Genomic DNA, 44,862 nt, shown 5'->3' on the forward strand with positions numbered 1-44,862 from the left:
ATTACCGATAAAGCCACAGGCAATACAGACGGTACACTGACCAAAGGTAAAAACGCTGAAATCAAAGGGACTTATATTAAGGTAGAGGGCAGCGACCCTAAAAACGGCATTGTCTTTAAAAACTTAGACAACAACCAAGAAACCAAACTCCCTATGGAAAACATCGTCCTTAATGAGCCTTCAAGATTATTGATATTAGTTCCTGCAGATTTAGCGAGTGGTAATTATGAAGTGAGTGTCCTCACACAATATGCCAAAGGTGGCACTCAAGTAAAAGAACCAAGGGTAGGAGTATTAGCAACTACGGTAGTCATTGGATAGAGGGAAGCTTCCCTCAGTACCTATGATGGTGTTCCCTACGAGTATAGGGAATAGTACCCTACGATAATATACCATATTTCCCTTATGATAAATAAAAACGACTCTCTAAAAATTAGGGAGTCGTTTTCACTCAAAATAAATCGTTGTGAGTTTATCGAAGTCTGTCTACAGATTTTACGAGCCTGTCGTCTCTGCGGATATAGATGTTGGCAATCAGCAAACATACTATAGCGATCAACGGAAATAGCGGCTCAATACCTTTCTCAGGAAAATCCATTCCTCCAGGTAAGTTGAGTAGCCAGTAAGACAATAAACCGATCAACAAAGCGTTTATAAAAATGCTGATGTTGTTCAGCATCAATTGTCTTGTTCTGTTTTTATAACTAAAAATACTATAACCTCCTAATACAATAAGCGCAACACAGCCGAGTAAAACACTTAGGTTTCCCATTCCAAACAACGCCACATCCCTCCCTGTAATAAAGAGAAATAAACCTCCTAAAGTCGCTAAAACTAACCAAACCGTCTGTATTCTTTGTAGCATTTTATGATCGTTATAAATAATTTGAATGGCAAAAGTACTAATATTTTTTTGTAATTCCGAAAAATAGTGTAGATTTGCAACATTAACTATTAGAAAGCCACCATTTCTGGGTGTGTTTTTAAATCATTACCAAAATTGATTATTACTAAACAAATTATAGAAAAAAGAACATTATATGTTTGATTTTGAAAGCCTTGAGTCAAAATCCGCATCGGAGATTACTCAAATTACTAAAGATTTAGGTGTTAAAACTAAAAGAGGTAGCACAGCAAAAGAAAAAATCTATGCTATCCTAGACTTCCAAGCCGTAAATCAGGACAAAATAAAGGAATACCTAGATGCCAAAGCACCCGCTGAAACGCCCGACGACCAAGCGACTAAAAAAACACCAGCGAGAACTACTACAAAACGAAAACGAATGCCTAAAAAACAGGAAGACGCTACTCCCAATGCTGAATCAACAGCTAAAGTAGAGGAAAAAGAAACCAAAGAACCAGCCGCTGAACCTGAGGCAAAAGACAATACAAAGGAAGAAAAGCCTACTAGAAATACCCAAAGAGGCAGAACGAAAAAGAAAACAGAGCCTGCAACTTCCAAAAATACTGCCGACACCCCTTCTGAAAGCACTCAAGAAAATAGTGGTAAAGACCAATCCAACACATCGGCAAAAACCAACGCAAACAATAAAGGACGAAAAAATAACCAATCTAAAAAAGAAGACGCTACACCAGAAAAATCATTCAACTTTGATAATTTGGTTACGATAGAAGGCGTTTTAGAAATTCTTCCAGACAACTATGGTTTCTTGCGTTCGGCAGACTTTAATTATATTTCTTCGCCAGATGATGTCTATGTCTCTACCAACCAAATTAGAAACTATGGACTAAAAACGGGCGATACCGTAAAAGGCTTTGTAAGACTCCCAAAAGAAGGCGAAAAGTATTTCTCACTTCAAAAACCTATCGAAGTCAATGGCAGAGACCTAAGTTTTATTAAAGACAGAGTAGGTTTTGAACATTTAACGCCATTATTCCCTCAAGAAAAATTCAATTTGGTAGGCAATAATGCTACGCTTTCCACGAGAGTAGTAGACCTGTTTGCACCGATTGGTAAAGGGCAAAGAGCCATGATAGTAGCCCAACCTAAAACGGGTAAAACTATGCTCCTTAAAGAAATTGCCAACTCCATTTCTGCCAATCATCCAGAAGCGTATATGATGATTCTTTTGATTGACGAGCGTCCAGAAGAGGTAACCGATATGCAGCGTAGCGTTAATGCAGAAGTGATTGCTTCTACCTTTGATGAATCTGCGGATAAACATGTAAAAGTGGCGAACTTAGTACTTTCTAAAGCCCAAAGAATGGTAGAGTGCGGACATGATGTGGTGATTCTTTTGGATTCTATCACCAGATTGGCAAGAGCCTACAATACCGTAACGCCAGCATCGGGAAAAATTCTTTCTGGTGGGGTAGATGCCAATGCACTCCATAAACCAAAACGCTTCTTCGGTGCCGCAAGAAAAATTGAAGGCGGCGGTTCATTAACGATTATTGCCACAGCATTAATAGACACAGGTTCCAAGATGGACGAAGTAATTTTTGAAGAATTTAAAGGAACGGGGAATATGGAATTGGTATTGGATAGAAAAATAGCCAACCGCCGTATATTCCCAGCTGTGGATTTAACGGCTTCCAGCACGCGTAGAGACGATATTCTTCACGACGACCTAACCCAGCAACGCATGTGGATTCTTAGAAAATATCTATCTGATATGAACCCTGTTGAAGCGATGGAATTTGTACAAAAACATATGAAAGGGACTTTAAATAACGAAGAGTTCTTAATGTCTATGAACAAATAAGCCTTAAATACTAAAAAAATGAACTTTACAAAACGGCTATTTTTCTTTTTAATCATCAGTATGGTAGGGCTTACCAAAGCCCAGTTCACCATGCACCCTATGCTAAAAGTTGGCTACGACTATCAAAATTCTAATTTTGGGGAAGTTGGTGCAACCTTCTTATTTTTAGAAAAAGATGATGTGCTCTATCGCATGGGTGGCAGTGCATTGGTGGGCAGTAGCCACGGAAAAATAGCCGTTTTGCCTAAGTTACAAGGCGATATTCTTTTAAATTTTCAAAAAGGAAAAAGCCTTAGACATTCTTATTATTTCCTACTCGGTGCCGAAGCAACCACTAAATATATCACACCCAAAGCAGGCATCAGTATTTTTGGGTTAATGGATTTTAAGGGGGGCTATGGCTTCCAAATTCCTAATCAAACCCTAAATGGCAAAGTGATGAAAGGGTTTAATTTCAACTTTACGCTTAATATTCCATTGGTGGTATTTAAGAAATAAATCTTAACTTTGAGGTTTTAAAACCTCAACCATGCAGAATATCCAGCAGATACGCCAGCAGTTTCCTATTTTAGACCAAACCATTAATGGCAAGCCCTTAGTGTATTTAGATAATGCCGCGACTTCTCAGAAGCCATTATCCGTTCTTAAAGCCTGCGAAAATTATTATACAAAATTAAACGCTAATGTTCACAGAGGCATCCATACCCTAAGCCAATGGGCAACGGAAGCGATGGAAGAGGCTCGAAAAAAAGTGCAACATTTCATTAATGCACAGCACGACTATGAAGTGATTTTTACCAAAGGAACAACCGAAGGGATTAATCTAATCGCTTATGCACTGACTTCGCAAATTAAGCAAGACGATGAAGTCATCATTTCGTATTTGGAACACCACTCGAATATTGTGCCTTGGCAAATGCTTTGCGAAAGAACGGGAGCTAAACTGAAAGTCATTCCTATGGATGAACAAGGTAGATTACAAACGCAAGTCTTAGACGAATGGTTATCAGAAAAAACCAAATTGGTAGCCGTTAACCAAGTATCTAACGCCTTAGGAATCATTAATCCTATTGATACCATTATCCAGAAAACAAGAGAATTATCCAATGCGTTCATCTTAATTGATGGGGCACAATCCATTCCACATTTTAAAGTAGATGTTCAAGCAATGGACTGCGATTTCTTTGTGTTTTCAGGTCATAAAATGTATGCGCCAATGGGAACGGGGATTCTCTATGGGAAAGAAAAAGTTTTAGAAACGCTATCGCCATTCCACGGTGGTGGCGAGATGATTGCCACTTGCTCCTTCGACGGGACAACTTATGCAGGCTTACCTTTTAAATTTGAAGCAGGGACGCCAAATGTAGGCGGAAATATCGCACTAGGTGCGGCGGTAGATTTTATGTTAGAAATAGGACACGAAACCCTTCAGTCCCACGAAACAGCATTGATAGATTACGCTCAAAAACAACTAAAAACCATAGAAGGGCTAAGGATTTATGGCGAAAAAGCCCCAAGGGTAGGCGCTGTATCGTTTAACTTAGAAGGCGTGGGTATTGCTTCGGATGTGGGAATGATTTTGGATAAAATAGGCATTGCCGTAAGGACGGGACACCACTGCACGCAGCCGATTATGGATTATTTTAATATTGCAGGAACGGTAAGGGCGAGTTTTGCTATTTATAATACTTTAGAAGAAGTGGATACTCTCATCGAAGGTTTGAAAAAAGCCCAAAGAATGTTGGCATAAAATACACATTAATTATGAAATTAAAATGGTGTTACTATCTATTCATCTTACTGCTTTATTTAGGGTGTACTTCAGTAGCTCCTCTACCCTATCAATTTCAAAAAAAGTGGATGCTGGTAGAATTTCAAGGTTATAAAAAGCAGGATTTAATGGCTCATCAAGCCTATCTCAATATGAGTCCTACGATGACCAATCCTCATCAATATTTTATTTCTATTGATGGTAAAAAACATTATTTTAGAATAGAATTTCTTAATGGTAAAAAGGTGAGTATTATTCCCTTAGGTATTCCTAAATCCGCTAATTCTAAACTAGAACAGCAATGGGTAGAGCTACTACCAACCTTAAACCGTTATAAAATAAAAGGTCATTTTTTAACCCTTTATCATCCTAATGGCAAAACCATAAAATTAGTGGCAGAAGATTGGGATTAAATTAGTCTAAAAAACTTATATTTGGTAAAATTTTAATGATATGGAACCTACATTTAAAAAAGAAGACCGCGATATTTTATTCCTTCTACATCTATCCCAGTTGCTTAATTTTGTCACGGGTTTTGGGGGCTTAGTCGCACCCATTATCATTTGGTTAATTAAAAAGAGGTCCAAAACCTTGACCAACAAGCCAAAGAAGTCATTAATTTTCAAATTACTATGTTTATAGCGGTATTGATATGTATTCCGCTATGCTTCATCTTTATCGGAATATTTTTATTGATTGGTATTGGTTTGGTTTCCATTATTGTCCCTATAATCCAAGCCATCAATGCTAAAGATGGACGACCTGTACACTATCCATTAACTATAAGATTGGTTAAATAAATTTATGACGGCTCAAGATTATAGCGAAGCCCTCGATTGGCTTTATAAGCAGATGCCCAACTATCAGGTAGATGGCAAAAAGGCATATAAACCTGGACTAGACAATATTAAAAAACTCTGTGAGTATTTTGGTAATCCGCAGCAGCATTTTAAATCTGTGCATATCGCAGGGACTAATGGTAAAGGCTCTACCAGTAACATGATTGCCGCAGTATTGCAAGAGGCAGGCTATAAAGTAGGGTTATATAATTCGCCACATTTAATCCATTTTACCGAACGCATCAAGGTCAATGGAACGCAAGCCCATCAGGATTTTGTATTTCAATTTATACAAGAACTCAAACAACTACCCAAAGATATTCGCCCTTCGTTTTTTGAGTTTACAACGGTAATGGCATTTGAATACTTTAAGCAACAGAAGGTAGATATAGCCATCATAGAAACGGGACTAGGCGGCAGGCTAGATGCGACTAATTTGCTAAATCCTATCTTAACGGCAATTACCAATGTAGCCCTAGACCATCAGGATATTTTGGGCGAGACTTTAGAAAAAATTGCCGTAGAAAAGGCGGGGATTATAAAGCCTCATACCCCCATAATTTCAGGTGAAGAAAAGCCCAATATTAAGACCATATTTCAAAATATTGCAAACAGCCGAAATGCTCCGTTTATAGATGCCACAACAATTAAAACAGCCTTAGCCTCTGATTTAAACGGTAATTATCAAAGAAAAAATATCAGAGTTGCTATAGCGGCAATCGAACAATTAAGAAATCTAGGCTTCAATATAAGCGATACCAATCTCGCAAAAGGCTTACAGCAGGTTCAGAGCCATACGGGGTTTATCGGTCGGTGGTATGAATTTTCTCATGAGCCATTAACCATTTGTGATACGGGACATAACCAAGCAGGTCTAGAAGCCGTGTTGCAACAACTTGAACAATACCCCCAGCATCAACATATCGTACTCGGTTTTGTAAAGGATAAAAAAGTAGACGCTATCATTCCGCTATTACCCAAAGAGGCGACCTATTATTTTGTAACACCTGCCATCAGTAGAGGACAGTCACCAAAATGCTATGAGCCACTACTCAAAAATGCCCAACTTAATTATAGAATTTTTAGTAGTGTAGATGAAGGTTATATCGCCGCAAAAGCCTTATGTAAGGCAGAAGAGATGATATTTATAGGCGGAAGTAATTTTGTAGTGGGAGAATTTTTAGAAAAAAATTTGTCAATTGACAAATAACTTGTATATTTGCACCACTCAAATGAAAAAATTTGAGGGCGGTTAGCTCAGTTGGTTCAGAGCATCTGGTTTACACCCAGAGGGTCGGGGGTTCGAATCCCTCACCGCCCACTAAGGGCTCTTAGCTCAGTTGGTTCAGAGCATCTGGTTTACACCCAGAGGGTCGGGGGTTCGAATCCCTCAGAGCCCACAACAAAACCTCAGCAACATTGCTGAGGTTTTTTATTTTAAATAAACCGATTTATTTTTAAAACTTAAAATTACCCAATTTATCAAATTCGGATTTATGATAAATCCTATCCACACTACCCTGCTCCAAGATAGCAATATTATCGCAAGTATGGAATAAAGTTTCAATAATATGAGAACTGACTAAAACTATTTTATCTTCTGATTTTAAGTGATTTATAATATCATATAGGATATGAACCCCTTCAAAATCAACGCCATTAAAGGGTTCATCTAAAATATTAATTGGCTTATCTAATAGTAGCATTCCCAGAAGTGCCAGTTTTTTCTTCATACCACTAGAATAGTCTTGAACATATTGATTTAGTGGAAGTCTGAACTCCTTAATCCATTCCTCAACTTTTGTATTATTTTTAGTTGAAAAATAAGCAAGATACTCTTTCCCTGTAATATAAGGATAAAAGTAATTCTCTGTTTCTAGATAGGATACCTGCTCGCGTTTCAAACGCTGATGATGAAGGGTAATAGTGCCTGAAAATTTTATATTTCGGTATAGGCTTTCAAAAAAAGTCGTTTTACCAGCTCCATTTTTACCCAATAACCCGAGAACGCTTCCTAGCTCAACTTTTAAATTAAGCCCATCTAGCACTAGATACTTATTAAAGCTAACCTGTAAATCTTTAACTTCCAACATAATTACTAATATTTTGCTTGGCTAATTTTCTATTTTTAATGATTACAAACCACGCTGAGACTATGGTTATACAGTATAAAAAATACACTAGAGAAGTCCCCATATCCAAATAATGAAAGTTTTTGTGATGGTACATTTTATATTTCCGCTTCAAAACAAGCAAAAAATAAGTGTTCATAAAAAGGAAATAATAAATTAAATAAAGGCTAGACTCATGATTTAACACCAAAAATAAGAGATAAGTAGGTAATAGCAAATAATTAAAAACCTCATATTCAATTTTATTTTATCATCAAAAGAATAGGTTTTAAAGTACATTTCTAGCATCTCTTTACTTTCATTATTTTCAAAAATATTTTGAAAATAGCCCGAAATCAATAGTCCAAATAATATCAATGAGGATGCATGATAATCCGATAAAATAACCAAAGCATAACACAAAATAAAAATCCATGTATGCTTCCTTAAAAAGCTTCGCCATTCAAATAAAGCATTGGGTACAAAATTCCATTTTATATCTACTTGAACTCTATTTTTAGGATAATAAAATGAAAAATAGTATTAAAACTAAAAATATAGACCACCCAAGGCGTTCCATTTTATAATGAATATTACTCACTAAAAAGAAACCATATATCAACGCCGATTCTAAATAAAAAATCATCCTCCAACTTCTAACAAATACTTTTTTTAGAAAAGGAATATCTTTCCTGTTGAAGTGAAATATAACGCTCATTGCAAAGAACACCAGCGGGTAATAATGAGCCGCTGGCAATTTTACAGAAATCAACAGTCCTAAAATAAGTAAAATAGGCGAACTGACCTTAGTATTCAGATTAAATATTCTAAACCCTTGATTGATTCTAAAAATAAAATGATGGGAAAATTTTGAAAACAATATTAGTCACATTAAGGTAGTAATTCAAATTATTCGCCTCAAATATAGTAATTTTTTGAGGCAATTAAGCGAAATAATTGCCTCAAAATTTAAAACCTAAGATTTTTTAAATAACAACGGTGTTATAAAATCCTTTTCGCCATTGCCTCTGGCTGGGGAATATTCCCTACCATAAAAGATAATTTGCAGGTGCAGCGTATTCCATTTGTCTTTTGGGAATAGTTTTTTCGCATCTTTTTCTGTTTCTGTTACATTTTTTCCAGAAGTTAATTTCCATTGTTTCATTAAACGGTGGATATGCGTATCCACAGGAAATGCTGGCACCCCAAAGGCTTGGCTCATCACCACAGATGCTGTTTTATGACCTACACCAGGCAATGCCTCTAACTCTTCAAAAGTCTGAGGAACCACACCCTCATGTCTTTCTACCAAAAGTTCTGCCATGGCTTTTAAATTTTTCGCCTTGGTATTAGACAGTCCTATTTCTTTAATTAATTCTTTAATTTCCGTCACCTCTAAATCTTTCATTTTAAAGGGCGTATCTGCAACTTCAAAGAGTTTTGGGGTCACTTCATTTACCTTTTTATCGGTGGTTTGTGCAGAAAGTGCTACGGCTACCAGCAAAGTATAAGGGTCTTTATGGTCTAAAGGGATGGGCGTCTCGGGATAAAGTTGCTCTAATTCTCTTAAGACAATTTCGGCTCTTTGTTTTTTGGTCATTTTAAACTAAATTTGGAACAAAAATAAACATTATGATAAACATAGGCGACAAACTCCCCGATTTTGAGGGACAAAATCAAGAGGGCAAAACCATCACCTCTGCCGATTTTAAAGGTAAAAAATTAATTGTATTTTTCTATCCTAAAGCCAATACGCCTGGGTGTACCGCAGAAGCTTGCAACCTTAGCGATAATTATTCAGAGTTAAAAAAACAAGGCTATGCCCTACTCGGCGTAAGTGCAGACCCTGTAAGCAAACAGAAAAAATTTCACGATAAATTTTCTTTCCCTTTTGATTTAATGGCTGATGAAGAGCGACACCTCATCGAAGCCTTTGGCGTATGGCAACTTAAAAAATTTATGGGTAAAGAATTTATGGGTATCGTAAGAAAAACCTTTATTTTTGATGAAAATGGCGTGTGTACCAGAATCATCGAGAATGTGAAAACCAAAGACCACGCCGCTCAAATTTTAAACGACTAATCTAAAACCTAACACTTTATGAAACTAAAAACTTTATGTCTGGGTGCTGCAACGATAGCCTTAGCATCTTGTAGCGTTCAACAAAATTCCAGTACTGCAATGACTTATCCCAAAACTAAAAAAGTAAATCATACCGATACTTATTTTGGCACTCAAATTCAAGACCCTTACCGTTGGCTAGAAGACGACAGAGCCGAAGATACCAAAGATTGGGTACAACGCGAGGTTGCTTTTACCCAAAACTATCTTTCCAAAATCCCTTTTAGAGAAGCTATTAAAAACCAACTAAGAGAGATTTGGAATTACGAAAAAATTTCTGCACCTTTTAAAGAGGGCGACTACACTTATTTCTATAAAAACGATGGATTACAAGCACAGTCCGTACTTTATAGAAAAGATAAATCTGGTAAAACCGAGGTATTCCTAGACCCTAACCAATTTTCAAAAGATGGAACCACTTCGCTAGCGGGTATTTCCTTTAATAAAAAAGGGAATCTAGTGGCTTACAAAATTTCCGAAGGTGGTAGCGATTGGAACAAAATCATCATTTTAGATGCATTGACTAAAAAGCAATTGGACAAAACTTTAGTTGATATAAAATTCAGTGGTATAGCTTGGCTGGGCGACGAAGGCTTCTTTTACTCAAGCTATGATAAACCCGACGGCAGTGTGCTTTCTGCTAAAACCGATATGCACAAAATCTATTTCCATAAGCTAGGAACACCACAGTCTCAAGACCAACTTATCATCGGAGGTGAAGATTTTAAAAGACGCTATATGGGGGCTTCGGTTTCTGATGACCAAAGATACCTCATCATTTCTGCTGCCAATGCTACGAATGGCAATGAACTTTACATCAAAGATTTAAAACGAAATACCGATTTTATTCCTATCCAAAAAGGCTACGAAGTCAATACTGATGTAATAGATACCAAAGGTGACTATATCTATGCGATAACCGATAAAAATGCCCCCAATATGCGCTTGGTAAAGTTTAATATCAACCAACCGCAACAATGGATAGATGTAATTCCAGAAACCGAAAATGTACTTAGCGTAACCACGGGAGGCGGCTATATTTTTGCCAACTATATGAAAGATGCCATGACTCAAATTCAGCAACTGGACTATAATGGTAAAAAAATCCGAGAAATCGCTTTACCTGGTAAGGGAACGGCTGGTGGATTCTCTGGAAAGCAAGAGGAAAAGGAATTATACTATTCTTTTACCAACTACATTACGCCAAATACCATTTATAAATTTGATGCAGATTCTGGTGTTTCTTCGGTTTATCAAAAATCTAATGTGAAGTTTAATCCAGAAGATTATGTTTCAGAACAAATATTCTATACCTCTAAAGATGGTACTAAAGTCCCTATGACCATTAATTATAAAAAAGGGATAAAATTAGATGGTAAAAACCCAACGATTTTATATTCTTATGGAGGATTTAACATTAGCCTAAGACCATCATTCTCGGTAGTGAATGCCGTTTGGATGGACAATGGTGGCATCTATGCCGTGCCAAATATCCGCGGAGGTGGAGAATATGGTAAAGAATGGCACGATGCAGGGACGAAAATGCAAAAGAAAAATGTGTTTAATGACTTTATCGCCGCAGGGGAATACCTTCAACAAAAAGGCTATACCTCGCCAGAGTTTATGGCACTTTCTGGGCGTTCTAACGGTGGATTATTAGTAGGTGCTACTATGACCATGCGCCCTGACTTAGCCAAAGTGGCATTCCCAGGGGTAGGTGTTTTGGATATGCTAAGATACCACACCTTTACCGCTGGTGCAGGTTGGGCGTACGATTATGGTACTTCTCAAGACAATAAAGAAATGTTTGAATATTTAAAGTCATACTCGCCAGTCCATAATGTAAGAAAAGGCGTATGTTACCCTTCTACCATGATTATCACCAGCGACCACGATGACCGTGTGGTACCAGCACATTCCTTTAAATTTGGTGCAGAATTGCAGGAAAAACAATCTTGTAACAATCCAATTTTAGTGCGTATAGAAGTAAATGCAGGACATGGTGCAGGACGCTCTACCGAACAAGTAATCGGTGAAAATGCAGACCTATTAAGTTTCGCATTGTATGAAATGGGATTTAAAACTTTAAGAAAGTAATAGCTCCTCTGTATTATAAAAAGTCCGTATTTTACTGTATAAATACGGACTTTGGTGTTTTTAAAATAGAAAGTTTTAATTGCTCTCTTGTCGGTTTAGATATTTTAGTAGGAAGTTTGCTTATCTGCACGGTAAAGCTCTATATCTGCTTGGTAGGGTTGGGTATTTTAGTGGGAGGTTTGCTTATCTGCATGGTAAAGTTCTATATCTACTTGGTAGGGTTGGGTGTTTTAGTGGATGTTTTACTTATCTGCACGGTAAGGTTCTATATCTGCTTGGTAAGGTTGGGTGTTTTTATCAGTTTGTAGTATTGATAAAAAATCAAGTCTATCCAAAAATAGATAGACTTGACAAAAGTTATGAAAAGTAAAACAATTATTTTACTAGTTGCAATTCTTCGATTAAATTGGTTGCTCCTGCGTATTTATCCACTACCCAAAGTAAGAATCTTACATCTAAGTTGATGGTTTTTTGTAGTTTTGGCTCAAATACAATATCTCCACTTAGGGCTTCACTGTTACCATCAAATGCTAAACCAATAAGATGTCCGTCTGCATTAATAACTGGTGAACCAGAGTTACCTCCCGTAATATCATTATTAGAAAGGAAATTAATTGGCATATACCCTGCTTTATCTGCATAGACACCGAAGTCTTTGTTTTTATATAATTTTAGCACTCGCTGAGGCAAATCAAATTCTGGATCATTTTTTTTATATTTCCCGATCATTCCTTCCATAGTGGTATAATAATTATTGGTTACACCATAATAATTTCTATCGGAACGGATAGGTAAAGTGTCTACCGTACCGTAAGTTAAACGCATAGTAGAGTTGGCGTCTGGATAGAATTTCTTCTCAGGCTGAGACTTCATTAATCCGTTTAAGAATAGTCTAGTATTTTTATCAAAACTTTCTTCTATTGCGCTGTATTTCTCTCCTTGATTTTTTTGCTCATCAACATAAGTATTGACCCAAGTGTAAAGTTTATCACTCTTTAGCCGATCCAAATTAGGTTGATTTAAGAAGTTTGAAGCTGCTGACTTGTTGGCAAATACAGATTGAAACGCCATCATGGCTAGAGCTTTAGGTTCAGCATTCAGCAACGCTGTATTTTGAACTTCCTTAGCTACTCTTGCTTTATAAAGATTGGTAAGAGTTACTAGCATATCTCCTTCTAGCTCAGTATTGAAATGCTCATAAAACTCATTGATGGCTTTTTCTACCTCTGGTTTCATTTTCGCTTGGGAAGTTGCATCTTGCTCTGCATAAGTTTTTAGAAGATTTCCTAAACGATACGCCACTCCAATATATTTAGCGTTTCTTTGAAGTATCGCATTGTAATTTCTCTCAACATTTCTATCCGAAACTTTACCATAATAATCTTTAATTTGGTCTAGTACATAAGCGTAAGTTTTAGCATGCTCTGGCTGAGATGCCCATTCAAGATATTTTTTCTCTAGGTTTTGTTTCTCGCTAATGGTTCCATTTTTATTCACAGCCTCTATGGTACCTGCTCTATTTTTCCAATAGTTAGCCACCGAAGCATATTGAGATGCATAGTTTAATCTTGTAGCATCATCTTTATCCATATACTTCTTCATTACATCCATAGCGGCTTTTGACGCCTCTACCCACGCTGGATAGTCTTTGTTAACCATCTGAGAAATACCATAAGAAGTCAAATAACGGTTGGTTCTACCTGGATAACCTAAAATCATCGCAAAATCTCCTGGTTTTACACCTTTTAAGGAAACTGGTAAAAAGTGCTTAGGCTTCATAGGAACATTGTTAATATTGTATTCCGCAGGGTTTCCATCTTTATCTGCATAAACACGGAAAATACTAAAATCTGCGGTATGTCTTGGCCACTCCCAGTTATCGGTATCGCCACCATATTTACCTAATGAAGCAGGTGGTGTCCCTACTAAACGAACATCCTTATAATCTCTATATACGAAATAATAAAACTCATTTCCATTAAAGAAATCCTTCACCACTACGGTATATTTTCCATTTTCAGAGTTTTCTGCTTTAATGGCATCGTATTCTGCTTTGATGATGGCTGCTCTTTCCTCCGCAGACATATCATTATTAAGTTTGGAATTAATTCTTTCCGTTGCATCCCCCATTCTCTCTAAAAATCTTACATAAAGTCCTTTAGAGTTCAGTTCATCTTTCTTCTTCATTGCCCAGAAGCCGTTCGTTAAATGATCTTTTTCTGGTGTAGAAAGTGCGGCAATGCTACCGTAGCCACAGTGGTGGTTGGTAAAAATAAGCCCTTCAGGCGATACAATTTCCCCAGTACAGAAGCCCCCAAAACTTACAATAGCATCTTTTAAACTAGAATGGTTAACTGAGTAAATTTCTTCTGGCGTTAGGTGCAGACCTTCCTTCTGCATATCAACTCCATTGAGTCGCTTAACCAGCATCAGAAGCCACATACCTTCATCTGCTTTCATTTGTACAAAACTCAACATAAATGTGAGTGCAAGCAATAATCTTTTCATAAAATTTGTATTTATATTTTAAACGCTAAGATAAACATTAATCTGTAATACGCCAAATTGAGGGTTTTTAACTTTCACTAAAATCTAAAATATCCGATTTCTTATTTTTTTACTAATTTTACCATTTAAATGATGTTTAAGGATATTATAAAATTATGTGGTTAGAACTTATTTTTTCGGCAATAGGACTAGGATTAATGCTTAGTTTAGTCTTTATAGGGCCCATCTTTTTCTTACTTATAGAAACCAGTTTTTCTAGAGGTCCGCGCCATGCCTTAGCCTTAGATTTGGGTGTGATATCAGCAGACTTGCTTTGTATATTAGCCGCTTATTTTGCCAGCGATGATTTGGTAGAACTCATAGACAAACACCCTAGTTTTTACAGAATTACCGCGTTGATTATCTTTTCTTACGGAATTTTTATGATTGCCTCTAAAGCGAAAATGCATATTGAAGGGGAACAAAAAATTATCTATCAAAAAAACTATTTTAAAACTTTCCTCAATGGATTTTTCTTAAACATTATTAATATTGGGGTGGTACTGTTTTGGCTAGTTACCGTGATTTCTGTTAGAAATTCTTACCCTAATCCTTATGAATTTTCCTTATACATTGGCATTATGCTTGCGACTTATGTCGGCATCGACTTGATAAAAATCTTACTGGCAAAACAATTCCACTATAAATTAACGCAAAGAATTGCTAATTATATCCGTAACGGTGTAGGCATAATCTTACTCATTATCAGCATCTTTATATTCATGCAAAGTTTTAAAAAATTCAACCAATTCGACCATGAATTAGAACGAAGCGGCTATGTAAAAGACACCATTAAACATTCTTAAAATCCAAATGATACACTTCTCTCCTACCCTAAAAAAAGGTGATAAAATTGCCATTGTTTCCCCTGCTGGAGCAGTTAAGTTTGAGCAGATTGAATCTACCTTAGAACTTATACAAAATAGAGGCTACGAACCTATTTTAAGTCCGCACTGCTTAGGGACTTATGATAAAAGCTACCTCTATTCTGGAACGGAAAAAGAACGCATTGCCGACCTCAACTGGGCATTTTCTCAACAAGAAGCAAAGGCTATATGGGCAACAAGAGGCGGCTACGGTTGTCAGCATTTGTTAAGACATCTCAAATTGTCAAAATTTAGAACTTCGCCAAAGTGGTATATTGGGTATTCGGATAATACCGTAATCCAAAGTTATTTATTAAAAAATGGTTTTGCGAGCATTCATGGACAAACCCTTAAAATCTCATCATTTGGGGTAACGGAAGATTCTTTTGAGGCTATTTTCTCTATTTTAAAAGGTAAAACACCCGAATATAATATTACACCGCATCCTTTAAATCAAAAGGGGAGTGCGGAAGGTATTTTAGTGGGGGGCAATTTATCTTTAATCCATGCCTTATTGGGTAGTCGCTATTCTTTTGATTTTAAAGATAAGATATTATTCATCGAAGAAATTGGTGAGAACTTCTATGCTTTAGATAGAATGATGGTGTCTTTGGATTTGGCAGGCGTATTTAGAAAAATTAAAGGTCTAGTAGTGGGCGGCATGATTTATATGGGCAATGAAAAAGACAATCCTCAGTATGAAGAAAGTTTTGATGCTATGGCGTATCAAATCATTTCAGAACGGGTAAAACACTACGACTTTCCTATTCTCTATGGCTTTCCAAATGGACATATCCATCATAATTTACCTTTAATTATTGGTAAAAATATGACGCTAGAGGTTTCCGAACAACAAGTTACCCTTAAGTAGTTTAATATGGCAGAACACAACGATTTTGGAAAGTTAGCGGAACTATATGCTGCCGATTATTTAAAGAAAAAAGGCTATCAAATCATTACCCAAAATTATCGCTTTCAGAAAGCCGAGATAGACCTTATCACACGCTATGAAAATCAATTGGTAATCGTTGAGGTAAAAGCTCGGCAGAATGATACTTTGATAGAGCCACAAGAAGCTGTTAATAAAAAGAAAATCAAACTTTTGATTTCTGCTACCGATGAATTTATGAAAACTTTCCCCGATGATTTAGAAGTCAGGTTTGATATCATTACTGTTTTAAAACAACCTGACGGAACACTGCAAATCAATCATATAGAAAATGCTTTTGAAAGTATTGATTTCTAAGGAATATTAACTTTTTCCCCACTAAATTTCGGCTCTACACCGAACAACAAATCGAAAAATACTTTTACTCTAGCAAAATATTCTCGGATATAGGTTTTTGGGCTTATCTTCATATAAACTTCTTTAGCATTATAACCATAAGCCTCTAATCCGTGTTGTCTAGCTAAATAAACCGCTCTTTCGTTATGAAATTTTTGAGAAATGATAATAAACGATTGTTGCCCAAAAATATCCTCTACTCTTACCACAGAATCTAAGGTTCTAAATCCAGCAAAATCTTCAAAAATATGGTCTTCAGGAATTCCCATGGCTATTAGATCCAATTTCATGTCTTGGGTTTCGTTGTAATCTTTTTGAGAATTATCGCCACTTACAATTAAATATTTTACTTTTCCTGAACGATATAATTCTGCTGCGGCCTCTATCCTATTTTTAAAGAATAGATTAATATTACCATTTGTCAAATTTCTGCTTGTGCCTAATACTAAGCCTACTTTTTTATTTGGAAGTTGAGATATATCATAGCTAATATAAGCCTTAGAATTCTGTTCAATGATTAAATTAGAAAGCCATAATGCCAACCCACTTAGCAGTATAAAAATAAGAAATAATATTCCAAAGGTCTTAATGATTTTCACAGTATACTAAAAATTTAGTCCATTCGGAAACGCACGCCTTCTAAAAAGATACAGTAGAGCCACCCCTACGGTTATCGCTGCATCAGCCACATTAAAAATATATTTAAAAAACTGAATATGCGTTCCCCCAATAATCGGCCACTGTTCTGGCACCCACCAATCGACCCAATCAAAATGAAACATATCTACCACACAGCCCTTTAAAAAATGAGAATACCCATGTCCAAAAGCCGTTAGATGAGAAATCCCTTCATAGCCAATCCAACGCCCAAGGCTATCATCATAGATGGTTCCAGAGTTGAAAATTAAACCATAGAACATCCCATCAATTAAATTACCAATAGCCCCAGCAAATACCATTGCCGCAGGAATCAGTCGGTAATTGTCTGCCTCTTCTTTAATCCATTTTCTAAAAACATAGACCATCAGCCCAATCAAGATTACTCTGGTGAAGACTAAAAAATACTTACCAATAAGCCCTCCAAACTGAAACCCATAAGCCATCCCAGGATTCTCTACAAAAGTGAGTTTAAGCCCTGGAAAAGCAGAAATAGATTCATTGAGCTCAAAATGAGTTTTGACATAAATTTTAGTGGCTTGGTCTAGCAATAATACCAAAAAGGTAACAATGGCTATTTTTTTCATGTATGGTTATTTTGGCTTTAAAACCTTATGTTTCAATTAAAATAATCGAAGTATTGCATCGGGTCATAGACCGTTCAACTAAGTCTAAGGACTTAATTTAAAATGTCATACCTCCGACGATTGTATTACTTCTGTTTGTTTTTAGCATCAATACTTAAAGTGGCATGAGGCACCGCTTTTAAACGCTCCTTGCCTATCAAATTCCCCGTTTCTCTACAAATCCCATAGGTTTTGTTTTGGATGCGGATTAATGCATTTTTAAGGTCTCTAATGAATTTCTCTTGTCGACCTGCTAAAATGGCATTTTGCTCTTTACTCAGCGTTTCTGCACCTTCCTCAAAAGCTTTAAAAGTTGGGGAGGTATCATCTGTACCATTATTTTGGTCGTTGATAAAATTCTGACGGATAAGGGCTAAATCCCGCTCTGCCTTTTCAATTTTTTGTTCTATAAGTGTCTTAAATTCTTGTAATTCTTCGTCACTATAGCGTTGTCTTTCTTTTTCCATAACTTTGGTTTTTCACTATAACGATTATTCTAGACTTTATTGCCTAGAGCAATTATTTTCTTTTAATTCCCACCTCAAATGCCACTTCATCTATTTCGATAGGATCTGCATTTGAAATTTCATCTACTACTTCTATATCATCGGATAAAACCTCAGAAGAAATGTAGTCTTTATTTTGCAAAAGATCTTCCAAGAACGGATTATCATGTTTCAATTGAATGCTGATTTTATCCGTTAAGTCAAAATCTTTATCTTTTCTAAGGTTCTGAACACGGTTGATAAATTCTCTTGCAATCCCTTCAGCCTTAAGTTCTTCGGTAATCATCAAATCTAATGCCACCGTGAGTTTCCCTTCGCTGGCTACCGTCCAACCTGGGATATCTTTGGTTGTAATTTCCACATCATCTAGCGTAATCTCGTAATCGCCAACCTTTACTGAATTTTCTTTTTCAAGAGCAGCAATTTTATCTTGGTCAAACGCACTGATTTCTGCTGCTACCGTTTTCATATCTTTACCTAATTTTGGTCCAAGCGCCTTAAAATTAGGTTTAATTTGTTTTACGATAAGGTCTGCCGCTTCATCAGCATCAATGAGTTGAAGCTCTTTTACATTCACTTCTTGTTTTATTAAATCCGAAACCGCTAAAATTTGACTGCCTGTTTTCTTATCCAAGACTGGAATCATCACTTTTTGAAGTGGCTGACGCACCTTGATATTTTCTTTTTTCCTCAATGAAAATACCATAGAAGTAATTTGCTGTGCCAAATGCGTTTTCTCTACCAGTTCCGTATCGATAAGGGTTTCATTTACCTTAGGGAAATCCGTTAGGTGAACACTCTCTGCGGTTTCTTTCTTCGTGGCATGATTTAAGTCTTGGTAGAGTCTATCCATAAAGAAAGGGGCAATCGGTGCGGCTAATTTGGCGACCGTTTCTAAACAAGTGTAAAGCGTTTGATATGCCGAAATTTTATCTTCTGTATAATCCCCTTTCCAGAATCTTCTTCTACAAAGTCTTACATACCAGTTACTTAAGTTATCATTCACAAAAGTATTGATGGCTCTTGCCACTTTGGTTGGTTCATAATCTTCATAGAATTTTTTAACCTCTTTAATTAAAATATGAAGTTCAGAAAGAATCCAACGGTCGATTTCTGGTCTGTTTTCAACCTCTGCTTCTTGATAAGAAAATTGGTCTACATTGGCATACAATGCAAAGAACGAATAAGTATTATAAAGTGTCCCAAAGAATTTTCTTCTTACCTCGTCTATACCATCTAAATCAAACTTAAGATTTTCCCAAGGATTAGCATTAGAAATCATATACCAACGCGTGGCATCAGGACCGTATTTCGCTAAGGTCTCAAATGGATCTATGGCGTTGCCCAATCGTTTAGACATTTTTTGTCCATTTTTATCTAACACCAATCCATTAGACACTACATTTTTGTATGCCACAGAATCAAATACACTGGTGGCAATGGCGTGTAAGGTATAGAACCATCCTCTGGTTTGGTCAACTCCTTCCGCGATGAAATCTGCTGGAAATGCCTTGTTTCGGTCTATCATGTCCTTATTTTCAAAAGGATAATGCAATTGTGCATAAGGCATAGACCCAGAATCAAACCATACATCAATCAAATCGCTTTCGCGTTTCATCGGTTTGCCACTGTCTGATACCAATGTGATGGCATCTACTATATTTTTATGAAGGTCTATTTTCGCGTAGTTGTCCTCGGACATATTTCCAATTTCAAAGTCTTGGAAAGGATTGTTGTCCATTACCCCAGCTTCAATAGCCTTGTTAATTTCTGTGATTAATTCTTCTACAGAACCTATGATTTTTTCTTCTTTAAGGTCTTCGGTACGCCATATAGGCAATGGAATACCCCAATATCTAGAACGCGAAAGATTCCAATCGTTCACATTTTCCAGCCAATTGGCAAATCTTCCTTCGCCTGTAGATTTTGGTTTCCAATTGATGCCTTTATTCAATTCTACTAAACGATTTTTAACCGAAGTCATCTTTACAAACCAAGAATCCAATGGATAGTAGAGTACAGGCTTGTCCGTACGCCAACAGTGAGGGTAGGAGTGGAGGTATTTTTCAACTTTAAAGGCTTTATTTTCTGTTTTAAGAAGAATGGCCATTTCCACATCCCAAGATTTTTCAGGGGCTTTTCCATCATCATAATATTCATTTTTTATGTATTTTCCACTGAATACTTCTGGAACTTTATCCCCTTCTACAAATTTACCTTGTAAATCTACTAAAGGCACAAGATTATCGTTATTATCTTTAATGAGCATTGGTGGGATGCCGTTTTCTTTAGCTACACGGGCATCATCAGCACCAAAAGTAGGCGCAATATGCACGATACCTGTACCATCTTCAGTCGTTACGAAATCGCCTAGAATTACTCTAAAGGCTTTATCTGCATCTTCAGCAGGGCTAAACCACGGCACCAATTGTTCGTACTCTGTGCCTGCCAAATCCGCTCCAGTAAATTCTGCTAAAATTTGATAAGGAATGGTTTTTTGCTCAGGCTGATAGTTTTTAAAATCTTCCTCTGTACCTTCAACAAACTTTTTTCCGAAATTTTTAGTTAGTAAAACTTTAGCTAAAATAATGTTGATAGGTTCATGGGTATATTGGTTAAATGTTTTTACCAATACATACTCAATATCTCTACCTACGGCAAGAGCGGTGTTAGATGGTAAAGTCCAAGGCGTAGTTGTCCATGCTAAAATATGGATAGGCTTTTGTTCCGCTTTGGAAAACTCTGCCCAATGATTAACGCCTCCACAAGTTTCATTTTCTAAATCGATATTACAACTCGTAGCATTATTCAATTTATCGCTTAAAACATTTGATAATTTTTTTACTTTAAACTGCGCTACAATTGTAGTATCAGAAACATCCCTATAAGTCCCCGGCTGATTTAACTCGTGAGAAGAAAGTCCTGTTCCTGCTTTAGGCGAATAAGGCTGAATGGTATAGCCTTTATAGATTAAATTTTTATCGTATAATTGTTTTAGCAACCACCATACCGTTTCCATATATTTAGGCTGGTAAGTGATATACGGCTGATTGAGGTCTACCCAATAACCAATTTTTTCGGTAAGGTCGTTCCAAACATCGGTGTATTTCATTACCGCTTCTCTACACGCTTGGTTGTAGTCTTCTACCGAGATTTTTTTGCCAATATCTTCTTTGGTAATGCCTAATTCCTTCTCTACACCCAATTCCACAGGCAATCCATGTGTGTCCCAACCCGCTTTTCTAAACACTTGTTTCCCATTTTGGGTTTGATAACGGCAGAATATATCTTTCAATGCTCTTGCCATCACATGGTGGATACCAGGCATCCCGTTTGCAGAAGGTGGTCCTTCATAAAAAACATATTCTGGCTGTCCATCGCGGTGGCTTACCGATTTTTTAAAGGTTTCATTTTCTTTCCAAAATTCAGCAATACCTTGGGCTATATCTGTGAGATTGAGATTTTTGTATTCTGCAAACTTGTTCATTATCAAATCGTTTTATTTTTATTTAAAATAGTCCGCTAATATACGGATTTTTACACTAATATGAATTGATTTTTTAGGCTAATTTTAACCTTACATTCAGTTTTATTTTAAAATATTAAACCTTGTATTTTAAAGCATTAATCCAAAAAATTTAGCCTAAGTTTAAATTAAAAAACTTTTAAATAAGGAAATTAAAGGTTATTTTTGCAAAAGATAATATTATTATGGCAAAACAAGACGACGATTTTAAAAAAGTAATTTCCCACGCTAAAGAGTATGGGTTTATTTTTCCTTCAAGTGAAATATACGACGGACTTTCTGCAGTTTACGACTATGGACAGAATGGAGCAGAACTAAAAAATAACATCAAACAATATTGGTGGAAAGCCATGACGCAACTCAACGAAAATATCGTTGGGATAGACTCTGCCATCTTGATGCATCCTACCATTTGGAAAGCTTCTGGGCATGTGGATGCGTTTAATGACCCGCTTATCGACAATAAAGATTCTAAGAAAAGATTCCGTGCCGATGTTTTAATAGAAGACTATTGTGCCAAACTAGAAGATAAAGCCCAAAAGGAAATTGCCAAAGCCAAAAAACGATTTGGTGATGATTTTGACGAAGCCCAATTTGTAACCACTAACCCAAGGGTATTAGGTTATAAAGAAAAACAAAAAACTATCCTTACCAGAATGGCTAAGGCGCTTGATAATGAAGACTTGGCCGATGTAAAAACCCTTATCGAAGAATTAGAAATTGCCGATCCAGATACAGGGTCTAAAAATTGGACCGAAGTAAGGCAATTCAACTTGATGTTCGGAACTAAACTTGGGGCTTCAGCAGAGAACGCTACAGATTTATACTTAAGACCAGAAACAGCACAAGGAATTTTTGTTAACTTCTCTAATGTACAAAAAACTTCCAGACATAAATTGCCATTCGGTATTGCTCAAATTGGGAAAGCCTTTAGAAATGAAATTGTTGCCAGACAGTTTATCTTTAGAATGCGTGAGTTTGAACAAATGGAAATGCAATTTTTTGTAGCGCCAGGCACAGAACTCAACTTCTATGAAGAATGGAAGCAAAAACGACTCAACTGGCACTTAGCCCTTGGTTTAGGCGAGGATAATTATAAATTCCACGACCACGAAAAATTGGCTCACTATGCCAATGCTGCTGCTGATATAGAATTTAAATTCCCATTCGGATTTAAAGAATTGGAAGGAATTCATTCAAGAACAGATTTCGACTTATCGGCACACGAAAAATTCTCTGGTAGAAAACTCCAATACTTCGACCCTGAACGAGGGGAAAGCTATGTCCCTTATGTGGTAGAAACTTCGGTAGGGTTAGACCGTATGTTCCTCGCTGTATTCGCTAGTAGCCTAAAAGAAGAAACTTTGGAAGATGGTACTACAAGAACGGTATTATCACTACCGCCAGCCTTAGCTCCAGTAAAAGTGGCAATTCTACCATTGGTTAAAAAAGATGGATTACCAGAGTTTGCAGAAAAAATATTCAACGAGTTGAAATATGATTTCAATGTGATTTTTGAAGAAAAAGATAGTATTGGTAAACGATACAGAAGACAAGACGCTATTGGTACTCCATTCTGTATTACGGTAGACCACGACTCGCTAAACGATTTTACGGTAACGCTAAGAGACCGCGATACTATGCAGCAAGAGCGTGTTCCAATGGAAAACTTAAGAAAGATTATTGATGATAAAGTAAGCTTTAGAAAACTACTTTCAAAAATTTAATCCATTAAATATCAATAGAATAGATTGGCTGGTTAAATATAAACCAGCCTTTTTTATACCTTATGCATAAGTGGTGTGAAAACCTGTTAATATCTCTAATTTATAATGTGGAAAACTTTTAAAAACTTATCCTTTTATACCCGAATAAATTTTCGTATTGCAGTTTTAAAATCGAAAAAGAATGAGAAGTTTCTAAATTTTAGACAATAGTTTTATCCCACTTATCACAATCTACATTATCCCAATTTAGAGATTCTAAGATTTATTCACAATTAGGGATAAATCCATTATAAAACTGATTAATAAGGAATTATAATGTGTATAAACTATCCATAATCTAGTGGTAGTTTGTGGCTAAAAAATACTTAAAAACTTATCCATAATTTCACAAGACCATACAACATACAACAGATTGTTTATTCTATATATTTATTAAATTAAAAAAACTGATGATTGTAGAGGGGTGTTGTGCATTGTGGAATCTTTTCAAAAAAATATAGTGCGTTTGCGAAACAGAAATCTTAACTTTGTACAAGTGATAATTTAAAACTTAATATTCAAAACAGTGATATGAAAACAATCAAAGATTATAATTTTAAAGGAAAAAAAGCTCTAGTAAGAGTAGACTTTAATGTGCCTCAAAATGAAGCTTTAGAAGTAACTGATAATACGAGAATCGTAGCGGCTAAACCTACGCTAGATAAAATTCTAAACGATGGTGGCGCTGTCATATTAATGACGCATCTGGGGCGTCCTAAAGGTCAGAAAGTAGATCAATATTCTTTAAAATCTGTAGTTTCCGAAATAGAAAAAGTTTTAGGAAAACCCGTTAAATTCTGCTCTGAAACCGTAGGGGAGGAGGCAGAAAAAATGGCAGGCGAACTAAAAGAAGGCGAAATTTTATTACTTGAAAATTTAAGATTTAACGCAGGGGAGGAAAAAGGTGATGTAGACTTTGCTAAGCAACTTTCTAAACTAGGTGATGTTTATGTAAATGATGCTTTTGGAACTGCCCATAGAGCCCATGCGTCTACTGCCGTAGTAGCCGATAATTTCCCAGAAACTAAATTTTTCGGTTTGTTGATGGCTCAGGAGTTAGAAGCAATAGACAAAGTCTTACATTCTGGTGAAAAACCTGTAACGGCTATTCTAGGAGGTTCTAAGGTATCGTCCAAAATTACCATTATAGAAAATATTTTACCGAAAGTGGATAACCTGATTATTGGTGGCGGTATGGCATTTACCTTTATTAAAGCCCAAGGAGGACATATTGGAAATTCTTTAGTAGAAGAAGATAAAATGGATTTAGCCCTTCAAATTTTGGAACAAGCTAAGGCCCAAAATGTAAATGTGTATTTGCCTGTAGATGTGATTTCGGCAGATGATTTTAATAATGATGCAGAAACTAAAGAAGTAAATGCAGACGAAATACCAGAAGGTTATATGGGCTTAGATGTAGGAGCGCGTACTAGAGAAATTATCCATGATGTAATTATGAATTCTAAAACTATCCTTTGGAATGGGCCGTTAGGTGTTTTTGAGATGTCTAATTTTGCTGCAGGGACTGAGGCGCTAGGCGATAGTATTGCTGAAGCGACTAAATTAGGTGCATTCTCACTAGTAGGCGGTGGGGATAGTGTGGCTTTTGTAAAGCAATTTGGCTATGCGGATAAGGTGTCTTATGTCTCTACTGGGGGCGGTGCTATGCTAGAGTCTTTAGAAGGTTTGGAGTTGCCAGGTATAGCGGCGATTACTAAATAGAATTTGTCTTAATATCTATACAAAAGCTCATCTTTTAAGATGGGCTTTTATAATTTTTAATCATATTGTTCTTAATATTTAAAAGAATTATCTTTGTAAATTAATAACTTATCATTAAAATTATTTATAATTTGGGTAAAAAATAACTATGAAATTATCACCTTCTTTACACAACAACTTTGATATTATAAGACTTTTAGCTGCGCTTCAAGTAGTTTTTAGACATGTGTTTTATAAACATGATTTTCATAATTCCATACTTAATTTTATTAAAGAAATTATTTTAGCTTTTCCTGGTGTACCAATTTTCTTTATGGTAAGTGGTTTCCTTATTTATTAGTCATTTGATAGAAATTATGATAACTTAAAGAAATACTTTCGTAATCGTTTTGTTAGGATATATCCAGCATTGTGGTTTGTTTATTAATCACCATTTTAATATACTATTTTACTTTGATGTAAATTCATTAATTTTAAATCATATAAAAATCTTTATTTTATGGATTTTAGGTCAACTTAGTATCGTACAATTTTGGACACCAGATTTTCTTAAATTCTTTGGTGAAGGATCTCCTAATGCTAGTTTATGGAGCATTTGTGTAGAGTTACAGTTTTATTTTTTTGTACCTATACTTTTTTATTTACTTAAAAGATTATCAAAATATAAATTTTGGATAATCATCAGTTTTTTTATTGCTTCAATATTATTTAACCATTGGATTTATTCATTAGAGAAGCATGATTTAATATATAAATTAGGTTTTGTTTCCCTATTTCATTATTTATTTTATTTCTTATTTGGAGTATTATTTTATAACTATTGGATTGTTATAAAGAAATTTATAGAGCAAAAGTTTTTGATTTGGATTAGTTTATTTCTAACTCTTCACTTTTTATGTAAAGATGTCGTAGATATTGATCTTAATAATTACTATCTATATTCTTTTTATAAGGTTATATTTATTTTATTACTAAATCTTTCCATACTATCTTTTGCCTATAGTCATACAAACTTAGCTGATAGGATACTTAGAAGGCAAGATATATCATATGGTATCTATATTTATCATATGATAGTAATTAATGCTTTTATCCAGAGTGAATTAGATGTAAAGAGTAACTTTGTTATTATATTAATATTAACTGTAAGTTTGGCAGCTTTTTCTTGGTTTGTCGTAGAAAAACCGATATTAAATAAATTAAAGAAATCTAAAGCAGTTGTCAAGTAAAATTTTATAAAATTCTATTTTCAGTCAAATTTTGACCTTTATAAACCTATCAAATTTCAACGATCTAATTTTTTATGATACAATATATCAAACTTGAAAATTCGCCCGTTTTTGAGGCTTTAAAATTAGAAATTAACCCTTGAACGAATCCAGAAAGCCAAAAAATAGGATTTTTCTTGTATTTTTCACTTAACATAGAAATATAAAATGCATCGAGTAGGAGAGGGGTTACTTTTTTTATTTTGAGTCCTTCTTGCTCCATTAATTGTTGTAATCCTTGTTTTGAAAAATGATAAAGATGTCTAGGAACATCGTAAGCTGCCCAATAATCTTTATATTTTTTGGCATCATAAGATTGATAATTCGGAACTGCGATAATTAAACAACTATTTAATTTTAGTTTAGATTTTAAAAGTGTCAGAATTTCTTTCTGATTTTCGATATGTTCAAACACATGCCATAGGGTAATACAATCTAAAGTATTGTTCTCAATATCATCTAAGGTCTTAATAAATTGAGTGGTTCTAGATTTACTTTTCGCAAAAGCCCTTGCTTGGTCGTTGGGTTCAAAGCCATAAGTAATGTAGTCTTGCTCAATAAATTTTATAAATTCCCCCGCACCGCAACCATAGTCCAGAACTTTTATGTCTTTAGTATTAGTATTAATATTTTCTTTTATAATCTTTGCTTTATACTTTAGGTTGAATTTCTGAATAAATTTATATACTTTTTCTTTAAGACTATTATTATCTTGGTGATGAGAAATATACTTTTCACTTTCGTAGTACTTACCTAAATCTTTTGGGATAGGGTAAGTTTTTAGAATACCATTGATAGGGGTTTCTTTTATTTCAAAAAATTCTTGCGTTAGAAAATGATCTTTTACTTTCATAAAATACTTCATCAATTATTAATGTTTCACGTGAAACATGAAAGGATTATTTACCTAAATAAATCAATAATACATTAATATCCGCAGGAGAAACTCCACTAATTCTTGAGGCTTGAGCAATAGTTTGAGGTTTAATATGACTCAATTTTTGCTTAGCTTCTGCTGATAAACTTGCGATTTTAGAATAATCAAAATCCTTAGCAATTTTAATGGTTTCTAAGCGGTGTAGTTTGGCTACATTTTCTTTTTCCTTTTCTATATAGCCTCTGTATTTGATATTGATTTCGGCTTGTTCTCTTACCTCATCAGAATAATTTTTACTAAAGTTTTTAATCTCATCAATCGCCTCTAATTTTTCTAAATTCATATGTGGTCGGGTAAGAATTTGTGCCGCACGATAGGCTTGGTCGACTGGTGAGGAGTCGATACTCTCCAAAACTGGGTTGATTTGTTTCGGTTTTAGAGAATAACTTTTTAGATAATCTTCTAATTCTTGTGCTTGCTTGATTTTATCCTCAACTTTTCTTAGGCGTTCTTCTTTGGCTAAACCTAATTGATAAGATTTTTCGGTAAGCCTAATATCGGCATTATCTTGTCTTAAAAGAAGTCTGTATTCCGCTCTAGAAGTAAACATTCGGTAAGGCTCTTCTGTTCCTTTCGTGATTAAATCATCTATTAATACACCAATGTATGCCTCATCTCTGCTTAGAATAAATTCTTCTTTTTCATGGACTTTATTATGGGCATTTATTCCTGCCATTAGTCCTTGTCCTCCAGCTTCTTCATAGCCCGTTGTTCCATTAATTTGTCCAGCAAAATAGAGGTTTTCTATTAATTTTGTTTCTAGGGTATGTTTCAGTTGGGTAGGAGGGAAGTAGTCGTATTCTATGGCATAACCTGGGCGGAAGACTTTTACATTTTCAAAGCCTGGAATGTGCCTCATTGCTTGTATCTGAATCTCTTCTGGTAGGGAAGAACTAAAGCCATTAACATAAATTTCTATGGTTTTCCAACCTTCGGGTTCTATAAAAAGTTGATGTCTGTTGCGTTCAGCAAAACGATTGATTTTATCTTCTATACTTGGGCAATATCTAGGTCCTATACTTTGAATTGTACCATTAAACATTGGGCTTCTATCAAATCCAGATCTTAAAATATCGTGTACAGTTTCATTGGTGTAAACAATGTGGCAAGAGCGTTGTTTTTTAAGAATAGGCGTATCTAAATAAGAGAATTTTTTAGGATTAGGATCACCAGGTTGCTCTTCCATTTTAGAATAATCTAAACTTCTGCCGTCTACTCTTGGTGGTGTTCCTGTTTTCATTCTTCCAGCTTCAAAGCCTAAATTTACCAATTGTTCTGTAATACCATAAGCTTTTGGCTCACCCATTCTACCGCCGCCCAATTGCTTATCACCTACATGGATTAACCCATTGAGAAAAGTTCCATTGGTTAAGATAACAGATTTTCCTTTGATTTCTATCCCTAAAGAAGTGATGACACCAATGACTTTATTTCCTTCGATAATTAATTGCTTTACCATATCTTGAAAGAAATCCAAATTCGGTGTGTTTTCTAGGGCTAAGCGCCATTCTTCTGCAAATAGCATTCTGTCATTTTGTGTTCTTGGCGACCACATGGCAGGACCTTTGGAAAGATTAAGCATTTTAAATTGTATTGCAGATTTATCCGCAATGATCCCGCTATATCCACCCATGGCATCTATTTCTCTCACGATTTGTCCTTTGGCAATTCCACCCATAGCAGGGTTGCAACTCATCTTTCCTATGGTTTCCATATTCATAGTGATGAGTAGGGTAGAAGAGCCTAAATTAGCTGCTGCTGCTGCTGCCTCACAACCTGCATGACCAGCACCTACAACGATGACATCGTATATTTGATTAATCATATTTTAAGTATCGTATTGATTGTATTTAGTAAAAATTTAATTAATGTTTCACGTGAAACATTGGAAGTTTTTATATGAAGAATATTATGGGTTATTCAATGTGTTCCATAAATTCAAATATTCATCTTCTTTATTTCGCATTTCTGATGCTTCTTGTTCAGTTTTGTCCTTATACCCACAAAGATGTAATACACCATGCACTAAAACTCTGCGAAATTCCTCATCGTAAGATTTGGATAGAGTAGAGGCGTTGTCCGAAATGCGCGACAAAGATACAAAAATATCACCGTTTATCGTAGACCCCTTTACATAGTCGAAAGTAATGATGTCCGTATAATAATCGTGCTGAAGATAGTCTTGGTTTATTTTCAATAAGTAGCCATCATCACAAAGAATATAGTTGATATCACCTACTTTTTTGTGTTCGTTTACTATGACTTGCTTTAGCCAATGTTCTATGGCTTGGTCTATGGGTGTGGGTTCGATAGATTCAAAGAAAAATTGTATCATTTTTTTAATTATAAAATTCTAAAACCAGTGTCCTAAGACTACATTGAACATTCCTTTATTAGGGTTTAATGCCTTACTATAATTGAGTCTAATCTGTCCAAATGGTGATTTATAACCCACAGTAATCCCTAAGGAACTATGGTTGATTTGAAGTATTTGGTTCATATTAATTTCTTCAAAAATGTTGGCTAAATCAGCATTAGCAATGATAAAATAGTTTTTATCAAATTTAAATTGTAAATTTTGTCTAGCGATTAGTACATTAGAACTACTTAAACTTCCGAAGTAATATCCATTTAGTCCTATAAAATTATTAACCTTTTGTTCGAATATTCCACCAGGTCTGTAAAGGTAATAGGCAGGCAATTGCTGGTCATTAAGGGTAAAGCCCCCAAATAGATTCAGTTGGTAGGTTAAGAATTTAGCAATTGGGAAATTAAACCTTAAGTCCCCTTTTACTTGGATTGGTTTTTTATCAATATCTTCGTTGAATAAGTCTATTATTTTACCTTCGGCGTCCATATAGATACCTCGTGTAGGGAAATTTTTATCGTCTTGGGTATCACTTTTTATAAAGACATAAGGGTTGATAAAATTCGAAGTTGGTAGACCACTATGTTGTACTTTATAGAGATCTAAGCTTAAACCACCACCAATGGCATAGCGGTCTTTCCATACAGATTGAAGATAAAGTTCGTTTCTAAACCAGTTCCATGTTTCTTGTAAAGTACCATTGCTATTTTTTAAATATAGGCTCATCCCAGAGGCATAAACGCCAATCCCTGGAATATAACCATTGTCCATAAAATAATTGAAATAATACCTCGGTCTATCGCCCACCACCCCATCAAATGAGATAGTAGAGTTTTTTAATAATAACCTTTTGATAGTCGCATTTACCAATAATCCAGTCTTAAAGATATCATCGTAGTGCAGCCCAAATTTTAGAAAATATCGGTTTTTATCCTCGTTGACGCTTAACTTTAGGATGTTTTTACCAGTTTTATCTTGTTCTATATCGTAATTGATTAAATTGTAATTATCCGTAGCGTAGAGCTTATCTACCATCTTATTGATGTTATTAAAAGTCTGTAAAGATGGGATTCTAAGGTTCATTTTACCTTGGATATAATCCTTATCAAAAACCTCGTTATTAACCAATACTAGACTATCAATTTTATAGACGCTAGAATAAATAGAACTGATAGGGGAAAAGTTGGTTGTTTTTCTATTTTTAGGAAGCTGAGAAAGAATTTGGGTGTATTTTTGTGCTTCGTCATATCCAGCTTTTAGGATTGCCACTTTATCACCATAGCTGGCAGCGTTATAACCTTCGAGGTTAGGTTTGATGTTGATATCGGTGTATTGGTATTGTTTTTTAGTGCCTTCTTGTATCCCAAAATCTATCACTTGGTTTAGGATGCTGATGGCACTTTTTAAATCTTCTCTATCACTTAAACCTTGATTCAAATCAACACCGACTACGATATCCATACCTTTGTCTTTTAAAGGTTTGGATGGGTAGTTCATCGTCATTGCCCCATCAATATAGATGCTATCCCCAATCTTTACGGGATCCATAAGGGAAGGATAGGCGGAACTTGCCATAATGGCTTTGATGAGGTCGCCTTTTTCAAAAATTTTCATTTTTCCAGTTTCTAGATTGGTGGTAACGCACAGAAACGGAATCGGAAGTTTAGAAAAATCTTCTCTGTTGCCTACATTTTTAAATAGTTCTTTGAGTAGATAAATATTCTTTTGTCCCGTAGAAATAGCTTTTGGCAACACATTGAATTTACCATTTACAAATGGGACTGTAAGCAGGTATTTGTCGGTCGTTTTATTAAAAAAAGAAGTTTCTTTTCTGTTTTTTTCATTGGCAATGACCTCATAGAAATCTGTATCAAGGATAATTTTTTCAATATCTTTACCCGAATATCCAGAAGCATACAGCCCACCCACAATGGCACCCATACTGGTTCCAGAGATATAGTCTACCTTTATACCTAGAGAATCCAATACTTTTAGGACACCCACATGGGCAAAACCTTTGGCACCACCACCAGCTAGAGATAGCCCTATTTTAGCATCTTTTGGCATTTTTAAATCTTCTTTTACTTGTGATTTGAATACCATAAATGCAAATAATATCAATAGAATAATAGACCGTTTCACAAGATAAACATTGAGGGTTAAATAATTATAAAATATCTAAGCAAATATAAAATATTAATATGAATAAAAAATCATAATCTACGGATTTATACAACACAAGGTTAAAATTTATAAAAAGCTTTAACCTTGCTGCTCAATAGTGTTATATGAATGTTTAATGTATTATGGTGTCAATACTTTACCAAAAGTACTTGATTTTGCATCAATATTATTGTACTCTAAGTGTTCTAAATTGATTTTTGCTAAAGTTGTAGCTTCGGCTTTTACCTTTTCTGTGCTACCACTTAGTTTAATTTTACTTGTTGAAGAGGCATCAATGTTTACTTTTTTAGATTTTATAGTTGCTTCTAGTAATGACGCACTGCTGGCATCAATATCTAAATGCTCTGCATAGAAATTACCTTTAATTATTCCAGCACTATTGAGATCCAGTTTCAAGTTCTTTTGGTAGAACTCATCTTTTACTAAGATACTTGCTGCACTCATTACCGTAAGCGATTCAAAGTTTTGGACATATACCACCACTTTAGTATTGACATTTTCAAATTTACCAGAGTGGGTATAGCCAACGCTAAGCGTACCATGGTTACTAACATCAATATATTCTAATGCATTAGAAGTAATTTCTACTCTATCCTCATCCCCTTTTTGGATGATGTATTCCATGGCTAAAGATGCTGTGATACTGTTGATTTTACCTACTCTAAAAGTTTTAGTTTCCATAGGACTATTTGCTTCTATTTCCTCTTTTCCAGAAGATTTTACGATGGTAGAGTGTTTCAATTTTTTATGTAAATCGGCTGTATTTATGGTACAAGATGCTAAAACTAAGCCAGCAATGCACGAGAAAAATAAAGGTTTCATAGGGTATAATTTAATAGGTTCTACTATCAAGACGCTAAAACTTCAAAAAGGTTGCCTAGAAAAGTTAAAAAATTATTTGGTAACCACACTTCCTCCAGAACTCGTACTGCGGTTAATAGAATTGTATTGAAGTTGGCTTAGGTTAATCGTTCCTGAACTAGATGCCGAGGCTTCCACTTTATCCGCTTTTCCAGAAAGTTTAAAATCCCCCAAAGAGCTGGCTTGGGCATAAACCTTGTTGATACTGATTTTAGGGTCTGATTTTAATTTTACCAAACCTGATGAAGAAACTTGGGCTCTAATGGTTCTCGCCATCACATCTGCAATAAAATCACCATTACTAGAAGCATGTACATTTAATTGGTCTGTGATGATATCCCCAGTAATTTTCCCCGAGCTAGATACCTTTGCCTCTGTGGTTTCTGAACGACCCGATAAGGCTAATGAAGCCGACGACGAGGCGTGGATATCCAATTGTTTGATGAGTTGGCTTTGGTCTGCTGTTAAATTGATGCTGCCTGAACTAGAGCTATGAGCGGTTAAATATTTAGTTTTGATATGGGCTTTAAGGCTTCCCGAACTCGAAGATTTAGCATTGATTTTTTCCGCGTCAAAAAAACCATTAATAGAGCCTGAACTACTTGAAGATAGAGACAGTTCCGAAAGTTTAAACGGATCTTCTACCTTAATGCTTCCCGAACTCGAGGCACTCAACGCCTCAAATGATGGGGTGTAGACGGTGATATTGGTTTTTACATTGGTAAGAGAACTGCCTTTAGCATAATGGATGCGAAGGGCTTTGGATTCATTGGTGACTTCTATTTTGTCTAATGCGTTGGAGCTAATCACTACTTTATGATCTTGGGAACGGACAATTTTCATATTCATACCCGTATTGCAAGCTATATCGGTGAAAGTACCTACGGTATAAGTTTCTTCTTCCATAGGTCTACCACTCATATCTTCGCTCACGGTGGAAGAGATGACATTTTCAATAGTTTCTGGAAGTGTTGTCACATTTAAAGAACAAGAACTAAGCACCAAACAAGAGGCGATAAGGTTTAAGAATTTCATATTTATTTTTTTATTCGTTAATAATTTAGTTGTTAAAAATACATAGTTTTTAGTTAGCACGTTTTTTTTCTTCTTCATTTCCTACGGTTCTACTTTGGAGGATTACCTTCTTATTACCTAATTGATAGTTGAAAGAAAGTCTGAACTTTTGGGTATCATAGTATTGCGAGTAAGATTGTAAAACGCCTCTTATCGTATCTTTATAAGTAATTTGAGCGGTTCTAAAGATATCGCTAAATACCAAACCTATGGTAAGTTGTTTTTGAAGGGCTAGATACTTAAACCCAATATCTAAAGATGAATTAGAAGCCGTAATGCCTATATTTTTAAATGGGAAATCGTAGTAATAGTTCAGCGTGGCTAGTAGGGTTTTATCTTTATTTAATGTAAAACTATTTTGAGTTTCTGAGCCACCGCCCCATCCTGTATACTTGGATTTTTGGTAATCTTTTATATAAGGTTTTGTTTCATTGTAGATACAATAAATGGACAATTGCATTTGCCACCATGGGAATGGCTTATAATTAGCCGATACATTTCCGCCTAAATAAAAAGTATTCGCATAATTTTCGTGTCTCATTATGGTAGAGTTTTCATTGGTATTATGCTTAGTAATTTGGCTGATTTGATCAGAAATATAATTGTAGTAGAGCTCTGTTGTAATAAGATCTTTGTAACTATACCCTAGTGATATATTATCTATAAAGGTGGGTTGTAAAAAAGGATTTCCAGTAACATAGGATTTTGAATTTTCGTACCATCTGGAAGGATTTAGTTGCGAATAAGAAGGGCGAATGATACGCTTGTTATAATTGATATTAAAACTATGGTTTGTATTGGGTTTATAGAGAAGATAAAAGGTAGGAAACAATTTAAGGTATTTCCTAGAATGCACTTGCTGTGTAGATATCGAATTGCCTTTGGTTTGAGTATTTTCCAAGCGAAGCCCTGCTTTCATTTCCCATTGTGCTCCCAACGATGGTGTAGTACTGAGATACAGTGCTTGGTTATTTTCTAGATACTCAAACTGGTCGGACTGATTTTTAATTAGTTTTTGAGTTGTTGCATCATTAAACTGTACATCTACTAGGTTTTTAGTTTTTGTGCGACTGGCTTTTGCCCCAAAGGCTAATTTAGCCCAAGAGAATGCCCATTCTACATCTGTTTTTAGAGAGTAGTTGGTAATGTTTTGCAATGAGTTGTTATCCGCCACTTGTACTTGATGACTATTGGTATCAAAGTCGTTGAGAATAGATTCAAAATTATTTTGTTCATCTTTATTCATTTGGAAAAAGTCGCCGTCTATACTTAGTTTTCCACCGTTATCATTTAATTTGGTATTGTAGTTGAGGTTAAAAGCATAATTATATGGCGTTCCTTTAGAAAGCCCTTCGTTTTTATAATGTTTTAATAGGCTATCATCGGTATAAGCTAAAGCTTTATTATCGGCATATTCATCGGAACGGCGGTCTGTAAATGAGCCTAAAAACTGTATCCCTATTGTGCTGTTCTCGGTTAAATCATAGTTTAGATTAAATAGACTACCCCAAGTTTTTCTATCATTTCGGTTGAATAATTTATTCTGCCATAAATGATTGGGGTAATGGTAAAATATATCATTGGTATAGAGTCCTTTACCATAACGATAATTAATATCTGTAAGGATAGAAAGCTTATTTTTCTTATAGTTAAAACCAATGCCATGCGTCATTTGAGCATAAGTGGCTTGTTGGTAAGCGGTTCGGATAGAAGTATTCCAAAAATCATGTTTTTTAGATTTTAATTGGATATTGATAAGCCCACTATTGCCTTCGGCTTCGTATTTGGCAGGTGGAGTGGTAATAACTTCTATGGCTTTTATTTGCTCTGAAGGGATTGATTTTAGATAATTCTGAAGGTCTTCCCCTGTCATTTGTACCATTTTGTCATTGACCATAATGCGAACACTATTTTTGCCAACCAATTGAATCTGCTCGCCACTAACTTTAACACTAGGAGTTGCTTTCAGTGCATCCAAAGCATCGCCACCTATTGCAGCTACGGCTTGTTCTACATTAAACACCAGTCGGTCGACTTTACGCTCTACAATTTTCTTTTTGACTTTTAATTCTACGGCTTCTATCTGCTTATTCACCACTTTATCGAGGCTGTCACTTTTTGTATTTTGTGCACTTATAAGCCCACCGAAAAATAAAGCAGTTGAATAAAATAATAGTTTCATAGTTTTGTTTTTTATTAATGACGCAAACAATCTAAAAAGGTTGCCTCAGGATTTCAATTTTTTTTTAGAAATGCTTCAAATTTAAAGAATCATCACTATACGATGCACTAGCCGTTCGGATAGTTTTTTACCTAAAAAGTCACCGCTCCCGCAGGGTTGTTATTCAATTTTTTCTCAGTGTGTAGTTTTTTTCCTAATGAAAAATCATAACTCACTCCGAAAACAAACATATTTTTATTGTTAAAAATTTGGGTATTACCTGTATAATTGACCAAACTTCGCTCAACGGTTTTAATTTTGTATTCCGCTGGCATTCCTATAAAATACATACCCGTAGAAAATCGCCAATTATCCAACTGATAGCTAATTAATAGATCGTTATCATTTTCATTGGTCGAAAGAAAAGGTCCGTTGAGGTTATAATTGGGGATATTAAAACTGTATTGGATACCGAAGTTTTTATACTTGGAACCAATTACAAATCGGCTATTAAGGGTATTATTTTTTAAGGTTGTCCCATCGCTTAATTTTATAGTTTGAGTGTAAGGTGCAAAAACGGTTTTTATAGAAAGTATTTCGTTACCAAAAGGCTTTATACTACCTACAAAATAGCCACCATATTGCTGATAATATTGGCTATTAACATCTTTAAGGTTGTAATAATTGTGTGTCGCATCATACTCATAAAAACTGCTCATATAATCTCGTGTATAATCATAGTAGAGATATACTCTGACATCAAAATATTTATTGTTAAAAGAATAACTCAATTCATTACTAAAACTTTTAGAAGGTTTTAAATAAGGGTTTCCACTGGCTACAATATTGGGTACATTTTGTACGGTATTAGGACTTAGTTCACTGGGGCTTGGGTTTCGTACAGAATATTTAGCATTATACCTTAGGCTATGTTGGTTATTGATGTGATAAGATAAAACTAATTTAGGATTCGGCGACCAAGAACGATGTGTAGTGGTTGCCGTTTTGTTTTGAATATGGGTAAGCCCCATTCCTAAGCGATACCCTAATTTATTCCATTTTCCCGAATATTCCGTATAGAAATATTGCTGTAAATAATTTACATTGAACTGAGAATGTCCAAACAAGTTGGTTAAATCATTAGAAACAGCAGTATTTTCAATACGATAGCCCGAATTGAGTTTTCCTTTTTCAAAAGTATGGATATGCGCCACTTCCCCAACAATCCCCGTTTGTTTGGCTGTGAGGTTCATATCATCTTTAAAGACATCCAACCCGTTATCAGCGTTCCACTCGTGGTTATTTCGGTGCGTTTTGGTGGTAAAATGATTTCCTATCAGGTTGAGAATCAATTCATCTTTACTTCCAATATTTTTAGAGTAATACAAATCTAATGTTGGGTCGGTATATTGAGAGTTTCTATTTTGTTTTGATAAGTGATTTTCAGCAACATTATCGACTTTAAAAATACTTTTGCCCTCGCCATTGGAAAAACTGGTGAAAGGCATAATACTGAATTTGGTCTGAAAAGTATAATTATCGGGTACCGTGCGCGTATAGCGAAGCGTAATATCTTGGTCTGTATAGCCAAAATGGTCTTGGTTGACTTCGGAAATATCGTAGTGATTACCATTGAGTTGATAGACATAGCTCTTTTGGCTTTGTCGGTTGTCGTAATTTCTATAATTAAGTCTATATTCCAATCCAAAATTATTATTTCCTTTAGTATAATTGGCATAGGCAGCACCATTGACAAAACCAGTCGTTACAGCAGTCGTCGCCTCAGCACCATAAGAATAGCCTACTTCTGGGTTTCGAGTAATGATGTTCACCACGGTATCTGCACGATTAGCCCAGCGGGCTGGAGGAATATCGTAATATTCCACACGCACCACATAGTTTGGGGCAATCCCTTTGATTTGATTGTCACTTGCTTCCACACCATTGATGAGAAAAAGGATTTTTCCACCTTTGATACTTTTAATGGTATTGCTGATAGGGTCGAGTTGTAATTCGGGTAGGGAAACCAATAAATCTTTGGCATAACGAGCCTTGTCCTTTGCCTCTTTATCGAAAGTATAAGCGGCATGGTCGGTATATTGTTTTTTGCGTTGGGCTTTTAAAATGACCGCTGCAATCTCTTGGGTATTCACGGAATCTTGTTTTTGCTCTTGCTGTGCTACCATCCATCCAGATAAGATGAATGTGGCTGTAATGGTTAGTTTTTTCATGATAGTTTTATTTTATAATAAAGACGAGAAAATGCTAAAAAGGTTGCCTCGTTTATTAATACTAATTAATTAGTTATACAAACATATGACTAATATTTTAATCATGCAACTATTTGGTTAGTTATTTTTAAATAAAAAAATTCCCGTATCATAGAATAACGACTAAACTAATGTATTTGTGCTCATACGAAGCACTAGCTAAACTGATGGTCTTAGGGCTATTTATTATGTTTGATTTTAGAAATTTTAAAATTGCACTTTTGAATGTGCAAAGAATAAACTTTTTTGCACATCTAGATGTGCAGAAGTTGGAATGGTTTTTATTTAGTTCATTCGATTTTAAAAACTAAAAATTTCCACTATCTTTGCCTTATGTCATTACAAGGATTACAACAATTTTTACCTAGCGAGGCATTGCCTTATATAGAACGCTGGTTACAAGGACAATTTATCCATATTAAAATCACGAGAGCACGGCAATCCAAACTAGGGGACTACCGAAAGTTGCCCAATGGAGGCCATCAAATCACGGTAAATGGTAACTTGGAACCTGCTCTGTTTTTCTTTGTCTTGACACACGAAATCGCCCATTTATTAGCTTTCAAGAATTATCGTAACATACTTCCGCATGGTAAAGAATGGAAACAAACCTTCCGCAACCTATTATTAGAAAGTTTAGAAGTCTATAAAACCGATTTACAACCAATCATTAAACATTTTGCTAAAAATCCTAAAGCCAGTTTTAATGCAGATCCCCAATTGGTAAAATATTTTAGAACCTCCGATGGTACAAAACAGACCATAGATACTTTAGCCATCGGCAGTCGTTTTGATTATCGTGGATTACAGTATAAGATTTCTGAGAAAAGAAAAAAGCGTTATCTTTGTATTCAAACATCCACGGGGAAACCTTACCTTTTTAGCCCTTGTGCTGAGGTAGAGCCTATTTTATCTTAAAAAATAATGGACTTTAATTCCATAGACGTTTGTGGATGATGTCAATTTTAATATAAACCGATAATGGATACTAAAAATAACTACTGCGTAATTATGGCAGGGGGGATTGGAAGCCGATTTTGGCCGCTGAGTACCCAAGATTTTCCAAAGCAGTTTCAAGATATACTCGGGGTGGGCAGAACCATGATTCAGCAGACTTACGACCGTATAGTGCAGATTATTCCTAAAGAAAATATTTTTGTTATTACCAATAAGGAATATATAGACCTTACTGCAGAACAATTGCCAGATTTATCTACCCAAAATATCATTGGTGAACCGATGATGAAAAATACGGCAGCGTGTAATATTTTTATGGCGAATATCATTGCAGAAATTAACCCCAATGCCCGAATCATTGTCACTCCTGCCGATCATTTGATACTAAAAGAATCCCGATTTTTAGATAAAGTAACCCAAGCCTTTGAGGTGGTGGCAGAGCAGGATTATTTAATGACTTTAGGGATTACCCCTACGCGTCCCGATACGGGCTATGGCTATATCCAGTTTATAGAAGATAACGCCGCTGATATTCTAAAAGTAAAAACCTTTACCGAAAAACCTAATTTAGAACTGGCAAAAACCTTTCTAGAAACAGGCGATTTCCTTTGGAATGCAGGGATTTTTATATGGTCGGTACAGAGTATTCAAAAAGCGTTTGCAAAGTATCTTCCAGATATGAAACAACTCTTTGACGAGTGCGACTATCAGGCTAAAGAATCCGAACCCAATTGTATAGAAAAAATTTACCCTAAAGTGGAAAAAATATCTATTGATAATGGGATTTTGGAAAAAGCAGAGAATGTCTATGTGATTCCTGCGGATTTAGGTTGGAGTGATTTAGGCACTTGGAATTCGGTGTACGACAATGCCGAGCAAGACGACAATGCCAATGCCATAAAATCTAAAAATATCCTAACTTATCGTACTTATGGTAGCATTATAAGGACGCAAGACCCTAAGAAAACCGTAGTGGTAGATGGATTAGAGGATTATATTGTGATAGATACAGATAAGGCATTATTGATTTGTCCCCGAGCGCACGACCAGTATATAAAAGACTATGTACTAGACTTAAAGACTAAGCGATAATTTCTAAATCAATTGATTGGTTATAGCATAACTAAGGGCTTCGGCTAGGGATTTGACTTTCATTTTTTGATAGAGTTTCTGTCGGTGGTATTTTATTGTAGACTCTTGTAGGCATAGATGATTAGCAATGGCTTTAGAATCGTAGCCTTGTGCGGAAAGTACGATGATGTCTTTTTCCCTATCCGTTAAACTTATTTTTTCGGCTTTACTCCATTTTTCAGTCTTATCATTAAACTCCCAAAAGTAGGGTTTGTTGTTTTGCATGATTTTAATATTTCCAGCAGAAGCGTTATGGGATAGCGAAAATAGGCATAAGGCTTTCCATATTTTACCCTCTTGGGTTAAGGCAATGGGAGTATAGTGGTGATTGACTAAAACCGTTTTTCCGTTGGGCTGGGTGATATGAAAATCATAGGTAATGGACATTTCGGTACGCTCTTCAATAGAAAGTTGAGCATAGAATTCACCGCCAATTTTATTGATATAAAGTAGTAATTCTAAATCTTCTTTTGGGGTATGTTTCAAATAAAAATCGTAGCCCATTTACATAAACTCTTCGGCGGTATAGCCACATAAAAACAGTCGGTTTTCCGAAGCAAATTCAAATGTTCTCTTATAATAATCTATAAGGTAGAGACACTGGTAAGTGGTACTGGAAATTCCTTTTAGCACCTTTAAATCATCAAAATGAAGCTGGTCTAAACTAGGGTCTTCGTTGATGCGATTGATGGAATCGAAAAAAATATCTTGCGTCATAGGGACGGCTATGAGATTAGGATTATTTGTTTTGGTTAAGTTTTATTTCTATATCGGCGTGGATGTCTTTTATGCTATTGTAATAAGCACCGCAGATTCTAGACGAAAAGGTATAGCGCCCCTTATCTACTTTGATAAAATTATTTTTTCCAGAGGGAATATCTAGGAGATAAGACTTTTTTCCTTTGATGGTAACTTGAATGGGACAACTAGAAAGGTTATGAATAAAAATATAGGCAAAAGGACTATGCTGCTGTTCATTACTAAATAAATGATTGAGCAAATCTACCGTTTTTTGAGTTTTATCATCTACCTTAGGTGTAGATTGAGCCGATGTTTTAGATCTGGTGTTACTGCGGGAAGTTGTAGATGTAGAAGACTGTCCTTGGTTGAGCAGGTAGTATAATTTAACTTTAAATTTTGGTGTATCGGGATGGTTGGGATTATGTTTTATAAAATTAGCAACCACTTTAATATCCGTAGTGTTTTCCACATCTTGGGCGGTGTACTGCGATTGGGCATAGCCCCAAGAGATGGCGAATATCAAAAACAAAATCATAAGTCTTTTCATAAAATCAATTTATATAAGTAACGCTAAAAGTCTATTTTTAGTTTGTATTAAAATTATTATCTTTGCACGGGGAAAATATAACCCTTTTTTAAACAAAACAAGAGTTAAATTAAAAATTAAAATTATGTATAAACCAGTTGCCGCAGATGTTGCAAAACTAAGAAACATTACAGGTGCAGGAATGATGGACTGCAAAAAAGCTTTAGTAGAAGCAGAAGGAGACTTTGATAAAGCCATAGAAAACCTTAGAAAAAAAGGACAAAAAGTAGCTGCTAACAGAGCAGATAGAGAGTCTGCAGAAGGGGCAGTTATCGCAAAAGTAAACGAAGATAACACACTAGGGGCTATTATCGCACTAAACTGCGAAACAGACTTCGTAGCTAAAAACGATGCGTTTGTAGAATTGGCTCACGAACTAGCAGAGCAAGCATTAAATTATGCTAGCAAAGAAGAATTTTTAGCGTCTGATTTCCACGGTATGTCTGTAAGCGAAAAACTAATTGAGCAAACTGGTGTGATTGGTGAAAAAATTGAAATCGGTGCGTTTGAAACCATTCAAGGACCATATTTAGGAGCTTATATCCATGTGGGGAACAAAATTGCTGCGATTACCGCCTTATCTAAAAAATTTGATAAAGCAGCTGAATTAGCAAAAGATATCTCTATGCAGGTAGCGTCTATGGGAGCAGATACCTTATCTTACAAAGATTTCGACCCTGCTTTTGTAGCAAGCGAAACAGAAGCAAGAATTGCTGCCATTGAAAAAGACAACGAAGAGTTAGCGCGTCTTGGTAAGCCACTTAAAAATGTACCTAAGTACATCTCTTACGCTCAGTTGACTGACGAAGTTCTAAAACAAGCGGAAGAAGATGCTAAAGCGGAGCTTAAAAAAGAAGGTAAGCCAGAGCAAATTTGGGATAAAATTATTCCTGGTAAAATCCAAAGATTCATCAGTGATAACACAACTCTAGACCAAGAGAAAGCATTATTAGACCAAAACTTCATCAAAGATGATAGCAAAAAAGTAGCAGAATATGTGAAAACTTTTGGAGATGATGTAGAAATTGTAGGCTTTAGAAGAGTAAGTCTATAAGCACTCGACCAATAAATAGTAAATCGTCTGGCTAAAATTTTAGTCAGACGATTTTTTTATGCGGTTCGTTACTTGTGAGTTAAGACAAAATGCTTTATTTTTGCAAAGAAAGTGCTATGCCTATACACGACAAAATTATTGAAAACGCCATCACTTTTGATGATGTGCTTTTAGTTCCAGCCTTTTCTGAGGTATTACCCAATCAAGTATCTTTAAAATCTCGTCTTACCGACCGTATTACACTCAATGTTCCGATTGTATCTGCGGCGATGGATACCGTTACAGAATCCGATATGGCGATTGCCCTTGCAAGAGTCGGCGGATTAGGATTTATCCATAAAAATATGACGATTGAAGAACAAGCCGCTCAGGTTAATAAGGTGAAGCGTTCCGAAAATGGAATGATTGCCGACCCTGTAACGCTTTCTAAAGATTATACTTTAAGAGAAGCCAAAGCCTTAATGTCAAAATATAAAATTTCAGGGCTTCCTGTGGTCGCAGAAGATGGGAAACTTATTGGAATCATCACCAATAGAGATGTAAAATACCAAGAAAACTTGGACATGAAGGTGGAGGATTTAATGACGAAAGACAACCTGGTGACTTCCGACCAAAATACCACACTAGAAACAGCAAAAAATATCCTTTTAGAAAACCGTATAGAGAAGTTACCTATTGTGGATGATGATTTCAAATTGGCAGGTCTTATTACTATTAAAGATATTGACAATCAATTGGAATACCCTAATGCGAATAAAGATAGCAAAGGTCGCCTTATTGTAGGGGCAGGTGTAGGTGTAGGAGCAGATACTATGGAACGCGTGTCGGCATTGGTAGAGGCAGGGGTAGATATTATAGCGATAGATTCGGCACACGGACATTCTCAGGGGGTTTTAGATAAGATTAAGGAAATAAGAGCTGCATTTCCAGATTTAGATATCGTGGGCGGTAATATTGTAACGGCAGATGCCGCTAAAGACCTTATTGCTGCGGGTGCTAATGTATTAAAAGTAGGGGTAGGTCCAGGGTCTATATGTACTACGCGTGTGGTAGCAGGTGTAGGTGTGCCTCAGCTCTCTGCCATTTATAATGTCTATGAATACGCTAAGGAACAGAATATTGCAGTAATTGCTGATGGTGGTATTAAACTGTCTGGCGATATTGTAAAAGCCATTGCCAGTGGTGCTAATGCCGTGATGCTAGGCTCTCTATTTGCGGGTACAGACGAAGCCCCAGGTGAGGAAATTATCTTCCAAGGTAGAAAGTTTAAAGTTTATCAAGGCATGGGTAGTCTTTCTGCAATGAAGCGTGGTGGTAAAGAACGCTATTTCCAAAGTGAAGCTAAGAAGTTTGTTCCAGAAGGCATTGAAGGGCGCGTACCATACAAAGGCAAACTAGAAGATGTGGTATTTCAGTTAACAGGAGGACTAAGAGCAGGAATGGGCTATTGTGGGGCTAAAGGTATTAAGACCCTACAAACCGATTCTAAAATGGTAAAAATTACAGGTAGTGGGTTAAAAGAATCCCACCCTCATGATGTAATTATTACTCAGGAAGCACCGAATTATTCTGTATAAAGATATATTAAAAAGCCATTTCTATATAGAGGTGGCTTTTTTAAATATTACTGCTGACTAGACTAATAACACCCTAATAATTCTTTGATATCTTATCGAATACACATAAGTATTTAAATGTCAATGTTTTAAAATGTGTGTTGAAGGGTTATTCATTACAATATCAATTACTAACAATTATTTTAAATAAAAAATAGTGCTAATTTTGAAAAAAGAATTATATTTACTGTCAAGTTTCACAAGGTTATAGATGAAGTTGGTCAAAATTGTTTTGTAAAGATATAATTTTTTGTTCAAATATTTTAGGATTTATTCTAAAAATTTCAGGTTTTAATTCGAACCACTTTTCGATGGCTTGTATCGGAGTTTTAACCTTAAGTTCCTTCCTAAGTGAACCGTGTCTTCTGTAGAGGTTGTAGTAGGAGAAGAATTGAGCAAAATCTTGATATAATTCAGATACATTTAGATATTGATTTTTAAGAATCGTATGGTTTTTAATAGTTCCGTTCACTCTTTCTACCATTCCA

General features: G+C 35.5%; 39 protein-coding genes, 2 tRNA genes and 1 pseudogene. 22 read left to right on the top strand and 20 right to left on the bottom strand.

The features are described 5' to 3' along the window. Nucleotides 1-321: DUF4469 domain-containing protein (locus C237_RS0103910; protein WP_018675190.1), on the top strand; the 321-nt coding region annotated here is incomplete at its 5' end. Between the two features lie 151 nt (nt 322-472). Here the strand turns inward: C237_RS0103910 and C237_RS0103915 are convergent. Beyond that, nucleotides 473-865, bottom strand: coding sequence for a DUF4293 family protein (locus C237_RS0103915; protein WP_018675191.1), 393 nt, complete (start codon nt 863-865; stop codon nt 473-475). A 175-nt stretch (nt 866-1,040) separates the two neighbouring features. On the opposite strand from C237_RS0103915, the gene rho reads away from it, so the two are divergent. The 8 genes and pseudogenes from rho (at nt 1,041) to C237_RS0103955 (ending at nt 6,736) form a co-directional block, all read left to right on the top strand. Next, nucleotides 1,041-2,726: a transcription termination factor Rho gene (gene rho, locus C237_RS0103920; RefSeq protein ID WP_018675192.1), complete on the top strand. Its 1,686-nt coding sequence runs from the start codon at nt 1,041-1,043 to the stop codon at nt 2,724-2,726. A gap of 18 nt (nt 2,727-2,744) precedes the next feature. After that, the gene (locus C237_RS0103925; RefSeq protein ID WP_026315475.1) at nt 2,745-3,224 is read left to right on the top strand and encodes a hypothetical protein; all 480 of its coding nucleotides are present in this window, start codon (nt 2,745-2,747) and stop codon (nt 3,222-3,224) included. Nucleotides 3,225-3,255: 31 nt separating this feature from the next. Continuing rightward, the gene (locus C237_RS0103930) at nt 3,256-4,476 is read left to right on the top strand and encodes an aminotransferase class V-fold PLP-dependent enzyme (protein WP_018675194.1); all 1,221 of its coding nucleotides are present in this window, start codon (nt 3,256-3,258) and stop codon (nt 4,474-4,476) included. Between the two features lie 14 nt (nt 4,477-4,490). Continuing rightward, nucleotides 4,491-4,910: an META domain-containing protein gene (locus tag C237_RS13890; RefSeq protein WP_018675195.1), complete on the top strand. Its 420-nt coding sequence runs from the start codon at nt 4,491-4,493 to the stop codon at nt 4,908-4,910. Between the two features lie 40 nt (nt 4,911-4,950). Then, nucleotides 4,951-5,297, top strand: a pseudogene (locus C237_RS14195) (DUF4870 domain-containing protein). A 4-nt stretch (nt 5,298-5,301) separates the two neighbouring features. Continuing rightward, nucleotides 5,302-6,546, top strand: a complete 1,245-nt coding sequence (locus C237_RS0103945) for a bifunctional folylpolyglutamate synthase/dihydrofolate synthase (protein WP_018675197.1) — start codon at nt 5,302-5,304, stop codon at nt 6,544-6,546. Between the two features lie 36 nt (nt 6,547-6,582). After that, nucleotides 6,583-6,657, top strand: a tRNA-Val gene (locus tag C237_RS0103950). A 4-nt stretch (nt 6,658-6,661) separates the two neighbouring features. Next, nucleotides 6,662-6,736, top strand: a tRNA-Val gene (locus C237_RS0103955). A gap of 57 nt (nt 6,737-6,793) precedes the next feature. Here C237_RS0103955 and C237_RS0103960 read toward each other — a convergent pair. Both C237_RS0103960 and nth read right to left on the bottom strand, forming a co-directional pair. Next, entirely contained in the window at nt 6,794-7,429 is a 636-nt protein-coding gene (locus tag C237_RS0103960) for an ATP-binding cassette domain-containing protein (protein WP_018675198.1), read from the bottom strand. Between the two features lie 994 nt (nt 7,430-8,423). Then, the gene (nth, locus tag C237_RS0103970; RefSeq protein ID WP_018675201.1) at nt 8,424-9,047 is read right to left on the bottom strand and encodes an endonuclease III; all 624 of its coding nucleotides are present in this window, start codon (nt 9,045-9,047) and stop codon (nt 8,424-8,426) included. A gap of 32 nt (nt 9,048-9,079) precedes the next feature. On the opposite strand from nth, the gene bcp reads away from it, so the two are divergent. Together bcp and C237_RS0103980 are read left to right on the top strand one after the other, a co-directional pair. After that, nucleotides 9,080-9,529: a thioredoxin-dependent thiol peroxidase gene (bcp, locus tag C237_RS0103975; RefSeq protein ID WP_018675202.1), complete on the top strand. Its 450-nt coding sequence runs from the start codon at nt 9,080-9,082 to the stop codon at nt 9,527-9,529. Nucleotides 9,530-9,547: 18 nt separating this feature from the next. Next, nucleotides 9,548-11,665 (top strand): prolyl oligopeptidase family serine peptidase, encoded by a 2,118-nt coding sequence (locus C237_RS0103980; protein WP_026315477.1) that lies wholly within the window; start codon nt 9,548-9,550, stop codon nt 11,663-11,665. Nucleotides 11,666-12,040: 375 nt separating this feature from the next. On the opposite strand, the gene C237_RS0103990 is transcribed toward C237_RS0103980, so the two are convergent. Further along, nucleotides 12,041-14,173 (bottom strand): S46 family peptidase, encoded by a 2,133-nt coding sequence (locus C237_RS0103990; RefSeq protein WP_018675205.1) that lies wholly within the window; start codon nt 14,171-14,173, stop codon nt 12,041-12,043. A gap of 155 nt (nt 14,174-14,328) precedes the next feature. On the opposite strand from C237_RS0103990, the gene C237_RS0103995 reads away from it, so the two are divergent. Genes C237_RS0103995 through C237_RS0104005 form a run of 3 tightly spaced genes read left to right on the top strand, consistent with a single transcriptional unit; the run spans nt 14,329 to nt 16,324 of the window. Beyond that, the gene (locus C237_RS0103995; RefSeq protein ID WP_018675206.1) at nt 14,329-15,018 is read left to right on the top strand and encodes a LysE family translocator; all 690 of its coding nucleotides are present in this window, start codon (nt 14,329-14,331) and stop codon (nt 15,016-15,018) included. Between the two features lie 7 nt (nt 15,019-15,025). Further along, nucleotides 15,026-15,949, top strand: a complete 924-nt coding sequence (locus tag C237_RS0104000; protein ID WP_018675207.1) for a S66 peptidase family protein — start codon at nt 15,026-15,028, stop codon at nt 15,947-15,949. 6 nt (nt 15,950-15,955) lie between these two features. Continuing rightward, nucleotides 15,956-16,324: a YraN family protein gene (locus C237_RS0104005; protein ID WP_018675208.1), complete on the top strand. Its 369-nt coding sequence runs from the start codon at nt 15,956-15,958 to the stop codon at nt 16,322-16,324. Here the strand turns inward: C237_RS0104005 and C237_RS0104010 are convergent. The 4 genes from C237_RS0104010 to ileS all read right to left on the bottom strand — a co-directional run bounded on the left by C237_RS0104010 (nt 16,321) and on the right by ileS (nt 21,639). Beyond that, entirely contained in the window at nt 16,321-16,953 is a 633-nt protein-coding gene (locus C237_RS0104010; RefSeq protein ID WP_425413725.1) for a SanA/YdcF family protein, read from the bottom strand. The genes C237_RS0104005 and C237_RS0104010 overlap by 4 nt on opposite strands. Nucleotides 16,954-16,968: 15 nt before the next feature. Beyond that, entirely contained in the window at nt 16,969-17,607 is a 639-nt protein-coding gene (locus tag C237_RS0104015; RefSeq protein WP_018675210.1) for a lipoprotein signal peptidase, read from the bottom strand. A 125-nt stretch (nt 17,608-17,732) separates the two neighbouring features. Further along, entirely contained in the window at nt 17,733-18,113 is a 381-nt protein-coding gene (locus C237_RS0104020) for a TraR/DksA family transcriptional regulator (protein WP_018675211.1), read from the bottom strand. Between the two features lie 52 nt (nt 18,114-18,165). After that, nucleotides 18,166-21,639, bottom strand: coding sequence for an isoleucine--tRNA ligase (ileS, locus tag C237_RS0104025; protein ID WP_018675212.1), 3,474 nt, complete (start codon nt 21,637-21,639; stop codon nt 18,166-18,168). Nucleotides 21,640-21,863: 224 nt separating this feature from the next. Between ileS and C237_RS0104030 the strand changes: the two genes are divergently transcribed. The 4 genes from C237_RS0104030 to C237_RS13610 all read left to right on the top strand — a co-directional run bounded on the left by C237_RS0104030 (nt 21,864) and on the right by C237_RS13610 (nt 26,395). Beyond that, nucleotides 21,864-23,405: a glycine--tRNA ligase gene (locus C237_RS0104030; RefSeq protein ID WP_018675213.1), complete on the top strand. Its 1,542-nt coding sequence runs from the start codon at nt 21,864-21,866 to the stop codon at nt 23,403-23,405. A 570-nt stretch (nt 23,406-23,975) separates the two neighbouring features. Then, nucleotides 23,976-25,166 (top strand): phosphoglycerate kinase, encoded by a 1,191-nt coding sequence (locus tag C237_RS0104035; protein WP_018675214.1) that lies wholly within the window; start codon nt 23,976-23,978, stop codon nt 25,164-25,166. 148 nt (nt 25,167-25,314) lie between these two features. Beyond that, nucleotides 25,315-25,506, top strand: a complete 192-nt coding sequence (locus C237_RS14930; RefSeq protein ID WP_245539698.1) for an acyltransferase family protein — start codon at nt 25,315-25,317, stop codon at nt 25,504-25,506. Nucleotides 25,507-25,555: 49 nt separating this feature from the next. Continuing rightward, the gene (locus tag C237_RS13610) at nt 25,556-26,395 is read left to right on the top strand and encodes an acyltransferase family protein (RefSeq protein ID WP_245539699.1); all 840 of its coding nucleotides are present in this window, start codon (nt 25,556-25,558) and stop codon (nt 26,393-26,395) included. 64 nt (nt 26,396-26,459) lie between these two features. Here the strand turns inward: C237_RS13610 and C237_RS0104045 are convergent, their stop codons facing one another. The 8 genes from C237_RS0104045 to C237_RS0104080 all read right to left on the bottom strand — a co-directional run bounded on the left by C237_RS0104045 (nt 26,460) and on the right by C237_RS0104080 (nt 38,250). Beyond that, a complete protein-coding gene (locus C237_RS0104045) occupies nt 26,460-27,287 on the bottom strand; it encodes a class I SAM-dependent methyltransferase (RefSeq protein WP_026315479.1) in 828 nt (275 codons plus the stop codon). 46 nt (nt 27,288-27,333) lie between these two features. Continuing rightward, nucleotides 27,334-29,196 (bottom strand): tRNA uridine-5-carboxymethylaminomethyl(34) synthesis enzyme MnmG, encoded by a 1,863-nt coding sequence (mnmG, locus tag C237_RS0104050; RefSeq protein ID WP_018675216.1) that lies wholly within the window; start codon nt 29,194-29,196, stop codon nt 27,334-27,336. An 84-nt stretch (nt 29,197-29,280) separates the two neighbouring features. After that, nucleotides 29,281-29,706, bottom strand: coding sequence for an rRNA maturation RNase YbeY (ybeY, locus tag C237_RS0104055; RefSeq protein WP_018675217.1), 426 nt, complete (start codon nt 29,704-29,706; stop codon nt 29,281-29,283). An 18-nt stretch (nt 29,707-29,724) separates the two neighbouring features. After that, the gene (locus C237_RS0104060; RefSeq protein WP_018675218.1) at nt 29,725-31,842 is read right to left on the bottom strand and encodes a patatin-like phospholipase family protein; all 2,118 of its coding nucleotides are present in this window, start codon (nt 31,840-31,842) and stop codon (nt 29,725-29,727) included. 201 nt (nt 31,843-32,043) lie between these two features. Then, complete coding sequence (locus tag C237_RS0104065; RefSeq protein ID WP_018675219.1) at nt 32,044-32,745, bottom strand: GIN domain-containing protein; 702 nt, start codon at nt 32,743-32,745, stop codon at nt 32,044-32,046. Between the two features lie 72 nt (nt 32,746-32,817). Next, nucleotides 32,818-33,819: a GIN domain-containing protein gene (locus tag C237_RS0104070; RefSeq protein ID WP_169584726.1), complete on the bottom strand. Its 1,002-nt coding sequence runs from the start codon at nt 33,817-33,819 to the stop codon at nt 32,818-32,820. Nucleotides 33,820-33,868: 49 nt separating this feature from the next. Then, nucleotides 33,869-36,040, bottom strand: a complete 2,172-nt coding sequence (locus C237_RS0104075) for a TonB-dependent receptor domain-containing protein (RefSeq protein ID WP_018675221.1) — start codon at nt 36,038-36,040, stop codon at nt 33,869-33,871. Nucleotides 36,041-36,171: 131 nt separating this feature from the next. Next, on the bottom strand, nt 36,172-38,250 hold the full coding sequence (locus C237_RS0104080; protein WP_018675222.1) for an outer membrane beta-barrel protein: 2,079 nt from the start codon (nt 38,248-38,250) through the stop codon (nt 36,172-36,174). 372 nt (nt 38,251-38,622) lie between these two features. On the opposite strand from C237_RS0104080, the gene C237_RS0104090 reads away from it, so the two are divergent. Both C237_RS0104090 and C237_RS0104095 read left to right on the top strand, forming a co-directional pair. After that, nucleotides 38,623-39,207, top strand: coding sequence for a SprT-like domain-containing protein (locus tag C237_RS0104090; RefSeq protein WP_018675224.1), 585 nt, complete (start codon nt 38,623-38,625; stop codon nt 39,205-39,207). A gap of 63 nt (nt 39,208-39,270) precedes the next feature. Further along, on the top strand, nt 39,271-40,338 hold the full coding sequence (locus C237_RS0104095; protein WP_018675225.1) for a mannose-1-phosphate guanylyltransferase: 1,068 nt from the start codon (nt 39,271-39,273) through the stop codon (nt 40,336-40,338). Between the two features lie 3 nt (nt 40,339-40,341). On the opposite strand, the gene C237_RS13615 is transcribed toward C237_RS0104095, so the two are convergent. From C237_RS13615 to C237_RS0104105, 3 genes are read right to left on the bottom strand one after another with little or no spacing between them, the layout of a single operon-like run. Continuing rightward, complete coding sequence (locus C237_RS13615) at nt 40,342-40,881, bottom strand: response regulator transcription factor (RefSeq protein WP_018675226.1); 540 nt, start codon at nt 40,879-40,881, stop codon at nt 40,342-40,344. Then, nucleotides 40,882-41,094: a hypothetical protein gene (locus C237_RS13895; RefSeq protein ID WP_018675227.1), complete on the bottom strand. Its 213-nt coding sequence runs from the start codon at nt 41,092-41,094 to the stop codon at nt 40,882-40,884. A gap of 22 nt (nt 41,095-41,116) precedes the next feature. After that, nucleotides 41,117-41,665 (bottom strand): DUF6759 domain-containing protein, encoded by a 549-nt coding sequence (locus C237_RS0104105; protein WP_018675228.1) that lies wholly within the window; start codon nt 41,663-41,665, stop codon nt 41,117-41,119. 124 nt (nt 41,666-41,789) lie between these two features. Here C237_RS0104105 and tsf point away from each other — a divergent pair, with 124 nt between their 5' ends. Both tsf and guaB read left to right on the top strand, forming a co-directional pair. Beyond that, nucleotides 41,790-42,758 carry a translation elongation factor Ts gene (tsf, locus tag C237_RS0104110; RefSeq protein ID WP_018675229.1) on the top strand — a complete coding sequence of 323 codons (969 nt, stop codon included), beginning with the start codon at nt 41,790-41,792 and terminating at the stop codon, nt 42,756-42,758. A gap of 116 nt (nt 42,759-42,874) precedes the next feature. Beyond that, nucleotides 42,875-44,335, top strand: a complete 1,461-nt coding sequence (guaB, locus tag C237_RS0104115) for an IMP dehydrogenase (protein WP_026315481.1) — start codon at nt 42,875-42,877, stop codon at nt 44,333-44,335. Nucleotides 44,336-44,579: 244 nt separating this feature from the next. On the opposite strand, the gene C237_RS0104120 is transcribed toward guaB, so the two are convergent. After that, nucleotides 44,580-44,862, bottom strand: a 283-nt coding sequence (locus tag C237_RS0104120) for an integrase core domain-containing protein (RefSeq protein ID WP_018675231.1), incomplete at its 5' end; no start/stop codon positions are given.

Origin of the sequence: Riemerella columbina DSM 16469 (assembly GCF_000374405.1) — a bacterium.
In the GTDB taxonomy this organism is placed as follows: Bacteria; Bacteroidota; Bacteroidia; order Flavobacteriales; family Weeksellaceae; genus Riemerella; species Riemerella columbina.

Coding starts and splice junctions, on each gene's coding strand:
- C237_RS0104020 (WP_018675211.1), bottom strand. CDS start 18,113: ATGGAAAAAGAAAGACAACGCTATAGTGACGAAGAATTACAAGAATTT.
- mnmG (WP_018675216.1), bottom strand. CDS start 29,196: ATGATTAATCAAATATACGATGTCATCGTTGTAGGTGCTGGTCATGCA.
- C237_RS13895 (WP_018675227.1), bottom strand. CDS start 41,094: ATGACGCAAGATATTTTTTTCGATTCCATCAATCGCATCAACGAAGAC.
- C237_RS0104080 (WP_018675222.1), bottom strand. CDS start 38,250: ATGAAAAAACTAACCATTACAGCCACATTCATCTTATCTGGATGGATG.
- C237_RS0104090 (WP_018675224.1), top strand. CDS start 38,623: ATGTCATTACAAGGATTACAACAATTTTTACCTAGCGAGGCATTGCCT.
- C237_RS0103980 (WP_026315477.1), top strand. CDS start 9,548: ATGAAACTAAAAACTTTATGTCTGGGTGCTGCAACGATAGCCTTAGCA.
- C237_RS0104070 (WP_169584726.1), bottom strand. CDS start 33,819: ATGAAATTCTTAAACCTTATCGCCTCTTGTTTGGTGCTTAGTTCTTGT.
- nth (WP_018675201.1), bottom strand. CDS start 9,047: ATGACCAAAAAACAAAGAGCCGAAATTGTCTTAAGAGAATTAGAGCAA.
- C237_RS0103925 (WP_026315475.1), top strand. CDS start 2,745: ATGAACTTTACAAAACGGCTATTTTTCTTTTTAATCATCAGTATGGTA.
- tsf (WP_018675229.1), top strand. CDS start 41,790: ATGTATAAACCAGTTGCCGCAGATGTTGCAAAACTAAGAAACATTACA.
- C237_RS0104005 (WP_018675208.1), top strand. CDS start 15,956: ATGGCAGAACACAACGATTTTGGAAAGTTAGCGGAACTATATGCTGCC.
- C237_RS0103930 (WP_018675194.1), top strand. CDS start 3,256: ATGCAGAATATCCAGCAGATACGCCAGCAGTTTCCTATTTTAGACCAA.
- C237_RS0103990 (WP_018675205.1), bottom strand. CDS start 14,173: ATGAAAAGATTATTGCTTGCACTCACATTTATGTTGAGTTTTGTACAA.
- C237_RS0103945 (WP_018675197.1), top strand. CDS start 5,302: ATGACGGCTCAAGATTATAGCGAAGCCCTCGATTGGCTTTATAAGCAG.
- C237_RS0104045 (WP_026315479.1), bottom strand. CDS start 27,287: ATGAAAGTAAAAGATCATTTTCTAACGCAAGAATTTTTTGAAATAAAA.
- C237_RS13890 (WP_018675195.1), top strand. CDS start 4,491: ATGAAATTAAAATGGTGTTACTATCTATTCATCTTACTGCTTTATTTA.
- bcp (WP_018675202.1), top strand. CDS start 9,080: ATGATAAACATAGGCGACAAACTCCCCGATTTTGAGGGACAAAATCAA.
- C237_RS0104060 (WP_018675218.1), bottom strand. CDS start 31,842: ATGGTATTCAAATCACAAGTAAAAGAAGATTTAAAAATGCCAAAAGAT.
- ileS (WP_018675212.1), bottom strand. CDS start 21,639: ATGAACAAGTTTGCAGAATACAAAAATCTCAATCTCACAGATATAGCC.
- ybeY (WP_018675217.1), bottom strand. CDS start 29,706: ATGATACAATTTTTCTTTGAATCTATCGAACCCACACCCATAGACCAA.
- C237_RS14930 (WP_245539698.1), top strand. CDS start 25,315: ATGAAATTATCACCTTCTTTACACAACAACTTTGATATTATAAGACTT.
- rho (WP_018675192.1), top strand. CDS start 1,041: ATGTTTGATTTTGAAAGCCTTGAGTCAAAATCCGCATCGGAGATTACT.
- guaB (WP_026315481.1), top strand. CDS start 42,875: ATGCCTATACACGACAAAATTATTGAAAACGCCATCACTTTTGATGAT.
- C237_RS0104105 (WP_018675228.1), bottom strand. CDS start 41,665: ATGAAAAGACTTATGATTTTGTTTTTGATATTCGCCATCTCTTGGGGC.
- C237_RS0104075 (WP_018675221.1), bottom strand. CDS start 36,040: ATGAAACTATTATTTTATTCAACTGCTTTATTTTTCGGTGGGCTTATA.
- C237_RS0104030 (WP_018675213.1), top strand. CDS start 21,864: ATGGCAAAACAAGACGACGATTTTAAAAAAGTAATTTCCCACGCTAAA.
- C237_RS0103960 (WP_018675198.1), bottom strand. CDS start 7,429: ATGTTGGAAGTTAAAGATTTACAGGTTAGCTTTAATAAGTATCTAGTG.
- C237_RS0103915 (WP_018675191.1), bottom strand. CDS start 865: ATGCTACAAAGAATACAGACGGTTTGGTTAGTTTTAGCGACTTTAGGA.
- C237_RS0103995 (WP_018675206.1), top strand. CDS start 14,329: ATGTGGTTAGAACTTATTTTTTCGGCAATAGGACTAGGATTAATGCTT.
- C237_RS0104000 (WP_018675207.1), top strand. CDS start 15,026: ATGATACACTTCTCTCCTACCCTAAAAAAAGGTGATAAAATTGCCATT.
- C237_RS0104095 (WP_018675225.1), top strand. CDS start 39,271: ATGGATACTAAAAATAACTACTGCGTAATTATGGCAGGGGGGATTGGA.
- C237_RS13615 (WP_018675226.1), bottom strand. CDS start 40,881: ATGGGCTACGATTTTTATTTGAAACATACCCCAAAAGAAGATTTAGAA.
- C237_RS0104015 (WP_018675210.1), bottom strand. CDS start 17,607: ATGAAAAAAATAGCCATTGTTACCTTTTTGGTATTATTGCTAGACCAA.
- C237_RS0104035 (WP_018675214.1), top strand. CDS start 23,976: ATGAAAACAATCAAAGATTATAATTTTAAAGGAAAAAAAGCTCTAGTA.
- C237_RS0104065 (WP_018675219.1), bottom strand. CDS start 32,745: ATGAAACCTTTATTTTTCTCGTGCATTGCTGGCTTAGTTTTAGCATCT.